Origin of the sequence: Caballeronia sp. LZ033, from assembly GCF_031451265.1 — a bacterium.
In the GTDB taxonomy this organism is placed as follows: Bacteria; Pseudomonadota; Gammaproteobacteria; order Burkholderiales; family Burkholderiaceae; genus Caballeronia.
Window position 1 is genome coordinate 1,973,181 of record NZ_JARUXQ010000001.1, and the last position, 56,550, is coordinate 2,029,730.

54 protein-coding genes and 1 tRNA gene (1 of these 55 cut by a window edge) are annotated in these 56,550 nt (G+C 64.0%); 16 read left to right on the forward strand and 39 right to left on the reverse strand.

The features are described from left to right. Positions 1 to 413 precede the first annotated feature (413 nt). The 4 genes from QCE62_RS09175 to QCE62_RS09190 all read left to right on the forward strand — a co-directional run bounded on the left by QCE62_RS09175 (position 414) and on the right by QCE62_RS09190 (position 4,104). Positions 414 to 1,628 (forward strand): DUF2863 family protein, encoded by a 1,215-nt coding sequence (locus tag QCE62_RS09175; RefSeq protein ID WP_309916832.1) that lies wholly within the window; start codon positions 414 to 416, stop codon positions 1,626 to 1,628. A gap of 189 nt (positions 1,629 to 1,817) precedes the next feature. Further along, a complete protein-coding gene (locus QCE62_RS09180) occupies positions 1,818 to 2,627 on the forward strand; it encodes a response regulator transcription factor (RefSeq protein ID WP_309916835.1) in 810 nt (269 codons plus the stop codon). A gap of 68 nt (positions 2,628 to 2,695) precedes the next feature. Beyond that, positions 2,696 to 3,370 (forward strand): energy-coupling factor ABC transporter permease, encoded by a 675-nt coding sequence (locus QCE62_RS09185; RefSeq protein WP_309808665.1) that lies wholly within the window; start codon positions 2,696 to 2,698, stop codon positions 3,368 to 3,370. Positions 3,371 to 3,537: 167 nt separating this feature from the next. Then, positions 3,538 to 4,104: a BspC domain-containing protein gene (locus QCE62_RS09190; protein ID WP_309808667.1), complete on the forward strand. Its 567-nt coding sequence runs from the start codon at positions 3,538 to 3,540 to the stop codon at positions 4,102 to 4,104. A gap of 94 nt (positions 4,105 to 4,198) precedes the next feature. Here the strand turns inward: QCE62_RS09190 and QCE62_RS09195 are convergent, their stop codons facing one another. Next, complete coding sequence (locus tag QCE62_RS09195) at positions 4,199 to 5,359, reverse strand: M14-type cytosolic carboxypeptidase (protein ID WP_309916838.1); 1,161 nt, start codon at positions 5,357 to 5,359, stop codon at positions 4,199 to 4,201. A gap of 69 nt (positions 5,360 to 5,428) precedes the next feature. Then, positions 5,429 to 6,208 (reverse strand): peroxide stress protein YaaA, encoded by a 780-nt coding sequence (gene yaaA, locus QCE62_RS09200; protein WP_309916840.1) that lies wholly within the window; start codon positions 6,206 to 6,208, stop codon positions 5,429 to 5,431. 56 nt (positions 6,209 to 6,264) lie between these two features. Here yaaA and QCE62_RS09205 point away from each other — a divergent pair, with 56 nt between their 5' ends. From QCE62_RS09205 to QCE62_RS09235, 7 genes are all read left to right on the forward strand, one after another. After that, positions 6,265 to 6,786: a putative toxin-antitoxin system toxin component, PIN family gene (locus tag QCE62_RS09205; RefSeq protein ID WP_309916842.1), complete on the forward strand. Its 522-nt coding sequence runs from the start codon at positions 6,265 to 6,267 to the stop codon at positions 6,784 to 6,786. 95 nt (positions 6,787 to 6,881) lie between these two features. After that, positions 6,882 to 8,060 carry a pyridoxal phosphate-dependent aminotransferase gene (locus QCE62_RS09210; RefSeq protein WP_309916845.1) on the forward strand — a complete coding sequence of 393 codons (1,179 nt, stop codon included), beginning with the start codon at positions 6,882 to 6,884 and terminating at the stop codon, positions 8,058 to 8,060. Positions 8,061 to 8,157: 97 nt separating this feature from the next. Continuing rightward, positions 8,158 to 9,699, forward strand: a complete 1,542-nt coding sequence (locus tag QCE62_RS09215; protein WP_309916848.1) for a 3-hydroxyacyl-CoA dehydrogenase — start codon at positions 8,158 to 8,160, stop codon at positions 9,697 to 9,699. Then, a complete protein-coding gene (locus tag QCE62_RS09220; protein WP_309916850.1) occupies positions 9,696 to 10,484 on the forward strand; it encodes an oxepin-CoA hydrolase, alternative type in 789 nt (262 codons plus the stop codon). The genes QCE62_RS09215 and QCE62_RS09220 overlap by 4 nt, the downstream gene beginning before the upstream one ends. 3 nt (positions 10,485 to 10,487) lie before the next feature. After that, a complete protein-coding gene (locus tag QCE62_RS09225) occupies positions 10,488 to 11,213 on the forward strand; it encodes a histidine phosphatase family protein (RefSeq protein ID WP_309916853.1) in 726 nt (241 codons plus the stop codon). A 26-nt stretch (positions 11,214 to 11,239) separates the two neighbouring features. After that, a complete protein-coding gene (locus QCE62_RS09230; RefSeq protein ID WP_309916856.1) occupies positions 11,240 to 12,337 on the forward strand; it encodes a phosphotransferase in 1,098 nt (365 codons plus the stop codon). Between the two features lie 20 nt (positions 12,338 to 12,357). Beyond that, positions 12,358 to 13,572 (forward strand): acyl-CoA dehydrogenase family protein, encoded by a 1,215-nt coding sequence (locus QCE62_RS09235; RefSeq protein ID WP_309916859.1) that lies wholly within the window; start codon positions 12,358 to 12,360, stop codon positions 13,570 to 13,572. Here the strand turns inward: QCE62_RS09235 and QCE62_RS09240 are convergent, their stop codons facing one another. The 28 genes from QCE62_RS09240 to QCE62_RS09375 all read right to left on the reverse strand — a co-directional run bounded on the left by QCE62_RS09240 (position 13,573) and on the right by QCE62_RS09375 (position 40,798). Then, entirely contained in the window at positions 13,573 to 13,983 is a 411-nt protein-coding gene (locus QCE62_RS09240) for a MaoC family dehydratase (protein ID WP_309916862.1), read from the reverse strand. Further along, positions 13,980 to 14,438, reverse strand: a complete 459-nt coding sequence (locus QCE62_RS09245; protein WP_309916865.1) for a MaoC family dehydratase — start codon at positions 14,436 to 14,438, stop codon at positions 13,980 to 13,982. The genes QCE62_RS09240 and QCE62_RS09245 overlap by 4 nt, the downstream gene beginning before the upstream one ends. A gap of 20 nt (positions 14,439 to 14,458) precedes the next feature. Further along, positions 14,459 to 15,589, reverse strand: a complete 1,131-nt coding sequence (locus tag QCE62_RS09250; protein ID WP_309916868.1) for an acyl-CoA dehydrogenase — start codon at positions 15,587 to 15,589, stop codon at positions 14,459 to 14,461. A 10-nt stretch (positions 15,590 to 15,599) separates the two neighbouring features. Next, positions 15,600 to 16,796 carry an acyl-CoA dehydrogenase family protein gene (locus tag QCE62_RS09255; protein WP_309916871.1) on the reverse strand — a complete coding sequence of 399 codons (1,197 nt, stop codon included), beginning with the start codon at positions 16,794 to 16,796 and terminating at the stop codon, positions 15,600 to 15,602. 121 nt (positions 16,797 to 16,917) lie between these two features. Further along, on the reverse strand, positions 16,918 to 17,358 hold the full coding sequence (locus QCE62_RS09260) for a DUF1178 family protein (RefSeq protein ID WP_309916874.1): 441 nt from the start codon (positions 17,356 to 17,358) through the stop codon (positions 16,918 to 16,920). Between the two features lie 194 nt (positions 17,359 to 17,552). Further along, a complete protein-coding gene (locus tag QCE62_RS09265) occupies positions 17,553 to 18,152 on the reverse strand; it encodes an NUDIX hydrolase (RefSeq protein ID WP_309916876.1) in 600 nt (199 codons plus the stop codon). 50 nt (positions 18,153 to 18,202) lie between these two features. Beyond that, positions 18,203 to 18,523, reverse strand: a complete 321-nt coding sequence (locus QCE62_RS09270) for a DUF2818 family protein (RefSeq protein WP_309916879.1) — start codon at positions 18,521 to 18,523, stop codon at positions 18,203 to 18,205. Beyond that, a complete protein-coding gene (gene nuoN, locus QCE62_RS09275) occupies positions 18,523 to 19,995 on the reverse strand; it encodes an NADH-quinone oxidoreductase subunit NuoN (protein ID WP_309808701.1) in 1,473 nt (490 codons plus the stop codon). Before nuoN ends, QCE62_RS09270 begins: the two co-directional genes overlap by 1 nt. 25 nt (positions 19,996 to 20,020) lie before the next feature. After that, entirely contained in the window at positions 20,021 to 21,520 is a 1,500-nt protein-coding gene (locus QCE62_RS09280; protein ID WP_309808703.1) for an NADH-quinone oxidoreductase subunit M, read from the reverse strand. Between the two features lie 13 nt (positions 21,521 to 21,533). Continuing rightward, positions 21,534 to 23,603 (reverse strand): NADH-quinone oxidoreductase subunit L, encoded by a 2,070-nt coding sequence (gene nuoL / locus QCE62_RS09285; RefSeq protein WP_309916882.1) that lies wholly within the window; start codon positions 23,601 to 23,603, stop codon positions 21,534 to 21,536. A 17-nt stretch (positions 23,604 to 23,620) separates the two neighbouring features. Further along, on the reverse strand, positions 23,621 to 23,926 hold the full coding sequence (gene nuoK / locus QCE62_RS09290) for an NADH-quinone oxidoreductase subunit NuoK (protein WP_007588140.1): 306 nt from the start codon (positions 23,924 to 23,926) through the stop codon (positions 23,621 to 23,623). A 21-nt stretch (positions 23,927 to 23,947) separates the two neighbouring features. Beyond that, entirely contained in the window at positions 23,948 to 24,637 is a 690-nt protein-coding gene (locus QCE62_RS09295; protein ID WP_309916885.1) for an NADH-quinone oxidoreductase subunit J, read from the reverse strand. Positions 24,638 to 24,760: 123 nt separating this feature from the next. After that, complete coding sequence (gene nuoI / locus QCE62_RS09300) at positions 24,761 to 25,249, reverse strand: NADH-quinone oxidoreductase subunit NuoI (protein WP_016345650.1); 489 nt, start codon at positions 25,247 to 25,249, stop codon at positions 24,761 to 24,763. Positions 25,250 to 25,298: 49 nt separating this feature from the next. After that, positions 25,299 to 26,363 (reverse strand): NADH-quinone oxidoreductase subunit NuoH, encoded by a 1,065-nt coding sequence (gene nuoH, locus QCE62_RS09305; RefSeq protein ID WP_309808709.1) that lies wholly within the window; start codon positions 26,361 to 26,363, stop codon positions 25,299 to 25,301. After that, positions 26,364 to 28,703, reverse strand: coding sequence for an NADH-quinone oxidoreductase subunit NuoG (gene nuoG / locus QCE62_RS09310; protein WP_309916888.1), 2,340 nt, complete (start codon positions 28,701 to 28,703; stop codon positions 26,364 to 26,366). Between the two features lie 52 nt (positions 28,704 to 28,755). Continuing rightward, entirely contained in the window at positions 28,756 to 30,075 is a 1,320-nt protein-coding gene (gene nuoF, locus QCE62_RS09315) for an NADH-quinone oxidoreductase subunit NuoF (protein WP_309808713.1), read from the reverse strand. Beyond that, positions 30,072 to 30,557, reverse strand: coding sequence for an NADH-quinone oxidoreductase subunit NuoE (nuoE, locus tag QCE62_RS09320; protein ID WP_309916891.1), 486 nt, complete (start codon positions 30,555 to 30,557; stop codon positions 30,072 to 30,074). Before nuoE ends, nuoF begins: the two co-directional genes overlap by 4 nt. Before the next feature lie 153 nt (positions 30,558 to 30,710). Further along, entirely contained in the window at positions 30,711 to 31,964 is a 1,254-nt protein-coding gene (locus QCE62_RS09325; RefSeq protein ID WP_309916894.1) for an NADH-quinone oxidoreductase subunit D, read from the reverse strand. Positions 31,965 to 31,973: 9 nt separating this feature from the next. Further along, positions 31,974 to 32,576, reverse strand: a complete 603-nt coding sequence (locus QCE62_RS09330; RefSeq protein WP_309916897.1) for an NADH-quinone oxidoreductase subunit C — start codon at positions 32,574 to 32,576, stop codon at positions 31,974 to 31,976. Between the two features lie 20 nt (positions 32,577 to 32,596). Further along, entirely contained in the window at positions 32,597 to 33,076 is a 480-nt protein-coding gene (locus QCE62_RS09335) for an NADH-quinone oxidoreductase subunit B family protein (RefSeq protein WP_076786425.1), read from the reverse strand. A 61-nt stretch (positions 33,077 to 33,137) separates the two neighbouring features. Further along, positions 33,138 to 33,497, reverse strand: a complete 360-nt coding sequence (locus QCE62_RS09340; protein ID WP_309916900.1) for an NADH-quinone oxidoreductase subunit A — start codon at positions 33,495 to 33,497, stop codon at positions 33,138 to 33,140. A gap of 213 nt (positions 33,498 to 33,710) precedes the next feature. Further along, a tRNA-Leu gene (locus tag QCE62_RS09345) sits at positions 33,711 to 33,795 on the reverse strand. 137 nt (positions 33,796 to 33,932) lie between these two features. After that, positions 33,933 to 34,319, reverse strand: coding sequence for a preprotein translocase subunit SecG (secG, locus tag QCE62_RS09350; protein ID WP_309916903.1), 387 nt, complete (start codon positions 34,317 to 34,319; stop codon positions 33,933 to 33,935). A gap of 93 nt (positions 34,320 to 34,412) precedes the next feature. Continuing rightward, a complete protein-coding gene (gene tpiA / locus QCE62_RS09355) occupies positions 34,413 to 35,186 on the reverse strand; it encodes a triose-phosphate isomerase (protein WP_309916905.1) in 774 nt (257 codons plus the stop codon). 178 nt (positions 35,187 to 35,364) lie between these two features. Then, the gene (locus QCE62_RS09360) at positions 35,365 to 36,381 is read right to left on the reverse strand and encodes an NAD(P)H-quinone oxidoreductase (RefSeq protein ID WP_309916906.1); all 1,017 of its coding nucleotides are present in this window, start codon (positions 36,379 to 36,381) and stop codon (positions 35,365 to 35,367) included. 203 nt (positions 36,382 to 36,584) lie between these two features. Beyond that, the gene (pnp, locus tag QCE62_RS09365; protein WP_309916908.1) at positions 36,585 to 38,738 is read right to left on the reverse strand and encodes a polyribonucleotide nucleotidyltransferase; all 2,154 of its coding nucleotides are present in this window, start codon (positions 38,736 to 38,738) and stop codon (positions 36,585 to 36,587) included. A 344-nt stretch (positions 38,739 to 39,082) separates the two neighbouring features. After that, complete coding sequence (rpsO, locus tag QCE62_RS09370; RefSeq protein ID WP_309808735.1) at positions 39,083 to 39,352, reverse strand: 30S ribosomal protein S15; 270 nt, start codon at positions 39,350 to 39,352, stop codon at positions 39,083 to 39,085. 162 nt (positions 39,353 to 39,514) lie between these two features. Next, on the reverse strand, positions 39,515 to 40,798 hold the full coding sequence (locus QCE62_RS09375; protein WP_309916911.1) for a branched-chain amino acid ABC transporter substrate-binding protein: 1,284 nt from the start codon (positions 40,796 to 40,798) through the stop codon (positions 39,515 to 39,517). Between the two features lie 209 nt (positions 40,799 to 41,007). Between QCE62_RS09375 and QCE62_RS09380 the strand changes: the two genes are divergently transcribed. After that, a complete protein-coding gene (locus QCE62_RS09380; protein WP_309916913.1) occupies positions 41,008 to 41,523 on the forward strand; it encodes a hypothetical protein in 516 nt (171 codons plus the stop codon). A 77-nt stretch (positions 41,524 to 41,600) separates the two neighbouring features. Here QCE62_RS09380 and QCE62_RS09385 read toward each other — a convergent pair whose 3' ends face one another. The 6 genes from QCE62_RS09385 to QCE62_RS09410 form a co-directional block, all read right to left on the reverse strand. After that, positions 41,601 to 43,145, reverse strand: a complete 1,545-nt coding sequence (locus tag QCE62_RS09385) for a 2-isopropylmalate synthase (protein ID WP_309808741.1) — start codon at positions 43,143 to 43,145, stop codon at positions 41,601 to 41,603. Positions 43,146 to 43,492: 347 nt separating this feature from the next. After that, complete coding sequence (locus QCE62_RS09390) at positions 43,493 to 44,149, reverse strand: C40 family peptidase (RefSeq protein ID WP_309919755.1); 657 nt, start codon at positions 44,147 to 44,149, stop codon at positions 43,493 to 43,495. A gap of 146 nt (positions 44,150 to 44,295) precedes the next feature. After that, positions 44,296 to 45,894 carry a dipeptide ABC transporter ATP-binding protein gene (locus QCE62_RS09395; RefSeq protein WP_309916916.1) on the reverse strand — a complete coding sequence of 533 codons (1,599 nt, stop codon included), beginning with the start codon at positions 45,892 to 45,894 and terminating at the stop codon, positions 44,296 to 44,298. Beyond that, on the reverse strand, positions 45,891 to 47,012 hold the full coding sequence (locus QCE62_RS09400; protein ID WP_309916919.1) for an ABC transporter permease: 1,122 nt from the start codon (positions 47,010 to 47,012) through the stop codon (positions 45,891 to 45,893). The genes QCE62_RS09395 and QCE62_RS09400 overlap by 4 nt, the downstream gene beginning before the upstream one ends. A 1-nt stretch (position 47,013) precedes the next feature. Next, complete coding sequence (locus QCE62_RS09405; protein ID WP_309916922.1) at positions 47,014 to 48,057, reverse strand: ABC transporter permease subunit; 1,044 nt, start codon at positions 48,055 to 48,057, stop codon at positions 47,014 to 47,016. Between the two features lie 25 nt (positions 48,058 to 48,082). Then, positions 48,083 to 49,957, reverse strand: a complete 1,875-nt coding sequence (locus QCE62_RS09410) for an extracellular solute-binding protein (protein ID WP_309808753.1) — start codon at positions 49,955 to 49,957, stop codon at positions 48,083 to 48,085. 230 nt (positions 49,958 to 50,187) lie between these two features. Here QCE62_RS09410 and fabI point away from each other — a divergent pair, with 230 nt between their 5' ends. Beyond that, positions 50,188 to 50,985, forward strand: a complete 798-nt coding sequence (fabI, locus tag QCE62_RS09415; protein WP_309808755.1) for an enoyl-ACP reductase FabI — start codon at positions 50,188 to 50,190, stop codon at positions 50,983 to 50,985. A 104-nt stretch (positions 50,986 to 51,089) separates the two neighbouring features. Here the strand turns inward: fabI and QCE62_RS09420 are convergent, their stop codons facing one another. The 3 genes from QCE62_RS09420 to QCE62_RS09430 all read right to left on the reverse strand — a co-directional run bounded on the left by QCE62_RS09420 (position 51,090) and on the right by QCE62_RS09430 (position 53,557). Next, complete coding sequence (locus QCE62_RS09420) at positions 51,090 to 51,461, reverse strand: hypothetical protein (protein WP_309916924.1); 372 nt, start codon at positions 51,459 to 51,461, stop codon at positions 51,090 to 51,092. Between the two features lie 255 nt (positions 51,462 to 51,716). Continuing rightward, entirely contained in the window at positions 51,717 to 52,055 is a 339-nt protein-coding gene (locus tag QCE62_RS09425) for a hypothetical protein (RefSeq protein ID WP_309916927.1), read from the reverse strand. Positions 52,056 to 52,243: 188 nt separating this feature from the next. Beyond that, positions 52,244 to 53,557, reverse strand: a complete 1,314-nt coding sequence (locus tag QCE62_RS09430) for an MFS transporter (RefSeq protein WP_309919758.1) — start codon at positions 53,555 to 53,557, stop codon at positions 52,244 to 52,246. 163 nt (positions 53,558 to 53,720) lie between these two features. Here QCE62_RS09430 and QCE62_RS09435 point away from each other — a divergent pair, with 163 nt between their 5' ends. The 3 genes in view from QCE62_RS09435 to QCE62_RS09445 are tightly spaced (at most 5 nt apart) and all read left to right on the forward strand, a layout consistent with a single transcriptional unit that may run on beyond the window. Continuing rightward, complete coding sequence (locus QCE62_RS09435) at positions 53,721 to 54,500, forward strand: GntR family transcriptional regulator (protein WP_309916930.1); 780 nt, start codon at positions 53,721 to 53,723, stop codon at positions 54,498 to 54,500. Beyond that, positions 54,497 to 56,173 carry a malonate decarboxylase subunit alpha gene (gene mdcA / locus QCE62_RS09440; protein WP_309916933.1) on the forward strand — a complete coding sequence of 559 codons (1,677 nt, stop codon included), beginning with the start codon at positions 54,497 to 54,499 and terminating at the stop codon, positions 56,171 to 56,173. The genes QCE62_RS09435 and mdcA overlap by 4 nt, the downstream gene beginning before the upstream one ends. 5 nt (positions 56,174 to 56,178) lie before the next feature. Then, positions 56,179 to 56,550, forward strand: partial view of a triphosphoribosyl-dephospho-CoA synthase gene (locus tag QCE62_RS09445; RefSeq protein WP_309916936.1) — the start only. It continues 495 nt past the right edge of the window; 372 of the gene's 867 nt are visible here — the first part of the coding sequence; it begins with the start codon at positions 56,179 to 56,181; its stop codon lies beyond the right edge, outside the window.

Here is a 56,550-nt window from a genome sequence, read left to right on the forward strand (position 1 = left end):
ACTTATCGGCTGTTAGTTTTTAAAGAGCACATCGCAGAACAGAACCACTGCACTTCCGTCTTGCGTCGCTGCATCAGCAGCAGAGAAACGAGATTATGAACAACGTTTTGAAGTCTGTCAACAAGAAATTCAAACTTCCTTTCTCGCTGAGCGCGTTTGAAGCCTTCAACTACTCGCCCCATAACGCCCGCCCCAACCCGTCTTTCCCGCTCCCTTCGCGTTCATCGAATCGCGAAGGAACGGAATTCTAGTGACCCGGATCGGGAAGCGCAAGGGCAGCATTGAAAAAAATCGTGCATCTCCCGCCAGGCACTTCGCCCCTGCCCCCGCGTTGCCCAAACGGCCAGCGGTAAAAGCCACGGCTGAGCGACTACAATCAAAGGTTCACCGCACTAACTCATTCCAGTACCGATATGCGCTCGCGAATCGCCAAACGTATTCCCCCAGACGCCGACAAGCTCGTCAGCCTCTCCCTCGCGCTCTTCGCGTCCGGCAGCCGCGTCGAGGATCGCTTCTGGGAAGCCCGCCTCGACACGCTCATCGCCAAGCTCGTGCGCAACGGCAATCAGACCACGCTCGATGCTGCGCTTGATCACCTTCAGCAGAACCATCCCGACGCATACGGCGCACTCGCCGACATGGCGGAGACGCACAGCGAGTCGTTCTCCATCGACATCGACGGCACGCCTCACGAAGCGCTCCTTATCGCCGCCCCGGTGCTCGCCTGGACGCGTTATGCCATCCCGTCGGGCGCGCTCAAGAGCGATGCCGTCGACGCCCTGCGCACGCAAATGCAGGCGCATATCCTCGCCGCGGACGTGCGCGTCGCCGTGGCGCCCTATCTGTACAGCATCGACCAGTTGCCGCGTCATCACGTCGACACGGCCCGGCTCGCGCAACAACTGCTGCAAGGCGCCACGGGCGGTGCAACGATCCGGCTGAATCTCGCCGATCTTCCCGAAACTTCTCCGATCCTGGCCGATCCGCGCTTCCTGCTCGCGTTGCTCGTGGTGCCGTCGGGCGCCGCGTTCTTTCGCTGGCAGGAAGATGAAAACGGTAGTCGCGTCGAACGGGGGCAATGCCTCGAACAGTGGACGACGCAAGGCGGTCCGAGCTTCGCCGCCATTCTTCCAGGCTGCGAATTCGAGTGCTTGCTGCCGGATGCCTACTATTCCGCCTGCCGCGATGCCGACGAGCAAGTTCGCCCGCATACTGTACGGACCGCAGTCCGCTATCTGTTCGACACACTCGGGACGGCGCCGCAGGATCTGCGCGCGGTCATCGCCGGGTTCGGCGAGCGACGTATCGACGAGTACCGCATCGGCTTCACCCGCCGCGGCAGCAATGACGTGATCTACGGCGTGGTCTGGCCGCTGTATGGCCGCGAGAACGGCGAACTCGGCATGGAAGACGATACCGCCGAACTCGAAGGCGCGAACGGCCCGGTCGAGGAGATCGTCGAGTTGCTGAAGAAGGCAGGCGTGACGGACGTGCGCCGTCATGCCGGGCGCTTCGAGCCCGAGTTCTGCGACGACTGCGGCGTGCCGCTCTACGCAGACCCGCTCGGCGAGATCGTTCACGCCGAGATGCCCGAGGACGCCGAACCCGCGCAGCCGCACTTCCACTAACGCGCGAAGCCACTGCCAGAACTCAACAAACCCCGCCCTGTGCGGGGTTTTCTGTATTTACGCCTATGCCATTCGGCTAGGGCGCGGAACGGCCCGGAATTTGTCAATATTGCCGGAACGCCTGCCATATGGGCGATAACAATCCCGGCGCGGAGGCGCGTGCGGGGCACTTTTGACACGAGGTCAAGCATGAATATCAATATCATCGGTTCCGACGCAGAACGCCGCGCGGGCCTCAAAACCTTGCTGCGCCGTATCGCTCGTCAAGCGCAGTTCAATGAGGCGAAGGACTGGAGACAAGCTCGTTCGTTACTGCTGCGCACCAGCCCTGACATGATCATGATCGACTGGACATCGGATCTGCGCGCCTACGACTTGCAGTCCATCCTGGACGAAGTCCCGCGCGTACCCGCTGCCGTGATGATCGACCGTTGCAGCGCAGGGCTCGTGTACTCGCTGATGAACGCCGGCGCCATGGGCATCGTGCCGCGGGCGCTCGACCCCGCGCTGATCCTGCGCGCGCTCGAGATGGTGCTGGTGGGCGGTCACTACATCCCGGCCGATATCGTCGATCCCGATCTCACGCGCGAGATCGCGGCGCGGCGCGCGCAAGTGGTCGAGAAGCAGCTGCTCAAGGTCCGGCACCATCCCACCCTGTCGCCGCGGCAACAGCAGATCATGCGCTGCGTCCATATGGGAAGCACCAACAAGATGATCGCCAAGACGCTGGGCATCAGCGAAGGCACTGTGAAGATCCACCTTGCAAGCATCTTCCAGCAACTGGGCGCAAGCAATCGCGCTGCGGCCGTCGCCATTTACAACGGCGTGCTGAATCCGCATCTCGCCATTCTGCGTGACCTCGACGAGCAGCCCCTGCCCGTCGTGACCGGTGAGCCCGGCATCATTCCGTTGCGGCGCTCGCGCAAACGTTATCCTTCGCTGACCGATCTCGACCCGGCTTCACTACCCATGGCCGCGGAGCCGCGATCGCCGTTCTAGGAAAAAAGCGTGCAAACGGGTCCGTCCTTTGCGCACACGTTTCACGCGCAACGAGTAATATGCAGGACATGGGGTTCTTCTACACACCGCTACCGCTGTGGCTGACGGTTGGCAGCTGGGTCGCCGCCGCTGGCCTGCTCGCGCTTGCCGTCCTGCAACGTCCGTTCACGCGTCTGCAGGACGCCACGCTACAGCACGTCTGGCTCGGCACCATCGTCGCCGTCACGGTGCTATGGGCCTGCAACGCGTGGTTCGATGACGGTCCCGTGATCCATCTGCTCGGCGCAACCCTCATGGTCACGTTGTTTGACTGGCGGCTCGCGCTGATCGGCACGGCGGCAACCACCGGACTCGCCGCAGTCGTGCTCGACGCGTCATGGCTCAATGTCGCGACCACGTATCTGCTGTTCGGCGCGTTGCCGGTGGGCGTCTCCACGCTGCTTCATCGGCTGAGCAATGCATGGCTGCCGCGCAATCTCTTCACGTTCATTGCAGGTCACGGCTTCATCACGTCGGGCGCTGCGGTCGCCGCCGCGTGCGGCGCCACCGTGCTGCTCGAGATGGCGCTGGCTACCGGCCCTTTTGTCGTACCGGCCGCGTTCATGCGCGGCTCCTTCCTGCTCGGTGCGGGCGAGGCTCTCTTCACCGGCCTGCTCACCATCCTCATCACGGTCTACAAGCCCGCCTGGATCACCACGTATGACGTGCGCCGTTATCGGCTGGATCGCGGTCCACGCGTCTGAAGCGCGTCTGAAGCTTGTCGGCGGCATCCTGGCGGTCACTTGCGTACGATCTGGTTCGCTCCATTTCAGATCGCTCACGATGGGAACGCGCGCAAAGTACGATAAGATTGAACTCCTTCCCCACACGGCGCATCTTACTTGGCCGTGTCTTCTTAGCGCCTGACCTGATGGATAGTAACTACGCACCGCGCCGGCTGCTGCGGCTCGTCGGCCGGTTGACGGTATGCGTGTCGTTGGCATGCGGGGTGTCCGCCTTTGCCGATACGCTCGACGAACGCAACGAGTTGATTCACCACTTCGTCATCGACTTCAACGCCAATCCGCTGGTGGCGGATTGCGCCGCGCACGGCAACTTCATCGCCAGCACGTCCACTGCGTTCGACCACGTCGAGTTTCCTCCCGAGTCGTTCGATTCATCACACTCCGGCATCGAGCCGTGGAACGATTCGTTCGACGAGAAGAAGCAGCGCATCAAGGTGGACAACGTCGTGACGGTCGAAGGTCAGGGCATGCCGAAGAGCGACGAGCGCAACCCTACGCCATTGAAGTTCCGCTGCGGGTACGTCGGCAGCCAGTTGCTGGCGTTCGGCTGGAACGATCCCGTGCCGCCGCTGCGTCCACAATCGCACGCCACGCGCAGCACCAAGTCCAAGCACGGCGCCAAGACCAAGTCATCGGGCAAGAAGAGCACGTCGAAGACGAAGTCGACCAAAAAGAGCAGCAAGAAGCACTAGGCTGCACGGCCAGCAGGCGAAGCCAGGTCAAACGAACAGGGCGTGGTCACTCGATGTGACCACGCCCTGTTGCGCATGAACCCAAAGACACACCTTATCCCGCAAACGCCTGCACATGCCACAGGATGGCCTGCAACATCGAGGCGCCCAGCGCCGCGCTGCGCGCGCCACTCCAGCCCACACTCTCGTCCGGCAGATTGGCGTTGTCCTTGAACGGCATCTCGAGCGTCAGTGAAAGACACCCGTACTCGTTGCCGATGTACTTCGACGCCAGCTTGAGCGCATCCGTCTGATACTTGCTGGCCTCATAGCCATGGACGTCCTGGAAATCCGGGCTCGCCTGCTTGAAGAACTGCACGAAGGCCTTCTGCTCCGCTGCCTGCCGTTCGGTGAAGCCCGGCAGCATCTCGGACCCGGCGACGAACACATACGGAATGGCCTCGTCGCCATGGATGTCGAAGAACATGTCGCAACCCATCTCCGCGATCGCCTCGCGCACGGCCAGCACTTCGGGACTGCGTTCGGCGCTCGGCTCCATCCATTCGCGATTCAGATTCGCGCCCGCCGCGTTGGTGCGCAGGTTGCCGAGCACGCTGCCGTCGGGATTCATGTTCGGCACGATATGGAAGATGGCCCGCCCGAACAGCGCGCGCGCCACCGGATCGCCCGACCAGTCGCCGAAACCCGCCAGCCGCTTGACGAGTCCTTCGACGAACCATTCGGCCATGGTCTCGCCCGGATGCTGGCGCGCGATGATCCAGATGTTCTTCTTCGGCGGCGCATCGCCGAAATCGGGGATGCCGAGCGAGAGTATCGACATCGGCCGGCCCTGCACCGAGCTGCCGATCTCCGTCAGCGTCGCAAGCGGCATCTGCTGGACCGCGCCCAAGAATTCGGAATGGCGCTCCTCGCTGTACGGCTCGAAATACGCGTAGTAGATGCGGTCGAAGTCGGGCGTGTGATCGATCGTCATCACCTTTCCGTCGTACTCCGTCGACACGCGGAACCAGTTCACGCGGTCATAGCTCGCGACCGCTTCGTAGTCGCGCCAGCCTTCCGGAAACGCGCACTGCGCCGCGTTCTCGAAGGTCATCACGAGACGCTCGCCGCGCGCGCCCGACACCCGGAAGTAGAACCACTGCGCGAAGTCCGCCTGCGTATCCGGACGGATGCGCAGACGAATGTCGGCGGGGTCATCGGCGTTCAGGACGTCGATTGCGCCTGCGTCGAAGTTGCTCGAAATGGAGATGCTCATGGTGGTGTCCTTTTGGTGTCCTTTTGGTGTCCTTTGGCTGTCGTGTTCGCGTCATCGCGGGCGTCGGGCTCAGTCCGCGATGCGCCGGCGAAACACATAAGTCGAATCGTTCGATGCCTTCGCGTCGAACGCGTAGCCTTCGCTGTCGAAATCCTTGAGCGCTTCCGGCTCGTCGATACGGTTCTCCACCGCATAACGCGCCATCAGGCCGCGCGCGCGCTTCGCATGAAAGCTGATGATCTTGTAGCGGCCGCCCTTCCAGTCCTCGAACACGGGCGAGACCACGGGCGCCACGAGTTGCTTCGGCTTGACCGACCTGAAATACTCGCCCGATGCGCAATTCACCAGCACGCGCGCGCCGCGCTGCTTGTGCAGCTGCTCGTTGAGCGCTGCCGTGATGCGTTCGCCCCAGAACGCGTAGAGATCCTTGCCACGTGCGTTGGGAAACTTCGTACCCATTTCGAGCCGGTACGGCTGCAGCAGGTCGAGCGGCCGCAAGAGCCCGTAGAGACCCGACAGCACGCGCACGTGATTCTGTGCGAAGTCGAGGTCGCTCGACGACAGGCTTTTGGCGGCAAAACCTTCGTACACATCGCCATTGAAGGCGAGCACGGCCTGCTTCGAATTGTGCGTGTCGAAGGTGGTCGACCACTCCGCGAAACGCTGGAAATTCAAAGCGGCGAGCGGGTCCGAGATGCTCATCATGCCGCCGATTTCCTGCGGCGACAGCTTGCGCAGGCCGTGAATCAGTTCGGCGGCGTCATCGACGAATTGCGGCAGCGTGTGTTTGCGGACGTGAGGCGGCGTCTCGTAGTCGAGCGATTTGGCAGGCGAGAGAACGATTATCATGGAGGCTCGCCGGCACGCCGCCGGCGATCATAGGCATAAACCCCAGATTGTATCGAATGGACCATTCCGCCGCGCCGCTGCCGCAGCCGTCGCAGTCAACGCCGCCGTCACCGTCATTGCAGCCGTCGCCGCTGCGCGTCGTGCTCGATTCGAACGTATGGATCGACCTCCTCGTTTTCGACGACCCCGCCACGCGCCCGATCCACGCGGCTCTCGAAGCCCGCACGCTCGAAGCGCTGATCGACCGGCGCTGTCTCAGGGAACTCACGCACGTGCTGGATTATCCGCAGTTCGTGCGCATGAACGTGGACGCAACGGCAGCGCTCGCGACGGTCGCGCGCCTGACGACCCTCGTCGAAACGAACCTGGCCGAAGACGCGCCCCCGCTGCCCAAGTGCAAGGATCGCGACGACCAGAAGTTCCTCGAGCTCGCGCATGCGTCCGGTGCGCACTGGCTCGTCTCGAAGGATCGGGCGGTGCTGAAGCTCGCGCGCCGCGTCGCCCGCGATTTCGGTTTTCGCATCGCGGAGCCGAAGCCGTTCGTCCACGAACTCGAAGCAGCCGCGGCCATCGGCTGACACAGACTGACGCTGCACTAAAATAGCGTGCACACGCGCTTCACCGTGCTTCTCGCATCTGCATTCCATATCGCGACCTACCCGCCGACATGACCATGAACGCCACGCACGAACTGCCGCCCGCTTCACCCGATGCCTTCCCGTCGCGCCTGCCCAACGTGGGCACGACCATCTTCACCGTGATGAGCGCGCTTGCGACGCAGAAAGGCGCGGTGAACCTCGGTCAGGGTTTCCCCGATTTCGATTGCGACGCACGCATCGTCGATGCCGTGGCCGACGCGATGCGCCAGGGTCACAATCAATACCCGCCGATGGCAGGCGCCGCGCCGCTGCGCCAGGCGATCGCCCGCAAGATCGAAGCGCTCTATGGCCGCGCCTACGACGCAGATCGCGAGATCACGGTGACCGCGGGCGCGACGCAGGCGCTGCTCACAGCGGTGCTGTGCTGCGTGCATCCCGGCGATGAAGTGGTCGTGATCGAGCCGATGTACGACAGCTACGTGCCGTCGATCGAACTCGCGGGCGGCAAGCCGGTATTCGTGTCGCTGGAGGCGCCGGACTACGCGCTGCCGTTCGACAAGATCGCCGCCGCGATCACGCCGAAGACGCGCCTGCTCATGATCAACACGCCGCACAATCCGACCGGCCGCGTCTGGCGCGCCGAGGACATGCGCAAGCTGGAAGACATCGTGCGCGGCACCGGCGTGCTGATCGTGTCCGACGAGGTCTACGAGCACATGGTCTACGACGGCGCACCGCACGAAAGCGTCTCGCGCTATCCGGAGCTGGCAAAGCGCAGCTTCGTCGTGTCGAGTTTCGGCAAGACCTTTCACGTGACGGGCTGGAAGATCGGCTACGTGGCGGCGCCCGCCGCACTGACCGCCGAATTCCGCAAGGTGCATCAGTTCAACGTGTTCACGGTCAACACGCCGATGCAGATCGGTCTCGCGTCTTATCTCGAAGATCCGAAGCCGTACCTCGAACTGCCCGCGTTCTATCAGAAGAAGCGCGACTTCTTCCGCGCGGGTCTGGCGAACTCGCGCTTCTCGCTGCTGCCTTGCGACGGCACCTATTTCCAGTGCGTCGATTATTCGAAGATCAGCGACCTGCCCGAAGCCGAGTTCGCGCAATGGCTCACGAGCGAGATCGGCGTGGCCGCGATTCCGGTGTCGGCGTTCTATCACGAGAGCCATGAGTCGGGCGTCGTGCGCTTCTGCTTCGCCAAGAAGGAAGAAACGCTCGCCCTCGCGCTCGAACGGCTCGCCAGGCTCTAAAAAAAGCGCGCGCTCCGCCGCGCGCCGCTGAACGGCTCGCCCGGCGCCGCGCCGTGCGAGCCTGTGTGGTCCACTTCCGAAGGAGCCGAACCGCATCATGAGTCAATCCGAATACCGCATCGAGACGCTCGGCATCGTCGGCAGCGGCGCGATGGGACGCGGCATCGCGCAGATCGCCGCGCTCGGCGGCCTGAACGTGCTGCTGCACGATACGAATCCGCAGGCGCTCGCCGCCGCGCGCGCCTATCTGTCCGATACCTTCACGCGCCTCAGCGCCAAGGGCAAGCTCAAGGAAGCCGATGCGCACGCCGCGCTCGCCCGCATCCGCGAGGCCCACGACACGAGTGAACTGTCGGGCTGCGACGCCGTCATCGAGGCGATCGTCGAGAATCTCGACATCAAGCGCGGGCTGTTCCGCGACCTCGAAGCCGTCGTCGGCGAGCGCTGCATTCTGGCGTCCAACACGTCGTCGCTGTCCATTACCGCGATCGCCGCGGGCTGCGCGCATCCACAACGCGTCGCGGGCTTCCATTTCTTCAATCCGGTCCCGCTGATGCGCGTCGTCGAAGTGATCGACGGCTTGCGCGGCGACGCCCAGGCCGGCGATGCACTGATGGCGCTCGCGCGCCGCATGGGCCACACGCCGGTGCGCGCGAAGGACATGCCGGGCTTCATCGTCAATCACGCCGGGCGCGGCATGAACACGGAAGGCCTGCGCGTGGCGAGCGAAGGCGTCGCGAGCTTCGCGACCATCGACCGCATCATGCGCGAGCAGGCCGGCTTCCGGCTCGGGCCGTTCGAGCTGCTCGACCTCACCGCGCTCGACGTATCGCATCCGGTGATGGAGTCGATCTATCACCAGTTCTACGAGGAGCCGCGCTTCCGGCCGTCGCCGATCACGGCCACGCGGCTCGCCGGCGGCCTGGTCGGACGCAAGACGGGCGAAGGCTTCTACCGTTATGTCGATGGCAAGCCCGACGTGCCGCCCGAAGCCGCCGCGCCCACGCGCCTGCCCACCCGCGTGTGGATCAGCCGCGCGTGGCCCGCCGGACGCGAGCAGGTGCTGAAGCTGATCGCCCGCTGCGATTGCTCGGTGCATCTCGACACCGGCCACACGCCCGCGCCGGATTCGCTGATCGTCGTCACGCCGCTCGGCGTCGATGCCACCACCACCGCCATCAATGAACATCTCGACGCCACGCGCGTCGTCGCCGTCGATACGCTGTTCCCGCTCGACACCGTCGCGCGCCGCACCGTCATGACGACGCCCGCCACCACGCCCGCGATGCGCGACGCCGCCCACGCGCTGTTCGCCGTCGACGGCGTGCCGGTCAGCGTGATCCGCGACTCGACCGGTTTCGTCGCGCAACGCGTCGTCGCGACCATCGTGAACATCGGTTGCGATATCGCGCAACAGGGCATCGCGACGCCCGAGGACATCGACCTCGCCGTGACGCTGGGCCTCGGCTATCCGCACGGCCCGCTCGCACTCGGCGACACGCTCGGCGCGCATACCGTGCTCACGATCCTGCGCAACATTCACAGCGTGCTGGGCGATCCGCGTTACCGCCCTTCTCCGTGGCTCACGCGGCGCGCCCAGCTTGGACTTCCGCTTACCCATATCGAGGAGCTCGGATGAGCGCCGAACTACTGACATCCCGGCCGGCCGGCAGCGACACCACGCTGGTGCTGAAGCTCTCCAATCCGGGCGCGCGCAACGCGCTGCATCCGGACATGTACGCTGCGGGCATCGAAGCGTTGAATGCAGCCGAGCGCGATGCAAGCGTGCGCGCCATCGTGCTGACCGGCGCGGACAACTTCTTCTGTGCGGGCGGCAATCTGAACCGCCTGCTCGAAAACCGCGCGCAGGATCCGTCGGTGCAGGCAGAAAGCATCGACTTGCTGGCCGAATGGATCAGCGCGCTGCGCGCCTCGACCAAGCCGGTGATCGCGGCCGTCGAAGGCGCGGCGGCCGGCGCGGGCTTTTCGCTGGCGCTCGCGTGCGACTTGATCGTCGCCGCCGACGACGCGCGCTTCGTCATGTCCTATGCACGCGTCGGCCTGACGCCGGACGGCGGCGCATCGTGGTTCCTGGCGCGCGCGTTGCCGCGCACGCTCGCAAGCGAAGTGCTGCTCGAAGCGAAGCCGATCGGCGCGGTGCGGCTGCATGAAGTGGGCGTGGTCAACCGGCTGACGAAGAAAGGCATTGCGCTCGATGCCGCCATCGCCTGGGCCGACGATCTCGGCAGCGTGTCGCCGAAAGCGCTGGCGCGCATCAAGGCGCTGATCGGCGCTGCCGAGACGCAGGGGCTGCCCGCGCATCTCGACATGGAGCGCGACAGTTTCGTCGACGCGCTCCATCACGGCGACGCGCTCGAAGGCATCACCGCGTTCCTCGACAAGCGCCAGCCGAACTATCGCTGAACCATGGCCCACTATGAGCTGCCTCGACGGCGCCGCATCTTCCTGATGCGCCACGGCGACGTCACCTATTTCGACGACAGCGGCCGCGCGATCGATCCGGAGAGCGTGCCGCTCAACGAACGCGGACGCGAGGAAGCGCGTGCGGCGGGCCGCGCCTTCGCCGCGCAGCAGGTGCGTTTCGACCGGGTGATCGTGAGCGGGCTGCCGCGCACGGTCGAGACGGCGCAACGCGTGCTCGCGGAAACGGGCCAGCAGATCGATATCGAAACCTGGCCCGACTGGCAGGAGATTCGCGGCGGCAAACTGAAGGACCTGACCACCGCCGATATCGAGCGTGCGTTTCTCTCGGTGTTCGATGGCATCGTGGCTGAAGACACGCAGTTTCTCGGCGGCGAGACCATCGGCCAGTTGCTGGATCGGGCGCTGCCCGCCGTCGCCCGGCTGCGCGCGGACACGACGTGGGACACAGTGCTGCTCGTCTTGCACGGCGGCGTCAATCGCGCGCTGTTGTCGCACGCGATCACGGCGGGCGGGCGCGCGTTCTTCGGGCATCTGTCGCAGGCGACCGGCTGCATCAACGCGCTCGATGTCGGCGAGAAAGCCGGCGACTGGGTCGTGCACGCGATCAATCACGCGCCGCCATCGCCGCTGCACGCCGACGTGCGCAACACGACGATGGAACTGCTCTACGCCCAATTCATCCGCTACAAGGCCGGCGACATGAACTGACGGCGCCGCGCAACACGGAGGAGACGATGCAGGGCGAAGCACCTCACCAGCAATCCGATTACTCCGCGTTCGAGGGAACGCGTCCCGTGCAGGAACAGCAGCGCTTCGATACCGGCACGCTGGCCGCGTGGCTCGCAGCGCACGTCGAGGGCTTCGACGGCCCGCTGACGGTCGAGCAGTTCGCCGGTGGACAGTCCAACCCCACCTTCAAGCTCGTCACGCCCGCGCGCAGCTACGTGATGCGCGCGAAACCCGGGCCGGCGGCGAAGCTGCTGCCGTCGGCGCATGCGATTGAGCGCGAATACCGCGTGATGGACGCCCTCGCCGCGACCGACGTGCCCGTCGCGCGCATGCTCGCGCTGTGCGAGGACGAAAGCGTGATGGGACGCGCGTTCTATGTGATGGCCCATGTCGAAGGCCGCGTGTTGTGGGACCCGTCGCTGCCCGGTATGTCGCGCGAGGCGCGCGCCGCGATCTACAACGAGATGAATCGCGTGATCGCCGCGCTGCATACGGTGAATATCGACGCCGCCGGACTGTCGGGTTATGGCAAGCCGGGCAACTACTTCGAACGGCAGATCGGCCGCTGGAGCAAGCAGTATCTCGCTTCGCAGACCGGCGAGATCGACGCGATGAACCGTTTGATCGACTGGCTGCCGCAGCACGTGCCGCACGGTGGAGAACAACGTGTGAGTGTCGTGCACGGCGACTTCCGGCTCGACAACCTGATCTTTCACCCGACCGAACCGCGCGTGCTCGCGGTGCTCGACTGGGAACTCTCGACGCTCGGCGATCCGCTCGCCGATCTCTCCTATCACTGCATGGCGTGGCACGTGGACCCGTCGAAGTTTCGCGGCATCGCGGGACTCGACTGGGCCGCGCTCGGCATTCCCGACGAAGACGCTTATGTGCAGCGCTACCGCCAGCGGACGGGTTTCGCGATAGAGGGCGACTGGAACTTCTACCTCGCGTACAACATGTTCCGCATTGCCGCGATCCTGCAGGGCATCATGAAGCGCGTCGTCGACGGTACCGCCGCGAGCGCGCAGGCCATCGACGCAGGTCAGCGCGCCCGGCCGATGGCGGAGCTCGCCTGGCAGTACGCGCAAAAAGTCGGCCGCTGAACTAAAGGGAGACACCATCGATGAACTTCGACTACACGCCCAAAGTGCAAGCGTTGCGCGAAAAGTTGCTGGCCTTCTTCGACGCGCACATCCATCCGAACGAACGCGCCTATGCCGACGAAGTCGCGGCGAATCGCGCGGCGGGCAATGCATGGGTGCCGACGCGTGTCATCGAATCCCTCAAGGAACACGCGCGCGCCGAGGGTCTGTGGAATCTGTTCCTGCCGTCGTCCGGACGCGGCGCCGGTCTCACGAATCTCGAATACGCGCCGCTGTGCGAGATCATGGGCCGCGTGCCGTGGGCGCCCGAAGTGTTCAATTGCAGCGCGCCCGATACCGGCAACATGGAAACCATCGAGCGCTACGGTTCCGACGCGCAGAAGGCCCAATGGCTGGAACCGCTGTTGCGCGGCGAGATGCGCTCGGCGTTCCTGATGACCGAGCCGGAAGTGGCTTCGTCGGATGCGACGAACATCCGGTGCAGCATCGTGCGCGACGGCGACAGCTATGTGATCGACGGTCACAAGTGGTGGTCGTCGGGCGCGGGCGATCCGCGCTGCAAGATCTACATCGTGATGGGCAAGACCGATCCCGATGCGCCGAAACACGCGCAGCAGTCGATGATCCTCGTGCCCGCCGATTCGCAAGGCGTGACCGTGCATCGGCCGCTGCACGTGTTCGGCTACGACGACGCGCCCCACGGCCACATGGACATCACGCTGCAAAGCGTGCGCGTGCCCGCCGCCAATCTGCTGCTGGGCGAAGGCCGCGGCTTCGAGATCGCGCAGGGACGGCTCGGACCCGGACGCATTCATCACTGCATGCGCCTGATCGGCCTGGCGGAACGCGCGCTCGAACTGATGACGAAGCGCACGCTCGAACGCGTGGCCTTCGGCAAGCCGATCGCGCAGCATGGCGTGACGCAGGAGCGCATCGCCGAGGCGCGCATCATGATCGAGCAGGCGCGACTGCTGACGCTCAAGGCCGCCTTCATGATGGACACGGTCGGCAACAAGGGCGCGCGCGGCGAGATTGCGATGATCAAGGTGGTCGCGCCGAACCTGGCGTGTCAGGTCATCGACTGGGCCATCCAGGCGCATGGCGCGGGCGGCGTCAGCGACGACTTTCCGCTCGCCTACGCGTATGCGTCGGCGCGCACCTTGCGGCTCGCCGACGGTCCTGACGAAGTGCATCGCAACGCCATCGCCAAGCTGGAGTTCGGCAAGTACGTGTAGTCAGAACGCGTGGCGCGTGATGAATTCCGCGACGCATGCGGGTTTATCGGCGCCTTCGCACTCCACTGTCACGCGCCACGTCACCTGCACGCTGCCCGGTTCGACTGCGCTCGCCTGCTCTACCTCGAAGCTCGCACGCAGCCGGGAACCCACGCGCACCGGCGACATGAAACGCACGCGGTTCAGCCCGTAGTTGACGCTGACCGTCAGGAAGCCGTGCGCGATCGTGCCGCCGAACGGCGACTCACGCGCGGCGCGCTCCACGTCGACGTGGATCCATTGATGATCGTCGGTGGCGTCGGCGAAGCCGTTCACGCGCGCCTGATCGATCATCGTCCATTCGCTCACGTAGCGCGCGTTGCCCGCTGCGGCGAACACGTCCGCCGCGCTCTTCAACGAGGCGACGCTCATGCTTCGGCTGCCGGCTGGCGCAGGCCGAAGAGCGCGGCGGAATCGACCGTCAGTACGAGCTCGCCGTGCTGGTTGTGCGCCTCCCAGCGCGTCTGCACGATGCCGCGGTCCGGCTTGCTCTTCGACACGCGCTTGTCGAGCACGCGCACCGTCAGCCGCACCGTGTCGCCGACGCGCACCGGCTTGAGCCAGCGAATGTTGTCGAGCCCGGGCGAGCCCATCGAGGTCGAATCGCCGACCATGTCGCGCACCAGGATGCCCATCATCGCAGCGCAGGTGTTCCAGCCGCTCGCGACCAGTCCGCCGAAGTGCGAGGCCTCGCCCGCTTCTTCCGACAGATGGAACGGCTGCGGATCGTAGCGCTCCGCAAAGCCAATAATCTCCTCGCGCGTGAAGGTATGCGCGCTCAGGACCACCGCGCTGCCGGTCTCGAAATCTTCATAAGCGTATGTCATGCGTGTCTCCTCGCTGCACGTCAGTCTTCGGTCATGGAGAACGCGCGCAATGAAACGAAGCGCGCGAGATGATGATCGACATCGCCGAGCGTCGTCTCGATGATCGAGAGCCGCTTGAACCAGTGCGCCGCCGGCAGTTCGTGGGTCACGCCCATGCCGCCGTGCAACTGCACCGCCTGCTGGCCGACGAAACGCGCGGCCTGCCCGATGCGCGCCTTCGCGGCGCTGATGGTCCGGGCGCGGCGCTCGGCATCGTCGTCTTGCAGATGCGCCGCCGCGAGGTAGGTGATGGAGCGCGCCTGCTCGATATGGATCAGCATGTCCACCATGCGATGCTGCAACGCCTGGAAGCGCCCGATCGGCATGCCGAACTGCTGACGCTCGCGGCTGTAGGCGACGGTGGCGAGATGCAGCGCATCGAGCGCGCCAAGCGCTTCGGCACAGAGCAGGAAGCACGCGTGATCGGCGATCCGCTGCAGCGTTGCCGCGCCGGTGTCGCGCTTGCCGAGGCGCGTGGCGGGCGTCCGGTCGAAGACGAGAGTCGCGGCGCGCTGGCCGTCGATGGTCCGGTATTCGGTCACACGCACGTTCGCCGCGTCCTTCCCGACGATGAACAGCGCCACTTCGCCCTCCAGCCGCGCCGGCACGATCCAGTGATCGGCCTGCGCGCCGTGCTGCACCATCGACTTGGTGCCGGCGAGCGTGAACGCGTCGCCGTCTGCCGTGGCTTCCGTGCGCAGGTCGAAGAGGTCATAGCGCGCATGCGGCTCGCTGAACGCGACCGCCAGCTTGATCTCGCCGCGACCCGCGCGTTCGAGCAACGCCGCCGCTGTCGCATCGTCTTCGCGTGCGGCGAGTCGCAAGGCCTCGATGCCCACCGCCGTGGCCCAGTAAGGCTCGACCACCTGCGCACGTCCCAGCTCCTGCATGACCACGAGCATGTCCACAGGATTGCCATCGAAACCGCCCTGCGCTTCGGGCACCGGCAATGCGAGCACACCCAGTTCGGCGAACGCGCGCCAGTGTTTGTCATCGACACCCGCCGCCGATGCCACGACCTTCTGACGCGCATCGAACGGATATTCGCGCTCGAGATAGCGGCGCAGCGCATCGCGGAATTGCTGCTGTTCGTCGCTGAAAGTGAAGTCCATGCGCCGCTCCTCAGAGTCCCAGGATCATCTGCGCGATGATGTTCTTTTGAATCTCGTTCGAACCGCCGTAGATCGACGTCTTGCGGAAGTTGAAGTAGTACGCGGCGAGCGGCGCGGCATCGTCGTCGCCGGTTTGGCTGTGGGTGCGTTCGCCTTCGAGAAACGCGGGATCGAAGGCCGCTGCCTGCGGGCCGATGGCCTCGACCATCAGTTCCGTCAGCGCCTGCTGCACTTCCGTGCCCTTGATCTTCAGCATCGACGCCTCGGGCCCCGGCCCCTGCCCGCCCGCCTCGCTCGCCACCACGCGCTGCACCGTCACTTCGAGCGCCATCAGCTCGATTTCGAGCGCGGCCACCTTGGCGGCGAACAACGGATCATGCAGCAGCGGCTTCCCGCCTTGGGTGCGATCGAGCGCCAGCCGCTTCAGGAACTGCAATTCACGTTTCGACTGCCCCACTCGCGCGATGCCCGTCCGCTCGTGACCGAGCAGATACTTCGCATAGGTCCAGCCGCGGTTTTCTTCGCCGACGCGGTTCGTCACCGGCACCTGCACGTCCTCGAAAAAGACCTCGTTGACTTCGTGATCTTCGTCGAGGGTGATGATCGGGCGCACCGTCACGCCCGGCGTCTGCATGTCGATCAGCAGGAACGAGATGCCTTCCTGCTTCTTCGCGTCGGGGTCGGTGCGCACGAGGCAGAACATCATGTCGGCGTGCTGGGCGAGCGTGGTCCAGGTCTTCTGGCCGTTGACGATGTAGTGATCGCCGCGCCGTTCCGCGCGCGTGCGCAGCGAAGCGAGGTCCGAGCCCGCGCCGGGTTCCGAATAGCCCTGGCACCACCAGTCGGTGCCGTCGAGAATGCGCGGCAGATAGTAAGACCGCTGCTCGACGCTCCCGAACTTCATCAGCACCGGCGCGACCATCGACACGCCGAACGGCAGCACCGAAGGCGCGCCCGCCCGGGCGCACTCTTCGTCCCAGATATGGCGCTGGGTCACGCTCCAGCCGGGGCCGCCATATTCCGTGGGCCACGCGACAGCCGACCAGCCGCGCGCACCAAGCAGCTTGTGCCAGCTGAGGTAGTCATCGCGCGTCAGGCGCTTGTGATGGAGGACCTTGTCGCGCAGCGTGCGCGGGAGGTTGGCGTCGAGCCAGGTGCGGATGTCGACGCGAAAGGCGTCGTCGGAAGGCGAGTAGCTGAGGTCCATGCGCGCTTGTCTCCGGTCCTGTGCAGAACCCGGCCGGAGTGGGCGCTTCCGCGCATCTCCGGTCCGCTGCAAAGTTCATGACCCGCATCCGGGCCATGATGGAGAACACCGCGCGCGATGCTTACTGCAGCGGCTCCTTCAGTGCGTCCGGAACAGGCAACGGCAATACGTCAATTCCTTCTTCGAGCAACGCGTGCGCATCTTCAGGCGTCGTGACGCCGCGAATGTTGCGCGCCGGCGCCTCGTTGTAATGAATGCGCCGCGCTTCCTCGGCAAACCGCTCGCCCACGTTCTCGGTCTTCGACATCAGCTCGCGCATGAACTGCAGCGCGCGGGCTTGTACGTCAGTTGCAACGGGCGCGTTTGCTGCCTTCTGCGTTGCCTCACTCCGCGCCGACGACAGATTCAGACGCGGCGCAGACGGCATACGGCTGACTTCGGTCGCCGAACACACCGGGCAGGCGACCAGCTTGCGCGCCAGTTGCGACTCGAACTCCTCCGTGGAGGCGAACCAGCCTTCAAACCGGTGATCGTGCGCGCACTTTAAATCGAGGACCTTCATGCTATTCGGGCTTCATGGAGTGTAGCTCAGTTCACGGACTTTATGAACGAGCGTACTAAAACGCAGTGGAATCGAAAAATCATATCCGGATCGGGCCGGTCGTTCATTCTATCCGGTCGGCCAGCGCGCTGCCTTGCACGGCCGGAAACGACACAGGCGGCCTGCGGGCCGCCTGTGTCTGTTGAATGCGAGACTTAGTCCTGCGCCGGTTCTCGCGGCTGCCACTCACCCGAGCGGATCTTCTCAAGCCAGAACACGCCGATGATCGTCTTCACGTCGCTGATGCTGCCGTCCTTCACCCAGTTCATCAGCTGCGCTTCATCGGCGATGAAGGTTTCGAGGAACTCGCCTTCGTCGAGCCGGGCATCGCCCTCGACGAGACCGCGCGCCAGATAGATGTCGATGAACTCGGTCGAGTACGAAATCACCGGATGGATGCGCGTCAGGAAGGTCCACTCGCGCGCCGTATAACCCGTCTCTTCCTGAAGTTCGCGCTTGGCGCAGTTCAGCTCGCTTTCGTTCGGATCGAGCTTGCCTGCCGGGAACTCCAGCAGCACGCGTCCCACCGGATAACGAAACTGCCGTTCCAGCAGCACGCGACCGTCCTCGAAGACCGGCAGGATCATCACCGCGCCGGGATGCTCGACGAACTCGCGCGTCGCATGCTTGCCGTCGGGCAATTCGACGGTATCGCGCTTGAGCGTGAGGAACTTGCCTTCGTGGAGCGTGACGCTGTCGACCTTCTTCTCGACAAGGCCTTCATCGCCGGCGGGAAAGGAACGTTGATCTGCCATCTGGAAACCTGTGCGTTGGAAGCGAACAGGCCGCTAACGGCATGAAGCCGTCAGCGGCGTTTGACGAGGTACTGGTACGTGAAGCCCGGAAAAGCGAACACCACGAACAGACTGAAGGTGATGGCATAGAACTGCCATCCCTGATCGAAACGGTTGCCGGCGCGCGCTTCGAGCATGAAGCCGAGCGCGCCGACGACGAAGTAGAGAATCACAAGCTCGCCGATCCGGATCCACGCGCTCTTCTTCGCCGCCTTGTGCGCCGCCGCTGCGGGGAGCGGCAGCGGCACCACGGCGAAGAGGCGCTGATTCAGGAACGGCAGGTTGGCGCACACGAACGCCAACAACACGATGAACCAGCCCGCAGCCGACATTACAGCGACAGCGTATGCGAAATGGCCGTCAGGCAAGCCGACATCAGCGGACCCGGCACCAGGCCGAGCACCAGCACGGCGAGGCCGTTCAACGTCAGCAGCGAACGGTTGAGGCCGCCCGAGACGATGGGCGCGTGGTCTTGCGGTGCATCGAAGTACATCAGCTTCACGACGCGCAGGTAGTAGAACGCACCCACCAGGGACGTCAGCACGGCCAGCACGGCGAGCCAGGTCAGGCCGGCGTTCATCGTGGCTTCGAGCACGGCGAGCTTCGCATAGAAGCCGACCGTCGGCGGAATGCCCGCCAGCGAGAACATCATGATCATCATGACGAACGCGAAGACCGGGCTACGCTGGTTGAGACCCTTGAAGTCGTCGAGCATCTCGGCTTCGAAGTCGCGACGCGCCAGCAGCATGACCACGCCGAACGAACCGAGCGTCGTGATCAGATAGATGATGCTGTAGAACATCGCCGAGCTGTACGCGCCGGCCGCGCCCGTGAGCTTGCCGTCGACGACCCCCGAAAGCAGGCCGAGCAGCACGAAGCCCATGTTCGAGATGGCCGAATACGCCAGCATCCGCTTGATGTTCTTCTGCACGATACCGGTGATGTTGCCCACGATCAGCGAAAGCGCCGCGAGAATCACCAGCATTTCCTGCCAGTCCACGGCGAGCGGCAGCAGCGCCATTACAAGGAAGCGCAAGCCCCACGCGAACGCCGCGACCTTCGGGCCGCCGCCGGTGAGCATGGTCATGGCCGTCGGCGCGCCCTGGTAGACGTCAGGCACCCACATGTGGAACGGCACCGCGCCCATCTTGAAGGCCACGCCCGCCACGATGAAGATCACGCCGAACAGCAGGACCGCGTCGTTGATATGACCCGACGCCACTGCCTTCAGCACTTCGTTCAGTTCGAGCGAACCGGTCGCGCCGTACAGCATCGAGATGCCGTAGAGCAGGAAGCCGGAAGCGAGCGCGCCGAGCACGTAGTACTTCATGGCCGACTCGTTCGACTGCGGCGCATCCTTGCGCAACGCGATGACCGCATACAGCGACAGCGACATCAGTTCAAGGCCGAGATACAGCGTCAGGAAGTTGTTGCCCGAGATCATCACGCACTGGCCCAGCAGCGAAAACAGGCCGAGCAGGAAGAAGTCGCCGCGGAACAGGTCGCGATCTTCGAGGTACTTCTTCGAATAGATGATCGATACGGCGTAGCCCAGGCACACCACTGCCTTCATCGCGCTCGCGAACGGATCGACGATGTACATGCGCGTGAAGAAGTAATGCGGCGTCGGGTCGAGCGCCGTGAAGGCGAACCACACGCCGATCACGATCGTCGAGACGAGCGCGATCAGATACGTGGTGCCGCGGCTCTTCGGTCCGAAGATCGTATCGTTCAGCCAGGCCACGACGACCGCGGCCATCAGGAGCGCGTCGGGCCAGAGAATGCTCATAGGGGCGTTTTGCATGATCTTTTAGTTCCTCCGCACGCCGTTACTGGGCCAGCGGCAGCTTGGACTGCGCGACGTGGGAGAGCAGGTTTGCCACCGACGCGTGCATCACGTCGGTGAAGGGCTTCGGATGCAGGCCCATGTAAAGCGTGAACACCGCGAGCACGGTCAGCATCAGGAATTCGCGCTTGTTGATGTCCTTGAGCTTGGCGACGTGGTCGTTCGCAACCGCGCCGAAATACACGCGCTTGTACATCCACAGCGTGTAGGCCGCGCCCAGGATCAGCGTGAAGGTGGCCAGGAAGGCGATCCAGAAGTTGTACTTCACCGCCGCCAGAATCACCATGAACTCGCCGACGAAACCCGAGGTGCCCGGCAGGCCGCAGTTGGCCATCGCGAACAGCATCACGAACGCCGCGAACTTCGGCATCGTGTTGACGACGCCGCCGTAATCCGCGATCTGGCGCGAGTGTACGCGGTCATACAGCACGCCGATGGACAGGAACATCGCGCCCGACACGAAGCCGTGCGAGATCATCTGGATGATCGCGCCTTCCACGCCGAGCTGGCTCGACGGACCGAACATGAAGAACCCGAGCGTGACGAAGCCCATGTGCGCGATCGACGAATACGCGACCAGCTTCTTCATGTCGGCCTGCACCATCGCGACCAGGCCGATGTAGATCACCGCGATCAGCGACAGCGTGATCACCACCGGCGCAAGGAAGTGGCTGGCATCCGGTGCGATCGGCAGCGAGAAGCGCAGGAAACCGTAGGCGCCCAGCTTCAGCATGATCGCCGCCAGCACGACCGAGCCGCCCGTCGGCGCTTCCACGTGGGCGTCCGGCAGCCAGGTGTGGACCGGGAACATCGGCACCTTCACGGCAAAAGCCAGGAAGAACGCGATGAACAACAGCACCTGTGGCGTCATGTCGAGCTTCACCGCGTGCCACGTGGCGAGGTCGAACGTGCCGGTCTTCGTGTACAGGTACAGCAGCGCGACCAGCATCAGCAGCGAACCGGCCAGCGTGTACAGGAAGAACTTGAACGCCGCATAGACGCGGTTCGGGCCGCCCCACACGCCGATGATGATGTACATCGGAATCAGCGTGGCCTCGAAGAACACGTAGAACAGCAGACCGTCCGCCGTCGAGAACACGCCGATCATGATGCCCGAGAGAATCAGGAACGCGGCCATGTACTGCGACACGCGCTCGGTGATCACTTCCCAGCCGGCGATCACGACGATCACCGTGATGAGCGCCGTCAAGACGACGAACCACATCGAGATGCCGTCCACGCCCAGGTGATACGTGATGTTGAAACGTTCGATCCAGTTCGCCTGCTCGACGAACTGAAGCGCGGCGGTCGAATTGTCGAAGCCGGTGATGAGCGGGATCGTGACGATCAGCCCGAGCACCGCGCCGATCAGCGCCACCCAGCGCGCGGGCGCCGGGTTCTGGTCGTTGCCTACCGCGAGCACCAGCAGACCGAAGATGATCGGCAGCCAGATCGCGACACTGAGAATCGGAAAAGAGTGCATGGAGTCCCTCGCCTTATTTGCCGCCGAGCGTCACAAACAGGGTCAAGAGCCCCAACATGCCGATAATCATGGCGAACGCGTAGTGGTAGATGTAGCCGGATTGGAGGAAGCGGATCACGCCGGCGAACCAGCCCATGAACCGCGCGCTGCCGTTGACGATGCCGTCGATGACGACCACATCGCCCTCTTTCCACAGGCCGCGGCCCAGTGCCACCGCGCCCTTCGCGAACACGACCTCGTTGATCTTGTCGCAGTAATACTTGTTGTCGAGCAGCACGTAGATCGGACGGAACGTGCGCGCAACGACTGCCGGCAGGTCCGGGCGCTTCATGTAGAAGAACCACGCGACGATCACGCCCAGCGCCGCGAGCCACACCGGGCCCGGCGTCACGATGCCGTGAATCGCCATCGCGACCCAGCCGTGGAACTCCTCAGCCATTTCCTTCAGGCCTTCATGGTTCTCGCCGATGAAGATCACCTTGTCGAACACCACGCCGTGCGAGAAGAAGTCGCCGTAGATCATCGGGCCGATCATGATCGCGCCGATGATGATCGACGGGATCGCCAGCAGGATGAGCGGCAGCGTCACCACCCACGGGCTTTCGTGCGGGATGTGCGGACCGTGGCCATGGCCGTGATCGTCGTGGCCATGATCGTCATGACCATGCCCATGCGCCTCGGCCTGGCCCATCGGCGAGTCGGGATGCTTCGGACCGCGGAAGCGCTCCGGACCATGGAACACCATGAAATACATGCGGAACGAGTACAGCGACGTGACGAACACGCTGGCCACCACCGCGAAGTACGCGAAGCCCGAGCCCGCCAGATGCGAGTACTTCACGGCTTCGATGATCGAATCCTTCGAGTAGAAGCCCGAGAAGAACGGCGTGCCGATCAGCGCCAGCGACCCGATCAGCGACGTGATCCACGTGACCGGCATGTACTTGGCGAGGCCGCCCATGTTGCGCATGTCCTGGTCGTGGTGCATGCCGATGATGACCGAACCCGCGCCGAGGAACAGCAGCGCCTTGAAGAACGCGTGCGTGCCGAGGTGGAACACCGCGACCGGATACGCCGAGACGCCCAGCGCGACCGTCATGTAGCCCAGTTGCGACAGCGTGGAATACGCGACCACGCGCTTGATGTCGTTCTGCACGACGCCGAGGAAGCCCATGAACAGCGCAGTGATCGCGCCGATGACCGTGACGAACGACAGCGCGGCGTCCGAATGCTCGAACAGCGGCGACATGCGCGTCACCATGAAGATGCCGGCCGTCACCATGGTTGCCGCGTGAATCAGCGCGGAGATCGGCGTCGGGCCTTCCATCGAATCCGGCAGCCACACGTGCAGCGGGAACTGCGCGGACTTGCCCATCGCGCCGATGAACAGGCAGATGCAGGCGACCGTCAGCAGGCCCCAGTGCGTGCCCGGGAAGGCCAGGGTGGCGAGCTTGTCGCTCTGCGCGAAGACCTCGCCGTAGTTGAGCGAACCCGAGAACGCGAGCAGCAGGCCGATGCCCAGCAGGAAGCCGAAGTCGCCCACGCGGTTCACGATGAACGCCTTCATGTTGGCGTAGATCGCGCTCTCACGCGTGAAGTAGAAGCCGATCAGCAGGTACGACACCAGGCCCACCGCTTCCCAGCCGAAGAACAGCTGCAGGAAGTTGTTGCTCATCACGAGCATCAGCATCGAGAACGTGAACAGCGAGATGTACGAGAAGAAGCGCTCGTAGCCCACTTCCTCGTCCGCCATGTAGCCGATCGTGTAGATGTGCACCATCAGCGAGACGAAGGTCACGATGACCATCATCATGGCCGTCAGCGAATCGACCAGGAAGCCGACTTCCATCTTCAGCGGGCCGACGTTCATCCACTCGTAGATGGTGGCGTTGAAGCTCGCGCCGTGCATCACGTCGTTGAAGACGAGCACCGACAGAACGAGGGAAATGAAGACGCCGAGAATGGTTACGCTGTGCGCGCCCTTGCGCCCCACCGCTTTCCCGAACAGCCCTGCGATCAGCGAGCCGGCAAGCGGCGCCAGCGGAACCGCGAGCAGGAGGTTTTCATTGAGTGTCGTGGACATAACAGCCTTGCCTGAAATTAACCTTTGAGCTGATCGAGGTCCTCGACGTTGATCGTGTCGAGGCTACGGAACAGGGTCACGAGAATCGCCAGGCCGATTGCAGCTTCGGCGGCGGCGACGGTCAGCACGAAGAACACGAAGATCTGGCCGTGCACGTCGCCGAGATAGTGCGAGAACGCGACGAAATTGGTGTTCACCGCGAGCAGCATCAGTTCGATCGCCATCAGGATGATGATGACGTTGCGGCGGTTCAGGAAGATGCCGACGATGCTGATCGCAAACAGGATCGCACCGAGCACGAGGTAATGGGCAAGACTCAACATTTTCTGGTTATCTCCTTCCGCTCAGCCCTTGTTGTCGACCGCGCCCGCGCCAATGTTGCCGGTCACCGCGGGTTCCGTGGCGGCATCGGGCGCCTCCGTTTCGGACTTCATCTTCACGATGCGCACGCGATCCTGCGCGCGCACCTTGACCTGCTGGCTGACGGTTTGCGTCTTCTTGTCCTTCTTGTCGCGGATCGTCAGCGAGATGGCCGCGATGATCGCGACCAGCAGCACGAGGCCCGCCACTTCGAAGGCGAAGATGTAGTCGGTGTAGATGACCTTGCCGATCAGCTGCGTGTTCGACATCACCGCGGCGCCCGACACGCCCGCGCCGGCGGATGCGTCGCGCAGCGGCGTGGTGGTCGCGCCGAAGCCGTGCCACAGGATCAGCGCGGTTTCCACCACGATGATCGCGCCGACGATGCTCGCGAGCGGCACGAAGCGCTTGAAGTCGCGGCGCAGGACATCGATGTTGATGTCGAGCATCATCACCACGAACAGGAACAGCACCATCACCGCGCCCACGTACACGAGCACCAGCAGGATCGCGAGGAATTCCGCCTGCAGCAGCATCCAGATCGCGGCCGCGTTGAAGAACGCGAGCACGAGGAACAGCGCGGACGACACCGGGTTGCGCGAGGTGATCACCTTCAGCGCGGAGACGACCAGCAGCAGCGCGAAGATATAGAACAGTACGGTTGTGAATTCCATGATTACCGGTTCATCGTTAGGCCATCATCAGGCATGGTGTGTCGGCGCCGGGACGGTCCGCCCCGCGCGCACGCCGCATGTGCCGAACAGCAACTGCGAGCCACTGCGTTTGCAACAAATTGATCAACGATACGGCGCGTCCGCCGCCTTCGACGCGGCAATCTCGTTCTCGTAACGGTCGCCGACCGCGAGCAGCATGTCCTTCGTGAAGTACAGGTCGCCGCGCTTCTCGCCGTGATACTCGAGGATGTGCGTCTCGACGATTGAATCGACCGGGCAGCTCTCTTCGCAGAAACCGCAGAAGATGCACTTGGTCAGGTCGATGTCATAGCGCGTCGTGCGGCGCGTATTGTCCGCGCGCGTTTCCGATTCGATCGTGATCGCCATGGCCGGGCAGACCGCTTCGCACAGCTTGCAGGCGATGCAGCGCTCTTCGCCGTTCTCATAACGGCGCAGCGCGTGCAGGCCGCGGAAACGCGGCGAGATCGGGGTCTTTTCTTCCGGGAACTGCACCGTGATCTTGCGCTGGAACGTGTAACGGCCCGTCAGCGCCAGACCCTTCAGCAGCTCGGTCAGGAAGAAGGTTTTGAAGAAGTTCTGAATTGCGTTCATGATGATTTGGTCCGCTCTTGTCCTGCGCTCTTTTGCTGGCTTCGTCCGACTACTTCCAGATGTTGAGCGGCGACATGATCCAGAAACCGACCACGACCACCCAGATCACCGACACCGGCAGGAACACCTTCCAGCCCAGACGCATGATCTGGTCGTAGCGGTAACGCGGAAACGTCGCGCGCGCCCAGATGAACACCGACAGCAGCAGGAAAACCTTGAAGGCGAACCAGAATACGCCCGGAATGAACGACAGGAAGCCGAACGGCGCATCCCAGCCGCCGAGGAACAGCGTCGTCGCGATGGCCGAGATCACGATCATGTTGATGTACTCGGCCAGGAAGAACAGCGCGAACGCCATGCCGGAGTAATCGATCATGTGGCCCGCGACGATTTCCGATTCGCCTTCCACCACGTCGAAGGGGTGACGGTTCGTTTCAGCAATGCCCGAGATGAAGTACACGACGAACATCGGCAGGAGCGGCAGCCAGTTCCACGACAGGAAGTTGACGCCCCAGCCCGCGAACATGCCGCGCTGCTGCGAGTGCACGATGTCCGACATGTTCAGCGTGCCGGCCACCATCAGCACCACGACGAGCGCGAAGCCCATCGAGATTTCGTAGGACACCATCTGCGCCGCCGCGCGCATCGCGCCGAGGAACGCGTACTTCGAGTTCGACGCCCAGCCCGCCAGGATCACGCCGTACACGCCGATCGACGAGATCGCCATCACGTACAGCAGACCCGCGTTGATGTCGCCCAGCACCGCCTTCGCCTGGAACGGGATCACCGCCCATACCGCGAACGCAGGCACCACGGTCATGATCGGCGCGATCATGTAGATCCACTTGCTGGCGGCGGTCGGCTGAATCACTTCCTTCAGCAGAAGCTTCAGCACGTCCGCGATCGGCTGCAGCAGACCGGCGGGACCGACACGGTTCGGGCCAAGACGCACGTGCATCCAGCCGATGAGCTTGCGTTCCCAGAGAATCAGGTACGCCACGCACAGCAGGATGACCACCGAAACCACCAGGATGCGGACCACCGCCCACACCGTCGGCCATGCGACGCCGAGAAGCTGCGTGCCGCCTGCGTTGATCGTATCGAACAAGCCCATTTACGCCTTCTCCACTACCAGTTCACCGAACAGGCCGCCGAGCGCGGCGCCAGCCGTCGTGCCCGCCGACACGCGGACCACCGATTCCGCCAGGTTCGCATCGCGGACCGCGGGCAGCGTCACCGACAGGTTGCCCTGCTTGATGCGCACCGCTTCGCCGTCCTTGAGGCCGAGCTTGTCGAACAGCGCGGTCGGCAGGCCCGCGACGTTCGCGTCACGCGCAGCCGCCGTCAGATGCAGCGACGGGGCGCGGCGCACGAGTGCGTCGGCGTGATAGATCGGCACATCGGCGAGACGCTGCAGGCCGCTGCCGTTCAGCGCGACGTTCGACGCAGCACGCGTTGCCGCCACCGAGGTCTTGTTCGACAGACGCGCGGTCAGGTCGCCCGTACCGAGCGCCGCGACGCGCACTTCTTCAGCCGTATCGAATTCGAAGCCCGACAGGCCCAGGATCGTGCCCAGCACGCGCAGAACCTTCCAGCCCGGACGCGTGTCGCCCAGCGCGCGCACGACGCCGTTGAACGACTGGGCCGTACCTTCCGCGTTGACGAAGGTGCCCGAGGTTTCCGTGTGCGGCGCGACCGGCAGCAGCACGTCTGCGTAGTCCATGCCGTGCTTGAACGGCGACATCACGACAACCATTTCCGCAGCCTTCAGCGCGGCAATGGCCTGCGCCGGATTGGCCGTGTCGAATTCCGGCTCGGCGTGCAGCAGCACGTAGCCCTTGCGCGGCTGTTCAAACACTTCGCGGGCATTGAGACCGCCCTCGCCCGGCACCGCATCGACGAGATACGCGCCGACCGAGTTCGCGCCTTCCGTGAGGAAGCCGAGCGTGGCGCCGGTGTTGTCGGCGATCCACTGCGCAGCCGCCTGGATCTGTGCGAAGTCCGGATGCTGGACCGCGACGTTGCCGAGCAGCAGGACGCGCTGTTCGCCCGCCGACAGCGATGCCGCCACGTCCTTCGCCGCCGCCGATACTTCACGGCCCGCGAACGCGTCCGGCAGTGCGACGCCGCGCGCTTCCGCCACGGCTGCCGCGATGCCCGCAAGTTGATCGAGCCACGCCGACGGCGCCGCGACCAGGCGATGCGCGGTCGGGATCAGCGAGTCGTCGTTGCTGGCGTTGAGGAAGGTGATCTTCGCGCCGCTCTTCGCGGCCTGACGCAGGCGCGCGGCGAACAGCGGATGATCGCGGCGCAGGAACGAGCCGATCACGAAAGCCGTGTCGATCAACGACAGATCGGCGATCTTCGTGCCGAGCCACGGTGCGCCGACGCCGACCGGCGCCGAGAAATCATGCTGACGCAGACGGAAGTCCACGTTCGGCGTACCGACGCCTTCAGCCAGCGCCTTCAGCAGGTGCAGTTCCTCGACCGTGCTGTGCGGCGTGGCCAGTGCGGCGATGGCGTTCGCGCCATGGTCCGCCTGGATGCCCTTCAGGCCCTTCGCCACGTATTCGAGCGCGGTCTGCCAGTCGGTTTCGATCCACTTGCCGCCTTGCTTGAGCATCGGCGTGGTGAGACGTTCTTCGCTGTTCAGGCCTTCGTATGAGAAGCGGTCCTTGTCCGAGATCCAGCATTCGTTGATGGCTTCGTTTTCCATCGGCAGAACGCGCATCACGCGGTTGTTCTTCACCTGCACCACCAGGTTCGCGCCGACGGAATCATGCGGGCTCACCGACTTGCGGCGCGACAGTTCCCACGTCCGCGCGCTGTAGCGGAACGGCTTGCTGGTGAGCGCGCCGACCGGGCACAGGTCGATCATGTTGCCCGACAGTTCCGAGTCAACCGTCTTGCCGACGAAGGACGTGATTTCCGAATGCTCGCCGCGGCCCAGCATGCCGAGCTCCATCACGCCGGCCACTTCCTGGCCAAAGCGCACGCAGCGCGTGCAGTGGATGCAGCGCGACATCTCTTCCATCGAGATGAGCGGACCGACGTTCTTGTGGAACACCACGCGCTTTTCTTCGCTGTAGCGCGACTGCGACTTGCCGTAACCGACGGCCAGATCCTGCAGCTGGCATTCGCCGCCCTGATCGCAGATCGGGCAGTCGAGCGGGTGGTTGATCAGCAGGAATTCCATCACCGACTGCTGGGCCTTCACGGCCTTGTCGGAGGTCGTGCGCACGACCATGCCGTTCGACACGGGCGTCGCGCAGGCCGGCACGGCCTTCGGCATCTTTTCGATCTCGACCAGGCACATACGGCAGTTCGCCGCGATCGAGAGCTTCTTGTGATAGCAGAAGTGAGGAATGTACGTGTCGACCTTGTGCGCAGCCTGGATCACCATGCTGCCTTCGGGCACCTCGACCGTCTTGCCGTCAATTTCTAGTTCAACCATGATGGGGAATGGTCCTCAACCTCTTGTCTCGCGCATCTGACTGCGCGCCTGATTACGCGGTCAGCGCTTCGGACGGCGCGTGCGCATGTCCGCCGACAACACAGTGCTTGTGCTCGACGTGATATTCGAATTCATCCCAGAAGTGCTTGAGCATGCCGCGCACGGGCATCGCCGCTGCGTCGCCCAGCGCGCAGATGGTGCGGCCCATGATGTTCTCGGCGACCGAGTTCAGCAGATCCAGATCTTCCTTGCGGCCCAGCCCGTGCTCGATGCGATGCACCACGCGATACAGCCAGCCGGTGCCTTCGCGGCACGGCGTGCACTGGCCGCACGACTCTTCATAGTAGAAGTACGACAGACGCAGCAGCGAGCGCACCATGCAGCGCGTTTCGTTCATCACGATCACCGCGCCCGAGCCCAGCATGGAGCCGGCCTTGGCGATGGAATCGTAGTCCATGTCGGTGGCGAGCATCATGTCGCCCGGCACCACCGGCGCCGACGATCCGCCCGGAATCACCGCCTTGATCTTCTCGCCGCGCACGCCGCCAGCCAGTTCCATCAGCTTCGAGAACGGCGTGCCGAGCGGAATCTCGTAGTTGCCCGGACGATTCACGTCGCCCGAGACGGAGAAGATCTTCGTGCCGCCATTGTTCGGCTTGCCGAGCTCGAGGTAATTCTGCGGGCCGATTTCCAGCAGGAACGGCACGGCCGCGAAGGTCTCGGTGTTGTTGATCGTGGTCGGCTTGCCATACACGCCGAAGCTCGCCGGGAACGGCGGCTTGAAGCGCGGCTGGCCCTTCTTGCCTTCCAGCGATTCGAGCAGCGCGGTTTCTTCGCCGCAGATGTACGCGCCATAGCCATGATGCGCATACAGTTCAAACGAGAAGCCCGAGCCCAGGATGTTCGCGCCGAGATAGCCGGCCTGGCGCGCTTCTTCCAGCGCGGCCTCGAACACGCGGTAGACCTCGAAGATCTCGCCGTGAATGTAGTTGTAGCCGACCGTGATGCCCATCGCGTACGCGCCGATGGCCATGCCTTCGATCAGCGAATGCGGGTTCCAGCGCAGGATGTCGCGGTCCTTGAACGTGCCCGGCTCGCCTTCGTCCGAATTGCAGACGAGATACTTCTGCCCCGGGAACTGACGCGGCATGAAGCTCCACTTCAGGCCGGTCGGGAAGCCCGCGCCGCCGCGGCCGCGCAGACCCGACGCCTTGACGTCGGCGATCACCTGCTCCGGCGGGATCTTCTCTTCCAGGATGCGGCGCAGCTGCTTGTAGCCGCCGCGCGCGACGTAGTCTTCGAGATGCCAGTTCTCGCCATTGAGGCCGGCGAGGATCAGCGGCTTGATGTGCCGATCGTGGAGTGACGTCATTTCGAAAGTTCCTCGAGCAACTGGTCGATCTTCTCGCGGCTCATGAAGCTGCACATGCGATGGTTGTTCACGAGCATCACCGGTGCGTCGCCGCACGCGCCGAAGCACTCGCCTTCCTTCAGCGTGAACTTGCCGTCGGCCGTGGTTTCGCCGAAATCGATTCCCAGCTTCTGCTTCAGATACTCGGCCGCGCTGTCGGAACCGCCGTCCGGCCCGAGCTGGCAAGGCAGGTTCGTGCAGAGCGTGACCTTGTGCTTGCCGACCGGCCTGAGCTCGTACATCGTGTAGAACGTCGCGACTTCCTGCACGGCGACAGGCGGCATGCTCAGGTAGTCCGCCACGAACTGCATGAGTTCGGGCGAGAGCCAACCATGCTCTTCCTGGGCGACCGCGAGCGCCGCCATCACCGCCGACTGCTTTTGCTCGGCGGGATATTTCGCGACTGCGCGATCGATTTCTTTCAGGCCTTCAGCTGAGATCATTTTCAGACACGACTCTTTCAATTCCTACCGAACGAAAACCCGCCGCGCCCTTCACGTTGCGGCAGACCTGGCGTTCCCGCGGATTCCTGTTATTGCACTCGCGTTTTCATGCGCGGCGGCTCGATGAGCGCGCCGCTCACGCGGCAAGGGAGATCAGCGATCGATCTCGCCGAACACGATGTCCTGCGTACCGATGATCGTCACGGCGTCGGCGATCATGTGGCCGCGCGCCATTTCGTCGAGCGATGCGAGATGCGCATAGCCCGGCGCGCGAATCTTGAGACGATACGGCTTGTTGGCGCCGTCCGAGATCAGATAGATGCCGAACTCGCCCTTCGGGTGCTCCACGGCCGCGTACGTCTCGCCTTCCGGCACGTGGAAACCTTCGGTGAAGAGCTTGAAGTGGTGAATCAGCTCTTCCATGTTGCTCTTCATGCCGACGCGCGACGGCGGCGCAACCTTGTGATTATCGACCATCACAGGGCCGGGATTCTTGCGCAGCCACGCAATGCACTGTTTGGCGATGCGGACCGACTGGCGCATTTCTTCCACGCGCACCAGATAGCGGTCGTAGCAATCGCCGTTCACGCCGACGGGAATGTCGAAGTCCAGCTGGTCATACACTTCGTACGGCTGCTTCTTGCGCAGATCCCACTCGATGCCCGAACCGCGCAGCATCGCGCCGGACAGGCCCATCTGCAGCGCGCGCTCCGGGCTCACCACGCCGATGCCCACGAGACGCTGCTTCCAGATGCGGTTGTCGGTGAGGAGCGTTTCGTACTCGTCGACGCAACCCGGGAAACGGTTGAAGAAGTCTTCGATGAAGTCGAGCAACGAGCCCTGGCGGTTCTCGTTCATCCTGTCGAGGGCCTTCTCGTTGCGGATCTTCGATGCCTTGTATTGCGGCATCGCGTCCGGCAGGTCGCGATAGACCCCGCCCGGGCGATAGTACGCCGCGTGCATGCGCGCGCCGGACACCGCCTCGTAGACGTCCATCAGGTCTTCGCGCTCGCGGAACGCGTACAGGAACACCGCCATCGCACCGACGTCGAGCGCGTGCGAGCCGATCCACATCAGGTGGTTCAGCACGCGCGTGATTTCGTCGAACAGCACGCGGATGTACTTGGCGCGCACCGGGACGTCGATGCCCAGCAGCTTCTCGATCGCCATCACATAGCCATGCTCGTTGACCATCATCGACACGTAGTCGAGACGGTCCATGTACGGCACGGACTGGATGAAGGTCTTGGTTTCGGCGAGCTTCTCGGTCGCGCGATGCAGCAGACCGATGTGCGGGTCCGCGCGCTGGATCACTTCGCCGTCGAGTTCGAGCACGAGGCGCAGCACGCCGTGCGCTGCCGGGTGCTGCGGGCCGAAATTCAGCGTGTAGTTCTTGATCTCTGCCATGGCGTTCTCTTAATGTTTCAGACCGCCATAGCGATCTTCGCGAATCACGCGCGGCGTGATTTCGCGCGGTTCGATCGTCACAGGCTGATACACCACGCGCTTCTCTTCCGGGTCGTAGCGCATTTCCACGTAGCCGGACACCGGGAAGTCCTTGCGGAACGGATGACCGATGAAGCCATAGTCCGTCAGGATGCGGCGCAGGTCGGGGTGGCCTTCGAACACGATGCCGTAGAGGTCGAACGCTTCGCGCTCGTACCAGTTCGCCGAGGTCCAGATGTCGACCACCGAAGGCACGATGGGCACTTCGTCGTCCGGGGCGAACACGCGCACACGCACGCGCCAGTTGTTCGAAACGGAAAGCAGATGGCTGACGGCGGCGAAGCGCGGGCCGTCGTAGGCGCCGTCGCCGTAGGTGGAATAGTCCACGCCGGAGAGGTCCATGAGCTGCTCGAAGCGCAGCGACGGATCATCGCGCAGCTGCTTGCAGACTTCCAGATAGTTCGGCGCCTTGACGACGATCGTCACTTGCCCGAGCGACTCCGTAATGCTCTGGAGACGGCCGCCAAACGCCGTCTCGAGGTTCGCTTTGAGGGTCTCGAGTTTGCTTGCCATAGTTGGGGAGACTCAGGCCCTTAACTACGGGCGATGGTGTTGGTGCGGCGAATCTTCGCCTGCAACTGGATCACGCCGTAGACCAGCGCTTCGGCGGTCGGAGGACAGCCGGGGACGTAGACATCCACCGGCACGATCCGGTCGCAACCGCGCACGACGGAATACGAATAGTGGTAGTAGCCGCCGCCGTTCGCGCACGAGCCCATGGAGATGACCCAGCGCGGCTCGGCCATCTGGTCGTACACCTTGCGCAGCGCGGGCGCCATCTTGTTGCACAGCGTCCCGGCGACGATCATGACGTCGGACTGACGCGGACTCGGGCGGAACACGACGCCGAAGCGGTCCAGGTCATAGCGGGCCGCACCCGCGTGCATCATCTCGACCGCGCAGCAGGCGAGGCCGAACGTCATCGGCCACAGCGAGCCGGTGCGCGTCCAGTTGATCAGCTTGTCAGCCGTGGTGGTGACAAAGCCTTCCTTCAAGACCCCTTCGATACTCATTTCTTGTCCACTCCAGATGAGCTGCCAGCCAAAGCCGCCCATGAATCCGGTGATCTAACCGTCATTCCCAGTCGAGCCCGCCCTTTCTCCAGATGTAGGCGAAGCCGAGCAAAAATTCGAGCAGGAAAATCATCATCGCGATGAAGCCCGGCCAGCCGATCTCGCGCAGGGACACACCCCACGGAAACAGGAACGCAGTCTCAAGGTCGAAAATGATGAAAAGAATTGCGACGAGATAGTAACGCACATCGAACTTCATCCGCGCGTCTTCGAACGCTTCGAAGCCGCACTCGTAAGGCGCGTTTTTTTCGGTGTCGGGCTTGTTGGGACCGAGGACCTTGCCAATGCTGACCAACGCTATACCTAAACCAAGGCCCACCAGAAGAAACAAGAAGACGGGGTAATAGGGTGCGAGGTTCAAGGCTATCCTCTGTTCGGTAGAGATGGTCTGTTATTGATTGAGCGCCTCAGCCGGGACAAACCACCCGGCAGGGGATTCACGTGGGACCGCTCACGATATCAGCACACTGTGACAGTCGCCTCACGGCGAGCAGCACCGCTTCAGAACCGTAAGGGTACTCCAGAAGTGACAATGCCAGCCGAAGCGATGCATGCGGCTGGCATTGGATAACTTTGGTGCCGACGGCGAGACTCGAACTCGCACAGCTTTCGCCACTACCCCCTCAAGATAGCGTGTCTACCAATTTCACCACGTCGGCACTGTACTGCAATCCGGGAAAACTACTTCTTAATTGCCGCGAATCGCTTCAAGACTTGAATTATAACTGGCCCTTCGGAATTGTTCAACGCACAAAATGCAGATTTCGCGAGAAATTTGTTTTGGCGTTCGAGCCGATTATTTCGGTACGTCGTTGGCTGGCGCGGACGAAGCGGCAGCAGGTGCAACACCCGAAGCAGACGACGTGGAAGCCGCGCCCGAGGCCGGAACCGCAGCCGAAGCGGCCACCGGCGCGTCACCCAGCAGACCCGCGGACGCCTGCGGCTTGTAACTGCCGAGATAGGTCAGCGCCAGCGTCGTCACGAAGAACACGGCGGCGAGGACGGCCGTCGTACGCGAAAGGAAATTCGCTGATCCGGTTGCGCCGAACAGGCTGCCCGACGAACCGCTGCCGAATGCCGCGCCCATGTCGGCGCCCTTGCCGTGCTGCAGCAGCACCAGTCCGATAACGCCCAGCGCCGACAATAACTGGACGACGATAATCAATGTCTTCAAATACAGCATTTCAACTCACCCGATTCCTGATGTTTCAGTGACACTTGCGTGTCTCAATGTGCTTCCCTGATCTGCCCTGCGTGCTGACCGCTTGCGAACACCTTATTGCAAGGCGGTTTGCGCGGCCTGGCAGATCGCCAGAAAATCCTTCGACTTCAACGATGCGCCGCCGATCAGGCCGCCGTCGATGTCGCCTTGTGCAAACAATTCCCGCGCATTGTCCGGCTTGACGCTGCCGCCGTACAGCAGCAACGCGTTGGCCACTGCTGCGCCCTTCTCCTGCAGCTTGCGACGCAGGAACGCATGAACCGCCTGCGCCTGTTCCGGCTGCGCGGTCTTGCCGGTGCCGATGGCCCAGACCGGCTCATAAGCGACCACGATGCCCGCCGCCTGCTCTTCGCTCAGCAGCGCCAGAACGGCGTCCAGCTGCGTACCGATGACCTGCTCGGTCGCGCCCGACTCGCGCTCTTCCAGCGTTTCGCCGACACAGACGATAGGCGTGAGACCCGCTTCGAGCGCGCGCAGCGTTTTCGCGCCGACGAGTTCCGGGCTTTCGCGATGATACGCGCGACGCTCCGAATGACCCACGATTGCATACGTGACGCCGAAATCCACGGCCATTTCCGCAGCGACTTCGCCGGTGTAGGCGCCGCCGGCATGCGCCGACACATCCTGCACGCCCCACTTCACCACGGATCCGCCCAGCAGCGCCTGCGATTGCGCGAGATAAGGGCACGGTACGCACACGCCCACGCGCACGTCCTTCTGCAAAGCCGATGCTCCGGCGGCGACTTCGGTCAGCAGGGCCGCGTTCTCGCTGATGCGACCGTGCATCTTCCAGTTGCCAACCACCAGTTTCGCTCGTTGTGTGGACATAAGTCTCGTCGATCGGCGGCTTGCTGCTTGATGCGGAGCAGCCGCCCTGTCTGTAATTGGAAGAAAGCTTTTATAAATGGAAAACCATTTATAAAACAGGCGATTTTACTGTGATCCGACGAAACCGGTCAAACCGGCAAAAGTGCCTTGCATCCTCGGCACGTTGCGGAACCTCACGTCAGGAAGCGTCGCGCCAGTCGAGCATGATCTTGCCGACATGCGTGCTGCTTTCCATCAGCGCGTGCGCGGCCGCGGCTTCAGCGGCCGGAAACACCTGATGGATGACCGGCTTGATGCGTCCCGCCTCGATCTCCGGCCACACGCGTTCCTTCAACTTCGCCGCGAGCTTCGCCTTGAATGCGACCGGACGCGGCCGCAGCGTCGAACCGGTGATGACCAGCCGGCGCCGCAAGATGTCATTCAGATTGATTTCCGCCTTCGAGCCGCCGAGCAGCGCGATTACGCAGACACGGCCGCCGTCGGCGAGCGCCTTGAGTTCGCGCGGCAGATAGTCGCCGGCCACCATGTCGAGAATCACGTCGACGCCACGGTCGTTGGTCAGCGACTTCACCACTTCGACGAAATCTTCCGTCTTGTAGTTGATCGCCCGCTCCGCGCCGAGCGCTTCGCACGCGCGGCATTTTTCATCGGTGCCGGCCGTCGCGAATACGCGAAACCCGAGCGCCTTCGCGATCTGGATAGCCGTTACGCCGATCCCGCTTGACCCGCCCTGCACCAGCAGCGTCTCTTCCTCGCCGTTCTCGCCCGCGCCGAGATGCGCACGCTCGAACACGTTGCTCCACACGGTGAAGAAGGTTTCCGGCAGCGACGCAGCCTCGATGTCGGACAAGCCCGCCGGCACCGGCAGACATTGTTCGAGCGGCGCGACCGCGTATTCGGCATAACCGCCGCCCGCGAGCAGCGCACACACGCGATCACCCTTCTTCAGACCGAACGGATTGTGCTTCGGATCGAAGTCGCCATCGACGATCTCCCCCGCCACTTCCAGTCCCGGCAGGTCCGACGCGCCCGGCGGCGGTGCATATGCGCCCTTGCGCTGCAGGACATCCGGGCGGTTCACGCCCGACGCCGACACCTTGATGAGCACTTCCTTCTTGCCGGGCGCGGGCTGCGGCCGCTCGCCCAGTTTCAAGACTTCGGGCGCGCCAAACTCGGTGATTTCGATGGCTTTCATGACCTCTCCCCTGGAACCCGTGATCGCGCTCGGAATGATTCGAACCGGATGACACTGTGCGCGCGGAAGCAATCGATACTCCCGCACTCGCACGTCACACTGTGATCCAGTCCGGCGGCGCATCCGCTCTCATGCCACGGACACGCGTCAGACAAGAAAACGGCCGGCTCGCGCATGCGGCCGGCCGTCAACACATTACCGCATTACTGCTGCGGCTGCGTCGGTTCCGCGGGTTGGGCGGGTTGCGCGGCTTCGTTCAGCAAAGCCTTCGCCGACAGGCGCACGCGGCCCTTCTCGTCTGTCTGGATGACCTTGACCTTCACGACCTGGCCTTCCTTCAGATAGTCGTTGATGTCCTTCACGCGCTCGTTGACGATCTCCGAGATGTGCAGCAGACCGTCCTTGCCCGGCAGGATGTTCACGATCGCGCCGAAGTCGAGCAGCTTGAGCACCGGACCTTCGTAGATCTGGCCGACTTCCACTTCGGCCGTGATGTTCTCGATGCGCTTCTTCGCCTCGGCCATGCCTTCGCTCGACGTGCTCGCGATGGTCACGACGCCGTCGTCGGAGATGTCGATGGTCGTGCCGGTTTCTTCCGTCAGCGCGCGGATCACCGAGCCGCCCTTGCCGATCACGTCGCGGATCTTCTCCGGATTGATCTTGATGGTGATCATGCGCGGCGCGTAGTCCGACAGTTCCGTGTTCGTGCTCGGCACCGCCGCGGTCATCTTGCCGAGGATGTGCATGCGGCCTTCCTTCGCCTGCGCAAGCGCGACCTGCATGATTTCCTTCGTGATGCCCTGGATCTTGATGTCCATCTGCAGCGCGGTCACGCCTTGCGCCGTGCCGGCCACCTTGAAGTCCATGTCGCCGAGGTGATCTTCGTCGCCGAGGATGTCGGTCAGCACGGCGAACTTGTTGTCCTCGAGGATCAGGCCCATCGCGATGCCCGCGACGTGTGCCTTCATCGGCACGCCGGCGTCCATCAGCGCGAGGCAGCCGCCGCACACCGAAGCCATCGACGACGAACCGTTCGATTCCGTGATTTCCGACACCACGCGAATGGAATAGCCGAACTCGTCCGGCCCCGGCAGGCACGCGACCAGCGCGCGCTTGGCCAGACGGCCGTGGCCGATTTCACGACGCTTCGGCGAGCCGACGCGGCCCGTTTCGCCCGTCGCGAACGGCGGCATGTTGTAGTGGAGCATGAAGCGCTCGCGGTATTCGCCTTCGAGCGCGTCGATGTTCTGCTCGTCGCCCTTCGTGCCGAGCGTCGCCACGACCAGCGCCTGCGTCTCGCCGCGCGTGAACAGCGCCGAGCCGTGCGTGCGCGGCAGGACGCCCGTGCGGATTTCGATCGGACGGACGGTGCGCGTGTCGCGGCCGTCGATGCGCGGCTCGCCATTCAGGATCTGCGTGCGGACGATCTTCGCTTCGATGTCGAACAGCACGTTGCCGACGGTGGCCTTGTCGGCCGCCACCGTGCCGCTTGCAGCGGCATCCTGTTCCAGTTTCGCCGAGGCCGCTGCGTACACTTCCTTCAGCTTGGCCGAGCGCGCCGACTTGTCGCGCAGCTGATAAGCGGCTTCGAGTTCCGGCTTCGCGATTTCGGTGACGCGCGCGATCAGCGCTTCGTTCTTCGGCGCCGGCGCCCAGTCCCACTCCGGCTTGCCGCCTTCGCGCACGAGTTCGTGAATGGCGTCGATGGCCGTCTGCATCTGCTCGTGGCCGAACACCACCGCGCCGAGCATGACTTCTTCGGACAGCTGCTGGGCTTCGGATTCGACCATCAGCACCGCGCGTTCCGTGCCCGCGACCACCAGGTCCAGCGCCGATTCCTTCATCTGCGGGCGCGTCGGGTTCAGCACGTACTCGTTGTTGATGTAGGCGACGCGCGCGGCGCCGACCGGACCGTTGAACGGCAGGCCCGACACGGCGAGCGCGGCGGAGGCGCCGATCAGCGCGGGGATGTCGGCGGGGATTTCCGGGTTCAGCGACAGGACGTGGATCACGACCTGCACTTCGTTATAGAAACCTTCCGGGAAGAGCGGGCGCAGCGGACGGTCGATCAGGCGCGAAATCAGCGTTTCGCCTTCCGACGGACGGCCTTCGCGGCGGAAGAAGCCGCCCGGGATCTTGCCGGCAGCGTAGGTCTTCTCGAGGTAATCGACGGTCAGCGGAAAGAAGTCCTGACCCGGCTTGGCGCTCTTCGCGCCGACGACGGTGGCCAGCACCACGGTGTCTTCCACGTCGACGATCACGGCGCCGCTCGCCTGACGGGCGATCTCGCCCGTTTCGAGACGGACGTTATGCTGGCCCCACTTGAATTCCTTGACGATCTTATTGAACATTTCCACTCCTTATACGTTGCGCCAGCGTCCCTTGACGCTGGCGGGACGATCCCAAGCCGCGCGTAAGAGGTGTGTTATGCCATTCCAGCGCGGTACGTCGCGCCTCGATCGCGCGGCGTGCCGCGCTGGAATGACACAAAGCTCTGCCGCGAGGCCGGACCGGGTGTCGAACCGGATGGAGCATCCGGGTAAAGCATGTGTACTGCCGAAATCATCCTGGATGTGTCGCGCGCGGTTAAGCGATCGAACACCACTTCATCGCCAGACCGTACAAAAACAAAGTGCCTGTATCAGCGGACTGACACAGGCACTCTGTTTCAAAGGCGGCTATGAAGCCACATATGCGCCAATTACTTGCGCAGACCCAGCTTCTCGATCAGCGAGCGGTAGCGGTCCGCGTCCTTGCCCTTCAGGTAGTCGAGCAGCTTGCGGCGACGGCTCACCATGCGCAGCAGACCGCGGCGGCTGTGGTGATCCTTCGAGTGCGACTTGAAGTGGGAAGTGAGTTCGTTGATGCGGCTCGTGAGCAGTGCGACTTGCACTTCGGGGGAGCCGGTGTCGTTGGCGCCGCGCGCGTATTCGGCGACGATGTCGGATTTCTTGATTTCTGCTACGGACATTTGCTTTTCCTTTGATACAGACAGGCGGTCACGGAAGAAAGGCCGTGCCGTGGGGTTACGGGTTTCATGTTTCGCTTCGTCTTCGTGTTGGCCTGCTGATAAGGGAAGGCCGACTGAAGGCGAAGCGCGGAGTATAGCACAGGCGCGCGCCGCCCACGACCCTCACCGGTCAGGGCGTGTCATACGGCAGGTGGTCGGCTGGGCGGTCTTGTCAGCCGGGATGGCGAGCAGCGTCCGGAAGCCATAGCCCGAGCCCTCGTTGTCCAGCTTCACACCCGCCGTGCCGGCGCGGTCCATCTCCATGACATACAGGGGCTGGATCAGCTGGTGATCGGCGGCGCGCATCGTCGACGGATGGAAGCCCTCGCCGTCGAACTGCATGCCTTCCAGCGCACGCGCCACCGCCAGCGGATCGGCGCTGCCCGCGCGTCTCATCGCGACGGCCAGCATTTCCACCATCAGCGGCATGCGGGCGACCAGATAGTCGTCGGCGGCCGCGGGATAGCGCGTGCGGAACGCGCGGTAGTACGCATCCGATGCCGCGCCGCCCACGTTCGGATGCCAGTCCGCCACCGCAATCACACGCTTCACGCCGGCGTCGCCGAGCGCGGCCGGCGCGCCCAGGCTGTTGCCGTAGAAAGTGTAGAACTTGGTGTCGAGGCCTTGTTCGCGCGCGGCCTTGACGAGCAGCGTGAGATCGTTGCCCCAGTTGCCGGTGATGACCGCGTCCGCCCCGCTCGCGCGGATTTTCGCGATGTAGGGCGCGAAATCCTTGACGCGGCCGATCGGATGAAACTCGTCGCCCGCGATTGCGATATCCGGCCGGCGCTCCCTCAAGGCGCGCTGCGCCTCGCGGCTCACGTCATGACCGAAGCTGTAGTCCTGGTTCAGCACATACACCTTCCTGAGCGCGCGATCGTCCTTCAGCGCGTCCGCGAGCGCGTCCATGCGCATGCCCGCATGGGCGTCGAAGCGGAAGTGCCAGAAACTGCAGGCGTCGTTGGTGAGCGCGGGGTCGTCGGCGGAGTAGTTGAGGAACAGCACGCGATGTTGCGGATCGCGCGCGTTTTGCCGGTCGATCGCCGCCACCAGCGCCGCCGCCACCGCCGAACTGTTGCCCTGCATCACGAAACCGATGCCGTCGTCGATCGCCGCGCGCAGTTGTACCAGGCTCGCCTCGCTGCCGCCCTTGCCGTCGAGCACGACCAGTTGCAGCGGATGCCGGCCGTCGGCGAGCTGGACGCCGCCCTGCGCGTTCACCCGCTCGACGCCGAACTGCAGGTTGCGCTCGACCATCGCCCCGGCGTTGGCGAACGGCCCGGACATGCCCTCGATCATCGCGAGCTTGATCGGCGCGGGGCCGGCGGCGCTTGCCGCCTGAGCCCCGATCACCCACGCCGCCACGCACAGCCATCGCGCCCCGCGCGCGCCGATTCGATTCTTCATGCCTGCCGCCCATTCGCTGAAAGCGCGGATCATAGGCCCCCGCGCCCGCGCCGCGCAAGTGCGCCGCGGGTGCGCCATTGCCGACAGATCGGCCCGGATGCCGCAGCGTCGCGGAGCGTGATTCGGCGTCCGCGCATGTCAGAATCACGGAAAAGATCGAATGAACGATCCTCGCCATCGAGAGGATCTCCACATGCCGGAGGCTTGCCATGTCGTATCCCCTCTTTCGCCTGCGCGCCCTGTTGGCGGGCGCGGGCGCCGCGCTCCTGCTGTCCGCCTGCGCCCAGCCGTGGCAGAACTATCAGGCGGGCGCGGATGCATCCACGATCACCGCGCGCCTCGGCCCGCCGCGCGAAGTCTACGACCTGCCCAGCGGCGGCAAGCGCCTGATGTGGCCGACGCAGCCGCTCGGCGAGTTCACGACGGCTGCCGACATCGACAGTTCGGGGAAAATCGTCAGCGTGCGCCAGGTGCTCGACGAGAACGAGTTCTACAAGGCGCAGATCGGCACCTGGACGAAGGCGGATGTGCTGCTGAATTTCGGCCGGCCGGTCGAAACCTCGTACTTCCCGTTGATGAAACGCCAGGTCTGGACTTATCGCTACATGGAGGCGAACATCTGGTACCTGATGTACAACTTCTATTTCGACGATCAGGGCATCCTGCGCATGACACAGAAAACGCCTGATCCGCTGCATGATCCGGACCGGCGCAACATGTTCTGAGCGCCTGCCGTTTGCGCACGAGCAACGAAAAAAGCCCTCTCGCGAGGGCTTTTTCATGTCTGCAAGACGTGCCGGAATCACAGCTGCGGGTTGAGCTTCTCGACCTTCGAGTGCAGCTTGTTCAACGCAGCCAGATAAGCCTTCGCCGACGCCGCGACGATATCCGGATCCGTGCCCACGCCGTTCACGATGCGCCCGCTCTTCGACAGACGCACCGTCACTTCACCCTGCGCCTGCGTGCCGGTGGTGATGGCGTTGACCGAATACAGGACGAGTTCCGCGCCGCTGTCCACCTTCGATTCGATCGCGTGCAGTGTCGCGTCCACCGGACCGTTGCCGCGCGCTTCGCCCGTGACCTCGGCGCCTTCCACCGCGAACACGACCTTTGCCTGCGGCTGCTCGCCCGTCTCGGAATGCTGCTTCAGCGACACGAAGCGGAAATGCTCCTTGGCCTGCGCCTCGGCGGATTCCTCGGAGACGATCTGCATGATGTCTTCGTCGAAGATCTCGGCCTTGCGGTCCGCGAGTTCCTTGAAGCGCGCGAACGCGGCGTTCACTTCGCCTTCGGACTCCAGCTGCACGCCCAGTTCTTCGAGACGCTGCTTGAACGCGTTGCGGCCCGAGAGCTTGCCGAGCACGATCTTGTTCGCGGCCCAGCCCACGTCTTCCGCGCGCATGATTTCGTAGGTGTCGCGCGCCTTCAGCACGCCGTCCTGGTGAATGCCCGACGCGTGCGCGAACGCGTTCGCGCCGACCACCGCCTTGTTCGGCTGCACGACGAAGCCGGTGATCTGGGAAACGAGCTTCGAGGTCGGCACGATCTGCGACGTGTCGATGCCGAGATCCAGACCGAAGTAATCCTTGCGCGTCTTGACCGACATCACGATCTCTTCCAGCGACGTATTGCCCGCGCGCTCGCCGAGACCGTTTATCGTGCATTCCACCTGACGCGCGCCGCCGATCTGCACGCCGGCCAGCGAATTGGCGACGGCCATGCCGAGGTCGTCGTGGCAGTGCACCGACCAGACCGCCTTGTCGGAATTGGGCACGCGCTCGCGCAGCGTCTTCACGAGATTGCCGTAGAGCTCGGGCACGCCGTAACCGACCGTGTCCGCGATGTTGATGGTGCGCGCGCCTTCATCGATGACCGCTTCAAGGACGCGGCAAAGATAGTCGATGTCCGAGCGGCTGCCGTCTTCCGGCGAGAACTCGACGTCGTCGGTGAACTTGCGGGCGAAGCGCACGGCGAGACGCGCCTGGTCGTAGACCTGCTCCGGCGTCATGCGCAGCTTCTTCTCCATGTGCAGCGCCGACGTGGCAATGAACGTGTGAATGCGGAACTGGCCGGCGGGCTTGAGGGCGTCGGCGGCGCGCTGGATGTCCTTGTCGTTGGCCCGGGCCAGCGAGCAGACCGTGCTGTCCTTCACGAGCGAGGCGATGGTGTGGATGGCGTCGAAATCGCCGTTCGAGCTGGCCGCGAAGCCCGCCTCGATGATGTCCACCTTCATGCGCTCCAGCTGCTTCGCGATGCGGATCTTCTCTTCCTTCGTCATCGACGCGCCGGGGGACTGCTCGCCATCACGCAAGGTGGTGTCGAAGATGATCAACTTGTCTGCTGCCATGTTGGGCTCCAGTGGGGAGAGTGTTCAAGTGTTGGAAATGACGCGCGGAAATGCAAAAGGGAATTCGGGTGTTCGCGCCACCGCTGGCGTCGAAAACCTGACAGGACGAGCAGATGGGAGGCGAGAAAGATCAGCGCGGTAGGCGCGCTAGTAGCGATAGTGCGCGTAGCGACGCACCAGCTTGGACCGACAGGAAGGGGAACAGGAAAAAACGCATTCAAAAACTATAACGGCTTTCCGAAGCGCGTGCAATCAGGCGTTCCGTTCGCTGAATCTCAAGGCCGCCAGAAACAAAAAGCCTGCGTCCGGTCAGGAGGCAGGCTTTCGATTTTCCTTCACAGCGGCAATCAATATCCGCCGATGCTCGCGCTCACGCGCTGGCGCAATTCGGAACCGTCGCCGATTTGCGCGTTGTCGATCCGGCGCGCGCCCTGGAAACGCTTCTCCCAGTAGCCGTCTTCCATGTCGTCGACGCGGATCGTGCTGCCGGTGGACGGCGAGTGCACGAACTTGTTGTCACCGATGTAGATGCCCACGTGCGAGAACGAGCGGCGCATCGTGTTGAAGAACACGAGATCGCCGGGTTTCAGATCCGACACGCGGACCTTCTCGCCGACGCGGCTCATTTCCTCGGCGCGGCGCGGCAGCGTCATGCCGAGCGTGTCCTGAAACACGTAGCGGACGAAGCCGCTGCAATCGAGACCGGAATCCGGCGAATTGCCGCCCCAGCGATAACGCACGCCGATCATGTTGAGCGCGCCTACGACGACGTCGCCCGCCTTGCTCGCCATGCCCGACAGAAACGACTTTGCGCCGCCCTGGCTGCTGGCGGCGTCGGTGTTTGCGGTATCGATGGATCTGGAGGAGAAAAGGCCGTTGCCGGCATTCTGGCTGCTACTGCTGACTTCGTCGGCGAACGCGCCGGAAGTTGCTGTCATCAGGAGGCCGATCAACATGCCCGCGGCGGCGCGCGCGCATGTCTGAGTCAACGATAGTGGCTGCATCGGTCGGTAGGTTTTACAATTAAAAGCTGTTAAATCAGGGAGATAGCAGAAAGTTTGGAAGGATACTAGCCACAAAGTATTTACCTGTCAAAAGAAATAGAAAAATACAATTGAGACGGGCACCCAATTGGTGAAAAAGAAAGATTTTAGGATTCGAGGGCCGCGCTCAGAAGCTTTCGCGTGTATTCGTCGGAGGGGTTTGAAAAAATCTTCTCTACCTCGCCCGACTCCACGATAAAACCATTTCGCATCACCGCGACGCGATGTGCCATCGCGCCGATCACCTGTAAGTCGTGGCTAATAAAGACGTAGCCCAGGTTGTGCTTCTTCTGAATGTCGGCGAGCAGCGCCAGGACTTGAGTCTGGATCGACACGTCGAGCGCGCTGGTGGGTTCGTCGAGGATCAGGATGCTCGGTTCGAGCACCAGCGCGCGGGCGATCGCGATGCGCTGCCGCTGGCCACCCGAGAACTCGTGCGGATAGCGCGTGAGCGCCGAGCGTTCCATTCCGACTTCCCGCAACACCGCCACCACCCGTGCCTGGCGCGCGGCGGCATCCAGTTCCGGGCGATGCAGCGCCAGCCCCTCGCCGACGATCCGCTCGACGGTCTGCCGCGGCGACAGCGAGCTGAACGGATCCTGAAACACCACTTGCAGATTGGAGCGCAGCGCGGTTTGCTCGCGCCCCTGGAACTCGCTGAGCGCGCGGCCCTGGAACTGCACCGCGCCGTGCGAGATGCGTTGCAGGCCGAGCAGCGCCATCGCCAGGGTGGACTTGCCGGAGCCCGATTCCCCGACGATCCCGAGCGTCTCGCCCTGCCGCACCGTCAGCGTGACGTCGTCGACGGCCTTGAAGCGGCCGCGCCGGAACCAGCCTTGCAAGCCCGGCAGGCGCGTCGGGTAAGCGACGGAGACGTTTTTCGCGTCGAGCAGGACGGGCGCGATCGGCAGCACCGGCAGCACGCTGCGCTTCGGCTTGCTGGCCAGCAGCCGCTGGGTGTACGGATGCTGCGGCGACGCGAAGATGCTTTCCACCGTGCCGCTCTCCACCAGCACGCCCTTCTCCATCACCGCGACACGCTCCGCGAAGCGCCTGACGAGATTCAGGTCGTGCGTGATCAGCAGCACCGCCATGCCGCGCTGCTGGGCTTCGTCGCGTTGCAGTTCGAGCAGCAGTTCGACGATCTGCGCGCGAATCGTCACGTCGAGGGCCGTCGTGGGTTCGTCGGCGAGCAGGAGGCGTGGACGGCACGCGAGCGCCATCGCGATCATCACCCGCTGGCGCTGGCCGCCCGACAACTGATGCGGATAGCTGTCCACGCGCCGCTCGGGCTCCGTGATGCCGGTGCGCGCGAGCAGTGCGATCGCGCGGCGGCGCGCCTCGCGCGGCGTGGTGCCGTCGTGCAGCTGGATCGTCTCGCCGATCTGGTCGCCCACCGTGTAGAGCGGATTGAGCGCCGTCATCGGCTCCTGGAAGATCATCGCGATGTCGGAGCCGCGCAGGCCGCGCATCGCGCGCTCGCTCTTGTCGAGCAGCTCTTCGCCGGCGAAGCGGATCGAGCCGGACAGTTCGGCTTCGCGCAGCAGCCGCAGGATGGACAGCGCCGTGACGCTCTTGCCCGAACCCGATTCGCCGACCAGCGCCACGCGTTCGCCCGCGTGGATCTCGAGATTGACGCCGTCGACGGCCAGCGTGTCGCCGAAACGCACGCGCAGGTCTTTGATGGACAACAGCGGTTCGTTCACTGCCCGCCTCCGGCTTTCACGGCATCGGCGATACGCGTGTCGAGCGCGTTGCGCAGCGCATCGCCCATGAAGGTCAGCAGGAGCAGCGTCGCGACCAGCACGCCGAAGGTGGACAGTGAGATCCACCAGGCATCGAGATTGGCCTTGCCTTGCGCGAGCAACTCACCGAGCGATGGCGTCGGCGACGGCACGCCCAGCCCGAGAAAGTCGAGGCTCGTCAGCGCGAGAATGGCGCCGCTCATGCGGAACGGCAGGAACGTGATGACCGGCGTGAGACTGTTGGGCAAGACGTGGCGCCAGATGATCTGCCAGTTCGAGAGGCCCATCGCGCGGGCGGCGCGCACGTAATCCTGCGTGCGGTTGCGCAGGAACTCGGCGCGCACGTAGTCCGACAAACCGATCCAGCCGAACAGCGACAAGAGGATGATCAAAAGGATCAGGCTCGGCTCGAAGATCGACGCAAAGATGATGAGCAGGTATAGCTCGGGCAACGCGCTCCAGACTTCGATGAGCCGCTGCCCCGTGATGTCGATCCGCCCGCCGAAATACCCCTGCACCGCGCCCGCGACGACGCCCAGCAGCGTGCCGATCGCCGTCAGCACGAGCGCGAACAGCACCGACACGCGAAAGCCGTACACGAGCCGCGCGAACACGTCGCGGCCGCGGTCGTCGGTGCCGAGCCAGTTCTCGCGCGACGGCGGCGCCGGATTCGAGCCCTTCGAGAAGTAGTTGAGCGTGTCGTAGTAGTAGTGATTCGGCGGATAGATCGCGAAGTTGCCCGGCGCGCTGAAACGGTCGCGCACGTAGGGATCGAGATAATCGGCGGGCGTGGGGAAGTCGCCGCCGAACGTGGTCTCCGCATAGGTCATCACGAGCGGAAAGTACAGATGCCCCTGATAGCGCACGACGAGCGGCTTGTCGTTTGACCACAGCGGCCCGGCGAGGCTGATGACGAACGCCACGACGAACACGACGAGGCTCCAGTAGCCCAGCCGGTTGCGCTTGAAGCGCTGCCACACGCGCCGTCCGGGCGGAATGGATTTTTCGAAGCTGAGCGGCCGGGCGTCGCTGCCGTGTGCGTCGCGCCGTGAGGAGCGGGATGAAGCGGCTCGATTCAAATCAGCGCTCCAGTTGTTCGAATTGAATGCGTGGATCGACCCAGACGTAGCACAGGTCCGAGATGAGCTTCGTGGCGAGGCCGATCAGCGTGAAGAGATAGAGCGTGCCGAGCACCACCGGATAGTCGCGCCGCACCACGGATTCATAGGACAGCAGGCCGAGCCCGTCGAGCGAGAACAGCGTCTCGATCAGCAGGCTGCCGGTGAAGAACGCGCCGATGAACGCCGCTGGAAAGCCGACGATCAACGGCAGCAGCGCATTGCGGAACACGTGCTTCCACAGCACGCGGCGCTCGGAGAGGCCCTTCGCGCGCGCGGTCAGCACGTATTGCTTGCGGATCTCGTCGAGGAAGGCGTTCTTGGTGAGCATCGTGACGATGGCGAAGCTGCCCACCACCGAGGCCGTCACCGGCAGCGTGATGTGCCACAGATAATCGAGAATCTTGCCGCCGAGCGACAGCGTGGCCCAGTTGTCGGAGGTGAGATTGCGCAGCGGGAACAGTTGCCAGAAGGTGCCTCCGCCGAACAGCACGAGCAGCAGCACGCCGAGCACGAAGCCTGGAATCGCAAAGCCGATCAGCACGATCAGGCTCGTCGCGACATCGAACTTCGAGCCGTTCCTGACCGCCTTCGCGATGCCGAGCGGCACCGATATCAGATAGGTGATGAAGAAGGTCCACAGGCCGATGCTGATCGACACCGGCAGCTTCGACACGATCAGCGACCACACGCTCTGATGCCTGAAATAACTGTCGCCGAGATCGAAGCGCGCGAACTTGCCGAGCATCAGCACATAGCGCTGCAGCGGCGGCTTGTCGAAGCCGTAGAGCTTCTTCAGTTGCTCGACCTGCTGCGCATCGACGCCGGTGTGCGTGCGCAATCCGAAACCACCGCCGCCCCCTTCGAACTGTCCGCGCCGCAGGTCGTGCACTGCCTGCTCGACCGGACCGCCCGGCACGAACTGGATCACGACGAAGGTCAGCGTCAGCACGCCAAGCAGCGTCGGGATCATCAACAGAATGCGTTTAAGGATGTAGCTCCACATGGCGCGCCCTATTCGGCTTAATCGGCTATTGGGTTGGCGCCGCGGGCGCGTGCTGCGCCCACCACGTCGAGATGATCCATTCCTCGGCGCTGTAGTACAGCGGCAAGGTCGACGGATACGCCAGCGTGTTGCGATACGCCACGCGATGCGTCGCCGAGTACCAGTGCGGCACCACATAGTAGCCGTTCATCAGCACGCGATCGAGCGCGTGGGTGGCGTCGACCAGCTGCTCGCGCGTCTGCGCGGACACCACCTTCTGCAGGATGGCATCGACGGCCGGCGACTTCACGCCCGCCAGATTGTCCGAACCCTGCTCGTTCGCCGACTGGCTGCCGAAGCGCGACACCTGTTCCGTGCCCGGCACCTGCACGTCGGGCATGCGCACGCTCGTCATGTCGAAGTCAAAGGCATCGAGGCGCTTCTGGATCAGCGCGTAATCCACGGTGCGGAAGTTCATCGTGATGCCGAGCTTCTGCAGATTGCGCCCGAACGCGGCCGCGACCGGCTCCATCGACGCGCCGCCGCCGGTATCGTCGAGGATCTCGAAGACGAAGGGCTCGCCTTTCGCGTTGCGCAGCGCGCCGTCGCGATAGGTCCAGCCCGCCTGCGCCAGCAGCTCGCGCGCCTTGATCAGATTGGCGCGCAGCGAACCGGGCGGATCGGTGTCCGGCTGGCGCGGCATCGGGCCGAACACCGACGGGTCCAGTTGCGCCTTCAACGGATTCAGGATGGCGAGCTCGCCTTCGCTCGGCAGGCCCTTCGCCTGCAGGTCCGTGTTGACGAAGAAGCTGTCGATGCGCCGGTACTGGTTGAAGAACAGCTGCCGGTTGAGCCATTCGAAGTCGAGCGCGAGATCCAGCGCCTGACGCACGCGCACGTCCTTGAACAGCGGCCGGCGCGTGTTCATGAAGAAGCCTTGCATGCCGGTGCCGTTGTGCTGCGGGAATTCGCGCTTGATCAGTTCGCCGTTGTCGAAGCGCTTGCCGATGTCGCGCCGCACCCAGCTGCGCGCGATGTACTCGACCAGCACGTCGTACTCGCCGGCCTTGAAGGCTTCGAGGCGCGCGGTGGGATCGCCGTAGAGCTTGTAGTCGATGTGCGCGAAGTTGTTCGTGCCGACCCGCACCGGCAGCGCCGCGCCCCAGTAGTCCGGATTGCGCCGGTACGAGATGGTGCGGCCGTTGTCGTAATGGTCGATCAGATACGGGCCGCTGCCGATCGGCTTCTGGAACGCGATCTGGTCGAACGGAACGCGCGTGCCGTCGGGCTTCATCGCCCACTTGCGCGAGAACACCGGAATGCCGCCCGCGAGCAGCGGCATTTCGCGCGTCGCGGCCTTGAACTCGAAGCGGATGGTCAGCGGATCGACGATCACCGCGCGCGCGATCTGTCCGAAATACACCGCGAACTGCGGCGCGGCCAGTGGGCTCTTCAGCGTCTCGAACGAGAACTTGACGTCTTCGGCGGTGACCGGATCGCCGTTCGAGAAGCGCGCCTTCGGATTGATGTGGAAGGTGGTCGACATGCCGTCCGGCGCCACCGAGATGTCGTCGGCGAGCAGGCCGTAGGCGGTCGCGACTTCATCGGAACTGCCTGTTGTCAGGCTTTCGAACATCAGCGACAGACCCGGCGCGGGATTGCCGCGCAGCGTGAACGGATTGAACTTGTCGAAGCTCGTCAGGCGGTTCGGATTGGCGAGCACCAGCGTGCCGTCGCGCGGGGCGTCGGGGTTGACGTAGTCGAAATGCGTGAAGCCCGCCGGATATTTGGGCTCGCCATATTGCGCGATGGCATGCACCGCGAAGGCCGGACTCGCCGCCAGTGCAATCGATCCGGCCAGCCACCCGGATAGAACCAGGCGTGAGACGCTGGATGAGCGGATCGTCGGGCGAGTCGTCATGTGCCTGGGTTGTCTCTGGGCGCGATGGATGATGGAGTTGAACGCTCTGCCCGACGACTCCGCGCAGGCGCAGGAATCCTCGGCGGGGCGTTGCGATGTGAGAGAATTCTACCCAAAATCACGCGCCGTCCGGCTTGCCTTATCGGGTCCTCCCGAAGGCTGCCCGCCGGCGACTGCGCGCGGCCCTGCCTGCCCGCCCGCGCGACACTGACTTCATAGAAGGAGCATTCATGGGCTTTCTCGCTGGAAAACGGATTCTGCTCACAGGCCTGCTGTCGAACCGGTCGATTGCCTACGGCATCGCCGAGGCCTGCAAGCGCGAAGGCGCCGAACTCGCGTTCACCTACGTCGGCGAGCGCTTCAAGGAGCGCATCACTGAATTCGCCGCCGAGTTCGGCAGCGACATGATCTACCCGTGCGACGTCGGCGACGACGCGCAAATCGACGCGCTGTTCGGCGCGCTCAAGGAACGCTGGGACTCGCTCGACGGTCTCGTGCACTCCATCGGCTTTGCACCGCGCGAGGCCATCGCCGGCGACTTCCTCGACGGCATCACGCGCGAGAACTTCCGCGTCGCGCACGACATCTCCGCGTACAGCTTCCCGGCGCTCGCCAAGGCCGCGCTGCCGCTGCTGAAAGACGGCTCGTCGCTGCTCACGCTGTCGTACCTCGGCGCCGAGCGCGCGCTGCCGAACTACAACACGATGGGTCTCGCCAAGGCCTCGCTCGAAGCGAGCGTGCGCTACATGGCGGCGTCGCCGTCGCTCGGCGGCAAGGGCGTGCGTGTGAACGCCATCTCGGCCGGCCCGATCAAGACACTCGCCGCAAGCGGCATCAAGGGCTTCGGCAAGATCCTGAACTTCGTCGAGGAAAATGCGCCGCTCAAGCGCAATGTCACGACCGAGCAAGTGGGCAATGTCGCGGCATTCCTGCTGTCGGATTTGTCGGCGGGCGTGAGCGCGGAAGTCGTGCACGTCGATGCGGGCTTCCATGCGGTAGTAGGCGGCATGGGCGCCGACGCGGAGTAACGCGCTCCCCTCGCAACGCGTGCCGTACAAACGAAAGCGCCGCCCGGAGATTCGGGCGGCGCTTTTTGTTTGGACGGCCCTGGCCTGTCCGACCTGCCTTAATGTTAATGCCGTCCGTGCGGCCCGCCATGTCCGTGCCCATGTCCGTAGCCATGTCCCGGCGGCGGACCACGATGCGGCCCGCGGCCATGCCCATGATGGCGGTAGTAATCGTTGCGGCTCCAGTAGCGACGGCCGTCCCAGTAGCGGCTGCCGTGCCAGCCGATCACCACGGGCGGCGCATACACGGGAGCGGGCCGATACACGACCGGAGGCGGCGGCGGCGCGTACACCGGCGTGGGCGCGACATACACCGGCGCCGGAATGCCGACGTTCACGCCGACATGCACATCCGCGCGCGCGGCATGCGTGCTCATCAGGCCGACGGCCGCGACGGCCATCACGCCCGTCCAGAATGTTTTCGAATTGATCTTCATGTGCAAACGGACCTCGCTGTTGTGCTTGTTCGCTTGCCGGGAAATATAACGGAAGGCTTTCAATGCAATATTTCAGCTTTGTAAGTTGTTGCGCGTCCCGGCGTAATGTCAGGAGAAAGCTTACCTTTTGTTACATTGCACGTGGGTGAAAATTGCTTTCAAACAAACAACTGACAGCGTTTCCCCCTTTCGGGCATTGACAGAAATGAAAAAGCCACCCGCGCGGGGTGGCTTCCTCGGGGACCCGCCAGCCGGTCAGTGCCAGCCGTGATGGCCATGGTCATAGCCGTGGCCATATCCATGCCCGTGGTTGCGGTAGTAATCGTCTCGATTCCAGTAGCGGCGGCCATCCCAGTAACGGTCGCCATGCCAGCCGATCACGATGGCCGGCTGCGCATACACGGGCGGCGGAGGCGGCGCGTAGACCACCGGCGGCGGCGGCGGCGCATAGACCGGCGCGGGTGCGACATAGACAGGCGCGGGCACCCCGATGTTCACGCCCACGGACACCCCTGCCATGGCTGCGCCGGAAAACGTCACGCCACCGATCAACACGGCGCCGGCCAGCGCGGAAGCCTTCAAAACCTTGTTCATGTGAAGCCCACCTCGACGGGTTGTTTGTAGTGTTGACCGGACTATATCGGACGGATGCCGACGCAAGTGTTCGACTTGGTAACCTCCTATTACCGCCGAAAACCTTACGAAAGCAAAACGCGCGCGGGATGAAAAAAACGGCGGCCCTGCATCGGCAGGCCGCCGTTCGACACAGAAGCGCGGCTCTCTCAGTTCGGCAGTTCCTGCCCTTTTGTTTCCGGCGCGAACGGAATGACGGCGAGTCCGACAAGGAAGACGATCCCGGTCAGCGCGATCGGCACGCCGAGCGTCTTCATGTTGAGCACCATCGCACCAATGCCGAAGTTGACGATCGCGCCGATGAAGCGTCCGACCGATGTGCAGAACGCAAAGGCGGTCGCCCGCACGCGGGTTTCGAACTGCTCCGGCAGCCACAGCGAAAACAGCGCGAAATTGCCGCCGAAGAAGCCCAGCACGACCAGCAGCGCAATGAACGGCACCAGTCCGTTCGGCAGATAGAAGGCCCAGCCGAAGGCCAGCGCAATCGATGCCGCCATGCCGATGAAATATACCGCGAGCGTCTTGCGGCGGCCGATCTTCTCGGCCATCGGCGGCAGCGCGAGACAGCCGACGATAGTGCCGATGGAGAGCAGCCCCGTCGCGATCGATGCCATGCGCGCCGCGTCATGTTTGTCCATGCCGGCCTTCGTCGCCAGCTGGATGACCGCCGACGGCTCATACACCGCGCCCGCCCACAAGCCGATGATCGCCACCGTGAGCAGCACCGCCGCGACGATCGTGCGCTTGCGGTACTGCGCGTTGAAGATCGCCTTCAACGAACTCTCGTGCTTCACATGCGGCTGGGCCGTTTCGGCGTGTTGCCACTTGTCGGTTTCCTTCACGCGCAGCAACACGAGGATCGAGATCACCACCGGGAACAGGCCGACCAGGAACATCGCGCGCCAGCCGAACGCCGCGCCGATCGTATAGTTCAGCGCCGCCGCGAGGAAGAAGCCCGCGTAATAGCCGGTTTGCAGATAGCCCGCGCCCATCTTGCGGCGATCTTCCGGCCAGGCCTCGGCGACATACGTGCCGGCAAGCGCCCACTCCCCGCCGATCCCCACGCCCGCGAAGAAGCGATAGATGCCGAGTTCCCACACGTTGTGCGCGGTCGCGGCGAGCCCGGTGAAGATCGCGAACGTGAAGATGGTCGCGGCAAGCACCTTGGTGCGTCCGAAGCGATCCGCGAGCGGCCCCCAGATGAACGACAGTCCCCATCCCACCAGGAACAGCGCGAACAGGATCGAGCCTGCGAGACCGACGTTCGCCGGCGTCGCGGCATAGCCCGAGCGCGGCAGCAGTTCGGTGAGCGCGGGCGCGAGCACGAGCGCATAGATGAACGAGTCCATGCCGTCGAGCGTCCAGCCGGCCCAGGCGCCCCAGAAGCCCGTGATCTGCGAACGGTTGAGCGGTGTCTTCGCGGCGCGCGTGGCGCCTATCTCACGATCCAGCGTAGTCGGCATGGCCATGTCTCTCCGATGAAACTCAAGCGAGGATGAACGACGCGCGCTTTCGCAATCTTGCAATCTTGTTATGGCGTCTAGGGAAAGCACCGAAGACCGGTGCGCGTTTTTATATATAATATTTGAACATCGACCTCCGACAAGTCCGCACTTTCACCTAGCCATGCCCAACGACCTCGCTGCTTCCGGAAGCTCCCAGCCTGCCGCGTCGTTCCGCGATGCGCAGTTCGAACCGCGCCAGAGCACGTCGCGCTACATTGCGGATGCGCTGCGTTCGGCCATCGTCGAGGGTGCGTTGCTGCCGGGCGAACCGCTGCGTCAGGACGCCATCGCGCGGCAGTTCTCGGTCAGTGCAATTCCCGTGCGCGAAGCGTTCCGCCAGCTCGAAAGCGAGGGCTGGGTGACCATCGAGCCGAATCGCGGCGCGGCCGTCAGCCTGCAATCCGCCGACGAGGCGCGCGAGATCTATGAGATCCGGGCGTCGCTGGAGAGTCTGGCGATCGGCATTGCCATCGAACATCACACGCCCGAGACGCTGGCCGAAGCGCAGCGTCTGCTGGAGGCCGCCGAACGCGAGCCCGACCCGGCGCTCTACGTGGTGCGCAACGAGCAGTTCCACATGAGCCTGTACGCGCCCGCCAACCGGCCGCGCCTGATGGAGCTGATCGGGCAGATGCACCGGCGCGGCGAACGCTACTTGCGCCTGAAGCTCGGCTTGCCGATCCACAAGGACGCGTCGGATGCCGAACATCGCGCGATCTTCGCCGCGCTCGCCGCCCGCGATACCGAACAGGCGCAGACGCTGGTCGCGCGCCATCTGCTCGCGACGGGCGACCTGATCTACCGCTTTCTCGCCGATGCGCAAGCGCTCGCTCACTTGAGCCACAAGAAGAAAAAGCGCCGCGCCTCTTCCCGAACGCTCACTCCGAAGGCCGACCGATGAATTCGTCCCTCCCCGCTGACGCTCCCCGCGACAGCCGCAACTGGAACACGCGCGCGCGGGAAAAGGCGCGTCGCCTGAAACTGATCGAGCCCTGGCTGGACGGCGCGGTGCTCGATCCGGCGCATATCGTCGATGCGCTGGGCGCGCTGATCGTGACCGGCGACCGCGTGGCGCTGGAAGGCAACAACCAGAAGCAGGCGGATTTCCTGTCGCGCGCCTTTGCAAAACTGGACCCGGCGCGCGTGCACGACATCCATCTCCTGATTTCGAGCATCAGCCGTCCGGAACATCTCGCGCTGTTCGAGCAAGGCATCGCGCACAAGGTGGACTTCGCCTTCGCCGGACCGCAAAGCCTGCGCGTGGCGCAATTGCTCGAGGACGGCATGCTGGAGATCGGCGCGATCTATACGTACATCGAGCTGTACGCGCGCATGTTCATCGACCTCACGCCGCAGGTCGCGCTGGTGTGCGCGGTGCAGGCCGACCGCCACGGCAATCTCTACACGGGCGCGAACACCGAGGACACCCCGACCATCGTCGAGGCCGCCGCGTTCCGGCACGGCATCGTGGTGGCGCAGGTGAACGAAATCGTCGATGAACTGCCGCGCGTCGATATTCCCGGTTCGTGGGTGGATGTCGTCGTGCAGGCGGACCGGCCCTTTGCCGTGGAGCCGCTCTTCACGCGCGATCCGCGTCATATCGGCGAATTGCAGATCCTGATGGCGATGATGTCGATCCGCGGCATCTACGACCGCTACGGCGTGACGGCGCTCAATCACGGCATCGGCTTCGATACCGCGGCGATCGAACTGCTGCTGCCCACTTATGGGGAAGCGCTCGGCCTGAAGGGCAAGATCTGCACGCACTGGGCGCTCAACCCGCATCCGACGCTGATCCCCGCGATCGAATCCGGCTGGGTGCAGAGCGTGCATTGCTTCGGCAGCGAAGTGGGCATGGAGGATTACATCGCGGCGCGCCCGGACGTATTCTTCACCGGCCGCGACGGCAGCCTGCGCTCAAACCGCGTGTTCTGCCAGCTCGCGGGCCAGTATGGCGTGGACCTGTTCATCGGCTCGACCTTGCAGATGGACGCCGACGCCAATTCCTCCACCGTCACGCTCGGCCGCCTGGCGGGCTTCGGCGGCGCGCCGAACATGGGACACGATCCGCGCGGCCGGCGCCATTCGAGCGAAGCCTGGCTCAAGCTGCTGAAGAACGACGGCCCGAATCCACAGATCGCGCGCGGCCACAAGCTCGTCGTGCAGACCGCCGAGACTTACAAGAAAGGCGGCGAGCCGACCATCGTCGAGTCGCTGGATGCCATCGCGGTCGGGGCGAAGAGCGGCATGCCCATCGCGCCCGTGATGATCTACGGCGACGATGTCACGCACGTCGTCACCGAGGAAGGCATCGCGTATCTGCACGCAGCCGAAGGTTTCGATGAACGACGCGCGGCGCTTGCGGCGGTCGCGGGCGTGACGCCCATCGGCATGCGCGCCGATCCCGCGAAGACGGCAGAACTGAGACGGCGCGGCATCGTCGCGTATCCGGAGGATCTCGGCGTGCGGCGCGGCGAAGCGAAGCGCTCGCTGCTGGCGGCGCGCAGCATCGACGATCTCGTCGCGTGGTCGGGCGGTCTGTATGCGCCGCCCGCGCGCTTTCGCAGCTGGTGAGCGCGATGAACGCCCTGCCCTTGCTGCATGAAGAAGCGCGCGAGCTTGCACTCGAACCGGCGGTCATCGCCGCTCACGCGCGCGCTGCGCTGATCGCCGAGGCGCGACTGACGCCTAAGCCCGCACTCGTCGATCAACGCGGCAGCGGCGCACATCGCGATCTCGATCTGGACACGATGCTGCGTTCCGCCGCTGCACTGCACCCGACCTTTCTCGCGATTGCACGCGCGGCATCGCGGGCGCGGCCGTCGCAGGCGCTGCGCGAGCAACTGGCGCGCATCGGCCGCGAAGGTGAAATCGCGATGATGAATGCCACCGGCGGCAGCAACGCGCATCGCGGCGCGATCTGGATCGTCGGCTTGCTGTGCGCGGGCGCG

Excerpts from the sequence above, each read along its gene's own strand:
- QCE62_RS09175 (WP_309916832.1), top strand. The coding sequence starts at position 414 with ATGCGCTCGCGAATCGCCAAACGTATTCCCCCAGACGCCGACAAGCTC.
- QCE62_RS09180 (WP_309916835.1), top strand. The coding sequence starts at position 1,818 with ATGAATATCAATATCATCGGTTCCGACGCAGAACGCCGCGCGGGCCTC.
- QCE62_RS09185 (WP_309808665.1), top strand. The coding sequence starts at position 2,696 with ATGGGGTTCTTCTACACACCGCTACCGCTGTGGCTGACGGTTGGCAGC.
- QCE62_RS09190 (WP_309808667.1), top strand. The coding sequence starts at position 3,538 with ATGGATAGTAACTACGCACCGCGCCGGCTGCTGCGGCTCGTCGGCCGG.
- QCE62_RS09195 (WP_309916838.1), bottom strand. The coding sequence starts at position 5,359 with ATGAGCATCTCCATTTCGAGCAACTTCGACGCAGGCGCAATCGACGTC.
- yaaA (WP_309916840.1), bottom strand. The coding sequence starts at position 6,208 with ATGATAATCGTTCTCTCGCCTGCCAAATCGCTCGACTACGAGACGCCG.
- QCE62_RS09205 (WP_309916842.1), top strand. The coding sequence starts at position 6,265 with ATGGACCATTCCGCCGCGCCGCTGCCGCAGCCGTCGCAGTCAACGCCG.
- QCE62_RS09210 (WP_309916845.1), top strand. The coding sequence starts at position 6,882 with ATGAACGCCACGCACGAACTGCCGCCCGCTTCACCCGATGCCTTCCCG.
- QCE62_RS09215 (WP_309916848.1), top strand. The coding sequence starts at position 8,158 with ATGAGTCAATCCGAATACCGCATCGAGACGCTCGGCATCGTCGGCAGC.
- QCE62_RS09220 (WP_309916850.1), top strand. The coding sequence starts at position 9,696 with ATGAGCGCCGAACTACTGACATCCCGGCCGGCCGGCAGCGACACCACG.
- QCE62_RS09225 (WP_309916853.1), top strand. The coding sequence starts at position 10,488 with ATGGCCCACTATGAGCTGCCTCGACGGCGCCGCATCTTCCTGATGCGC.
- QCE62_RS09230 (WP_309916856.1), top strand. The coding sequence starts at position 11,240 with ATGCAGGGCGAAGCACCTCACCAGCAATCCGATTACTCCGCGTTCGAG.
- QCE62_RS09235 (WP_309916859.1), top strand. The coding sequence starts at position 12,358 with ATGAACTTCGACTACACGCCCAAAGTGCAAGCGTTGCGCGAAAAGTTG.
- QCE62_RS09240 (WP_309916862.1), bottom strand. The coding sequence starts at position 13,983 with ATGAGCGTCGCCTCGTTGAAGAGCGCGGCGGACGTGTTCGCCGCAGCG.
- QCE62_RS09245 (WP_309916865.1), bottom strand. The coding sequence starts at position 14,438 with ATGACATACGCTTATGAAGATTTCGAGACCGGCAGCGCGGTGGTCCTG.
- QCE62_RS09250 (WP_309916868.1), bottom strand. The coding sequence starts at position 15,589 with ATGGACTTCACTTTCAGCGACGAACAGCAGCAATTCCGCGATGCGCTG.
- QCE62_RS09255 (WP_309916871.1), bottom strand. The coding sequence starts at position 16,796 with ATGGACCTCAGCTACTCGCCTTCCGACGACGCCTTTCGCGTCGACATC.
- QCE62_RS09260 (WP_309916874.1), bottom strand. The coding sequence starts at position 17,358 with ATGAAGGTCCTCGATTTAAAGTGCGCGCACGATCACCGGTTTGAAGGC.
- QCE62_RS09265 (WP_309916876.1), bottom strand. The coding sequence starts at position 18,152 with ATGGCAGATCAACGTTCCTTTCCCGCCGGCGATGAAGGCCTTGTCGAG.
- QCE62_RS09270 (WP_309916879.1), bottom strand. The coding sequence starts at position 18,523 with ATGTCGGCTGCGGGCTGGTTCATCGTGTTGTTGGCGTTCGTGTGCGCC.
- nuoN (WP_309808701.1), bottom strand. The coding sequence starts at position 19,995 with ATGCAAAACGCCCCTATGAGCATTCTCTGGCCCGACGCGCTCCTGATG.
- QCE62_RS09280 (WP_309808703.1), bottom strand. The coding sequence starts at position 21,520 with ATGCACTCTTTTCCGATTCTCAGTGTCGCGATCTGGCTGCCGATCATC.
- nuoL (WP_309916882.1), bottom strand. The coding sequence starts at position 23,603 with ATGTCCACGACACTCAATGAAAACCTCCTGCTCGCGGTTCCGCTGGCG.
- nuoK (WP_007588140.1), bottom strand. The coding sequence starts at position 23,926 with ATGTTGAGTCTTGCCCATTACCTCGTGCTCGGTGCGATCCTGTTTGCG.
- QCE62_RS09295 (WP_309916885.1), bottom strand. The coding sequence starts at position 24,637 with ATGGAATTCACAACCGTACTGTTCTATATCTTCGCGCTGCTGCTGGTC.
- nuoI (WP_016345650.1), bottom strand. The coding sequence starts at position 25,249 with ATGAACGCAATTCAGAACTTCTTCAAAACCTTCTTCCTGACCGAGCTG.
- nuoH (WP_309808709.1), bottom strand. The coding sequence starts at position 26,363 with ATGGGCTTGTTCGATACGATCAACGCAGGCGGCACGCAGCTTCTCGGC.
- nuoG (WP_309916888.1), bottom strand. The coding sequence starts at position 28,703 with ATGGTTGAACTAGAAATTGACGGCAAGACGGTCGAGGTGCCCGAAGGC.
- nuoF (WP_309808713.1), bottom strand. The coding sequence starts at position 30,075 with ATGACGTCACTCCACGATCGGCACATCAAGCCGCTGATCCTCGCCGGC.
- nuoE (WP_309916891.1), bottom strand. The coding sequence starts at position 30,557 with ATGATCTCAGCTGAAGGCCTGAAAGAAATCGATCGCGCAGTCGCGAAA.
- QCE62_RS09325 (WP_309916894.1), bottom strand. The coding sequence starts at position 31,964 with ATGGCAGAGATCAAGAACTACACGCTGAATTTCGGCCCGCAGCACCCG.
- QCE62_RS09330 (WP_309916897.1), bottom strand. The coding sequence starts at position 32,576 with ATGGCAAGCAAACTCGAGACCCTCAAAGCGAACCTCGAGACGGCGTTT.
- QCE62_RS09335 (WP_076786425.1), bottom strand. The coding sequence starts at position 33,076 with ATGAGTATCGAAGGGGTCTTGAAGGAAGGCTTTGTCACCACCACGGCT.
- secG (WP_309916903.1), bottom strand. The coding sequence starts at position 34,319 with ATGCTGTATTTGAAGACATTGATTATCGTCGTCCAGTTATTGTCGGCG.
- tpiA (WP_309916905.1), bottom strand. The coding sequence starts at position 35,186 with ATGTCCACACAACGAGCGAAACTGGTGGTTGGCAACTGGAAGATGCAC.
- QCE62_RS09360 (WP_309916906.1), bottom strand. The coding sequence starts at position 36,381 with ATGAAAGCCATCGAAATCACCGAGTTTGGCGCGCCCGAAGTCTTGAAA.
- rpsO (WP_309808735.1), bottom strand. The coding sequence starts at position 39,352 with ATGTCCGTAGCAGAAATCAAGAAATCCGACATCGTCGCCGAATACGCG.
- QCE62_RS09375 (WP_309916911.1), bottom strand. The coding sequence starts at position 40,798 with ATGAAGAATCGAATCGGCGCGCGCGGGGCGCGATGGCTGTGCGTGGCG.
- QCE62_RS09380 (WP_309916913.1), top strand. The coding sequence starts at position 41,008 with ATGTCGTATCCCCTCTTTCGCCTGCGCGCCCTGTTGGCGGGCGCGGGC.
- QCE62_RS09385 (WP_309808741.1), bottom strand. The coding sequence starts at position 43,145 with ATGGCAGCAGACAAGTTGATCATCTTCGACACCACCTTGCGTGATGGC.
- QCE62_RS09390 (WP_309919755.1), bottom strand. The coding sequence starts at position 44,149 with ATGCAGCCACTATCGTTGACTCAGACATGCGCGCGCGCCGCCGCGGGC.
- QCE62_RS09405 (WP_309916922.1), bottom strand. The coding sequence starts at position 48,057 with ATGTGGAGCTACATCCTTAAACGCATTCTGTTGATGATCCCGACGCTG.
- QCE62_RS09410 (WP_309808753.1), bottom strand. The coding sequence starts at position 49,957 with ATGACGACTCGCCCGACGATCCGCTCATCCAGCGTCTCACGCCTGGTT.
- fabI (WP_309808755.1), top strand. The coding sequence starts at position 50,188 with ATGGGCTTTCTCGCTGGAAAACGGATTCTGCTCACAGGCCTGCTGTCG.
- QCE62_RS09420 (WP_309916924.1), bottom strand. The coding sequence starts at position 51,461 with ATGAAGATCAATTCGAAAACATTCTGGACGGGCGTGATGGCCGTCGCG.
- QCE62_RS09425 (WP_309916927.1), bottom strand. The coding sequence starts at position 52,055 with ATGAACAAGGTTTTGAAGGCTTCCGCGCTGGCCGGCGCCGTGTTGATC.
- QCE62_RS09430 (WP_309919758.1), bottom strand. The coding sequence starts at position 53,557 with ATGCCGACTACGCTGGATCGTGAGATAGGCGCCACGCGCGCCGCGAAG.
- QCE62_RS09435 (WP_309916930.1), top strand. The coding sequence starts at position 53,721 with ATGCCCAACGACCTCGCTGCTTCCGGAAGCTCCCAGCCTGCCGCGTCG.
- mdcA (WP_309916933.1), top strand. The coding sequence starts at position 54,497 with ATGAATTCGTCCCTCCCCGCTGACGCTCCCCGCGACAGCCGCAACTGG.